This window comes from Quyinboa ferrireducens (genome assembly GCF_042436675.1).
GTDB lineage: Bacteria > Bacteroidota > Bacteroidia > Bacteroidales > UBA5342 > JBHJHP01.
In genome coordinates, this window is the sequence record NZ_JBHMVA010000008.1 from 1 (window position 1) to 57,671 (window position 57,671).

Sequence of the window (57,671 nt, forward strand, 5' to 3'; positions counted from 1 at the left end):
TGTCAGAACTATGGTTCAATTATACGTAACTGGGGCAATAACCTGACAAGTGAAGGTTTGACATTATGGCGGAATGCCGTTTACATGTTGGCTGGACTTGAAGTACCAACCGAACTTGTACAGAGTTCTGTAGGAGTAGATAAAGTACAGAGTGAAGCTTCTGTATCAGTTTATCCTTCAGTAACATCTGGACTGTTTACCGTAGAATTTGCAAACGAACCTGGTATGATAACTGTTTACAACTTATCAGGAAAAGTTGTTAAGCAGGTTGTACCATCTTCAGGCAAAGAAAACATTAGTATTGAAGGCTCAGGATTATATATCATTAAGGCTGAAAGTGCTGGTGCAAGTAAATTGTTTAAAGTTGTAAAAACTAACTAGAAAATAATAAGTAATATTTTATGAGGCTGCCCGGTTTCCGGGCAGCCTTTTTTGTGTGGCGAATTTTTGGAAAAAGTAATCCGGTGAATTTGTTGGGATTTGATTTGTAGATGATTAGTTAAAAACCCTATAGGGTGTTAGGTTTAAATATAAATAGATTAATGCTGTAATAGTCGAGAAATTGATAGTATAAATTGAAATTTTAATTCAAATTGGTTCAGTCATTCGATAATTTTAGCGGTGATTTTTGAAAACAATATGTGAATTATTAATTATAGTATTAACTAAAAATTTATTTATGAAAACTAATTCTTTACGATTAAAATTATGGGGTTTGTTAGTTGTTGCAGGACTGATTGGTTCAGCGCAGCTAATAGCACAAACAGATGTTACGGATACATATCTTACCAATGCAGGTTTTGATATTAACTGTAATTATCTGGCAACTGCCGATTCCACTAACCTGGGAACAACAGATGGCAGTACAAATGTTGACTCCGTTTCCAGTTGGAATAAGCAGGTTACAGGTTGGTCTGCAGCTTCTTCATTTGAATATGGATATCCCGGAACCTTGAACAGTCCCGGGCCGGTTCCGGCGACAGCTTTCGATGGTACTACCACGGGAGGAACGCATGGTTGTCTTGGGGTTTCTGTGGCCTGGTCAGGTGTAGTAACCTATTATCAGGAGGTAACCCTACCGGCAGGTTCTTATAAACTTAGTTATAACGCGTTTAATTCAGGATCTTCAGCTTATGCTGCAAGTCAGGTAGGATGGGTGCCTGATGCAGGTACATCTTCATTATCATCACTTACAGACTTTACGCAGGACGCATGGACATCCGATGAGGTGAATTTTTCAGTCGAAACAGAGACTTCCGGTATTATTCAAGTTGGTTTTGCTGCACAAAATGCAGGTTCGGGAGGAAATGGACGGATATTTTTTGATGATCTCAAGTTAGAGTATACACCTGTTGTGCTGAGTGATGATGCAACGTTATCTGATTTAACTACAGATGAAGGTTCTTTAGCACCTTCCTTTGATGCAAATACCATGTCATATACACTGACTGTTTCGGAAGCAACTACTTCAGTAGCTATAGGGGCAACAGCAAATGATGCAAATGCAAGTGTTGATGGTTCAGGTGATATTGATTTGACATCCGGAGATACATCACTTATGATTGTTGTTACTGCAGAAAATGGTAACACTAAAAATTATTTCGTGAATATTTCTACATCAACTAATTTGATTGAATGGTGGGACGGAAATGGTAAAACAGGTGATTACACAGCTGCTAACGTTTTTGGATGGCAAAATGACGCTGTAGGAACTAACTGGGGTAATGCCAATGCAGGTGGTGTGAGATATATGGATGTGAACAATCATACTTTGGGAGATGGTTCAACTTATACTGGCCGTGTTCTGTTGGCAAGGTGGGATTACGGTGGAGATTTTCCCGGTTCAACTTATGCTTACCCTGTATATTTGACAGGTAGTTGTTCTTCTTATGTTTTAACAGGTTTATACGAATGGTGGAATAATGGTGCATTACCAACATACCGGTTTGCGGTTTCCGATGCTCCTGAAGGAGGTAATATAGTAGCATATGCTGATTATATGGCTTCTGAAACCAAGAATCAGTTATTGCCGTTTGAACTCACTTTTAACATCCCTGCTGAGGGTGTTTATTACATTCAGGTAACAGAGGCTGCCGGTGGTAATAGCTTGATAGGTCTTGCTGATCTTGATTTAGCGACTAACAATGAGGAAACTCTTTCTACATCTGTTTCTGGATTGGAATTTGATAAATTGAATTTGGAAAAAAGCTTTACTGTTTCAGGAAACGCGCTTACAAATGATGTTTCCTTAACAGCTCCTGCCGGTATTAGCCTGGATGTTACTTCAATTGCTGCTGGTGATGCTCAATGTGGCGTTACAGTAACGGCAACATTTGATAATTCTGCGAATATCATGGATACTATTAAAGTTGTAAGCGGTACTATGACCAAAGACATTGTTGTTACAGCCTGGGGGCCTCTTAGTTTTAATGAAGGTGAAGAATATTATATTGTTCATGATGTTTCAGGGCTGGTTCTTGGAGAAGATGAAACCAATCAGGGTGTAAAAATCTATGCTGCTGATAAAGACTCAACGGACCAGATATTTGTAATTACTGAAAGTAACAGACCTGGGGAATACTTCATAAAAAATCAGGAAACAGGTTATCTGGCCTTATCTCCTGCCAATACGTGGAGTATGATGTATATTGCTGATACTATTACTACATCAGATAGTTGCCGTTTCTTTATTAAAGAATATGAACCAGGTATGTTCTATCTTGAATCTGTTATTAAAGGAGGTAAATTAGTGGGTACTGATGGAACCGGGGCTGGAAGTAGTGCATATTGCGACAAGCCAATCAGAGATCTTTCAGTCTGGCGCATCGAAAAAGCCGTCTATGTTTTGCCTGCAGAATTGGCTCACTCATATAATTTTGAAGAAGCTGATACAGCTATTGATGTTATTGGAGGAGCAAACGGAACCTTAAAGGGTAATGCGGCAGTTGCTGATGGTAAATATACCGCTTCTGCGGATGGTGATTATATTAAATTACCGGCTAAGGATATAGCCATCAATACTTATGATGCCGTAACATTGGAGGCTTATGTTACTACTGGTGTGAACCCAAGTTGGACCATGTTCGGATACTTTGGAAGCGTAAATGGTGCCAACAGTTACTGGATGTCAATAGCACGTGATGATGATGTCAGTAAAACGGCAATTAATATTGGTGGAGAAGAGGGCCCAACAGGAGTAGAGCCAGGTGCAGATGAGTCTCACCACTATGTGAGCGTTTTAACTAATGATACGCTTAAATGGTATATTGACGGAGTTATGGTAAATAAAACTGCAACTTCAGCATCTCATGTAATATCAGCAATTAGTCTTGACACAGCATTAATAGGTGCAAGTGGATACGGTGATGCTACCTGGAATGGAACCATATATGAATTCAATATTTATAATGGCATTTTAAGTGAAGATTCAATTGCTGCTCATGCCAATCAATTTGTGGATGACTTTGATGCATCTTTATCAGATATTACATTAAGTGATGGTGACTTAGTGCCCGGATTCAGCACTTCTGTAAAAGAATATGTTGTATCAATTCCAACAGGAGTTACAACTATTACTTTAACAGGAACACCAACTATTGCTGGGGCTGAAGTTGTAGATGGAGATGTTGATGTGTCATCCGGTTCTGCTTCGGATACTATTAAGGTTACGTCAGTTAATGGTGCTATTACTACTAATTATATTGTTTATTTTACTACTAACAATGAGTCCTGTTTTGAGCCGATAGGTGAAAATAATCTTGTTACGGATCCAGAGGTCACAGATATTGGCAACTTTGGTGGCTGGGGAACCCAATCAATTAATGTTAATCCTGAATATGTATATTGTGGATTAACAAGTGGTAAAATTGAAACAAGTGGTTCGATTGATGTTCCATTAACGTTAAAACCCAACACTGTTTACAGGGTGATTGCACAAGTTTATATTGTATCCGGGGAATTTAGAATTGGAGTTGCTGCTAATGATGTGGAACTTACTGCTCCAACTAATACTACAACCGGACAATGGGAGACTATGGATTTTGAAGTGTCAACCGGCGATAATGTAGGTGCTTCACAGTTAATGTATTTCAATAACTATAATTTGACAGGTACTGTTGGTTATATTGATAACTGGGAGATGTATGAGCTGAAAGGTGTTGGTGTCCATAAGTTGAATAACAAAGAGGAAATTTCGGTATATCCGACTGTAAGTTCAGATGTCTTCACAGTAGAGTTTGCAAACGAACCTGGTATGATAACTGTGTATAACTTATCAGGAAAAGTTGTTAAGCAGGTTGTACCATCCTCAAGTAAAGAACGCATAAGCATTGAAGGCACAGGATTATATATCATTAAGGCTGAAAGTGCAGGTGCAAGTAAATTGTTTAAAGTTGTAAAAACTAACTAGTATTATCAAAATACTTTATTTGAAGGGGTTGCCATTTGGTAACCCTTTCTTTTTTAATGTATTCTCTGTCGATTTTTAAAATAATTATTAGTTATTCTTGTTTTTGTTGTATTAATTTTCTCCTGAATTGGATACTTTTGAATGGGCTTAGGTTCAGGACAACTATATACAATCATGTGTTATGAAAATGCAATTTTCGGGTAACAGTTTTAAGTATGTTATTTTATCAGTTTTAATATCATCCTTTTTTGTTCAGGCATGTAACAGCGATAAAATTGAAGAGGAAAGTTATTACACATTCACTGGTGAGCTTGTTGGGCAATACCTTCAGGCACGTCCGGATGTTTATTCAGAATTTGTAAGGCTTCTGGATACCACTAAGGTAATGAGTTTGCTGAATGCCTATGGTGAATATACCTGCTTTGCACCTGACAACGAAGCGATGAGAGCATTTTATAAGGAGAAGGGCAGAAATGATTTGTCTGAATTTCCATTGGATACGCTGACTAAAATTGCATACGATCATATTATAAATGGTTTTGTTGTACCTACAGATTTATTCGTGGAAGGTCGCTTAACCCAGAAAACAATGAGTGACAGGTACATCTCAATTTCCTATGCAAGTTTTAATACGGGTGATCTTACGATAAAAGTAAATAAAACCGCTCCAATCCTTCAGCCTGATATTGAACTTCATAATGGTGTAATTCATGAGATTGGGGAAGTGCTTAAACCAAGCGAAAAAACCCTGGTGGAAGCGTTATCCTCTGATTCGAAATTCAATCTTTTTTATCAAGCTTTGGTAGCTACAGGTTTGGATAAAGAGCTCACACTTGTTGAGGATGAATCATACGATCCGGATGCTTTTTATATTGATCAGTCTGCTGCCAATGTCAGAGTCCCCAAAACCAGAAAATATGGTTTTACGGCTATGGTTGAAAGTGATTCGATATATGCAACCTATGGAATTACAAATCTTGATGAACTTACTGCATATGCAAAACAGATATACGATGTTGTGTATCCTCTGGATGCTGGCATAACCGATATTACTGACCGGAAAAACAGCCTGAACAGATTCGTAGCTTATCACCTTATAAATAAAGAGATAAACTATGTGAATTTTATTATTCACTGGGATGAAACCAACCATTCCATTAAAACGTATAATATGTTCGAATACATCGAAACTATGTGTCCGAATACACTGATGGAAGTTCGCACGAACAGGGGCACAAGTGAAACTAATCTTTTTAATATGGTTGATCCGGATGATCCTCAAAGTGCAATCAGACTAAATCCTGATAACTACGATAATGATGCGATCAATGGGGTATATCACGAAATTGATAAGATTCTGGCGTACGATTTTAAGTTTGCCAGTTATATTTCCAGTAAGAGGTTAAGAATGGATGCGGCCAGTTTTTTTCCGGAATTCATGAATAACAATATTAGAGGAAAGGTGAATGTGGCAGGCATTAACTCAGAATTATGGAAATTTCCTCCCGGATATATTGAGAGGGTACAGGCCTCTGAAGGAACCGAATTTGGATATTTTAATGCAGATGACAGGTACCTTGATTATCAGGGGGACGAAGTTTATTTAAGAGGATTGTACAATTTTACGATAACAACACCCGCTGTGCCAGCCGGAACTTATGAGGTAAGATTTGGCTGGAAAGTTGAAACTAAACGTGGGGCCGCTCAACTTTACTGGGATGGTATTCCATGTGGGATCCCACTGGATTTAAGAATTTTTGCAACAGATCCTAGCATTGGATATGAAGTTCCGGGTTCAAATTCTGCTGATCCACAGGGATTTGAGAATGATAAAATGATGCGGAACAGAGGATATATGAAAGGCCCGGCCAGCTTCCAGGCAGCTAATACAACATGGTTTACCGGTAATGCACGTATAAACGATGGCTATTTGAGGAGAATTCTTGGAATTTATACATTTAAGGAAGCCAGCACACACACATTTACAGTAGTAGCTGCACGTTCAGGTGAATTCATGTTCGATTTTCTTGAATTTGTTCCGGTTGAGGTGATTGAATCAGAAGGAATTGATTAAAAAAAGAGTGCTGATTGCATGCATGCTGAGCAAAGCAAAGCCTCTTTTAAACTCATCGGCCGTATTCAGTTCAAGTGAAATGTAATAACTAATATTATTGATATATGAAACTCAAACTTTTACGCAAATGTCTGGTAGGTGTATTAATCCTAACAGGACTGTTGTCAGCTGTCGATTCAGGGGCTCAGGATAATTATGGCATTTATCTTCCCGGTGGAAATGGAACATCAAGTAATATTGATATTTCAGGTCTTAACCTGACGACATTACCATTTACGGTTGAAATGTGGATAAAACCTGAAGGTACACAGGCACCTTATGCGGGCTTGTTTTATCACAGGGGTACCTCAAATGCCGGACTTTATTATGCGGCTGACTGGGAAGGTGTTAACATGCTGAGGTTGGATTACGGTGGCGATAAGGTTGTAACTCCCGCTATTTCAACAGACGAATGGCACCACGTGGCAGTTGTCGTTACATCCGGTTCAAAAACAATTTATGTGGATGGTGTGTCACTTGCTTCCAACACAACGGCAAATTCACCATATGGTTTTACCGGTGGAGAGCTTTATTTGGGCTATGATAAAGCTATTATTGACAGAACTTTTAAAGGGATAATGGATGAAGTCAGGGTTTGGAATACCGGGCGTACGCTTCAGGAACTTGAGGATAATAAAACTAAAACGCTTAATGGCGATGAAGCAGGACTGGTGGCATATTATAATTTTAACGATCAGGCTGCAGAAGCAACAGATCTGACAGCCAATCATAATAACGGAACTATTACCGGTGGAACTTATGTGCCATCAATAAGTCTTGCAGATGATGACGGGGATGGTTTACCTGCATATAAGGATAACTGTCCTGATGTATACAATCCCGAGCAGTTTGATTTCGATAATGATGGTATAGGTGATGAATGTGATGATGATCTGGATGGTGATGGTATTGTAAACGATCTTGATAATTGTGTGGATCTGCCTAATCCGGATCAAACGGATGTGGATGGCGATGGGATAGGAGATGATTGCGATCCTGTAGTTCCGGAAGGGCTGAATTATGGCCTTACTTTCCCCGGTGATGGTAATGCAACAAGTAATGTGGATATGTCCGGATTAGACCTAACCACGTTGCCATTTACGATTGAAATGTGGTTCAAACCCAATGGTAGCCAGGTGGATAATGCGGGCCTTTTGTTTAATCGTCCAGGAAACTTCGGGTTGCAATATGCATCCAGCTGGCAGGGATCAGGCAGAATACGGTTTATTACGGGAGCGGATATGATTCCGGGAACCTCTGAAGTTGATTACGGAACAGTATCTGAAGCCATCGTTACGCCAAATGAATGGCATCATGTAGCATTTGTTTTAACCGATTCAACGCGCCTGTTGTATCTGGATGGTGCACTGGACAAATCAACACGGGCAGGAACAACTGATTCAAAATATGCTCCGTTTGATTTTTCTTCAGGGAATCTGTATATGGGATGGGATAGTGATGTAGCCAGCCGAACATTTAAAGGAATGATTGATGAGGTTAGGATATGGAAGTCTTTGAGGACTCCGGAGGAAATTGAAGCAAATAAACTCGTTGTGCTTAATGGCGACGAAGCCGATTTATTTGCGTACTATGCTTTTGATGACAGAGGTGGCATATTCAATGCAAATATAACTGATGTTACGGCTAACGATAATACATATGCCAGAGGTGAAGCAACATACTTCTCCTTGTCAGATCTGTTCAGTCAGATGGAATTCAAAAGTTCTGACGCTTCCCAGCCAACCACGTATGTAAATACGGCAACACATGATAATGTGGTGATGTGTGTTGAGGTTGTCACTCAGAATATGTTTAATCCGCTTTCTCTTGGTGCGATGTATCTGTCAACAACAGGTACGACATCTTTGTCGGATATTCAAAATGTGAAGATATATGCTACAGGAAACGATTCAACATTCAGCGCTGATGCGTTGGTTGCAGCAACAGGTTCAACGCCTGGAACATCTGTAGAACTTGTTGCCGATTATCAGCTTGTAAAGGGTAATAACTACTTTTGGATCACTTATGATATCAGTTCATCTGCGTCTAAAGGTGATATTCTGGATGTTGTATGTGATTCCATGCTGATTACCGGTGATGTTGAGAAAACATATATCCCCGAAACTACAGATCCTGAAGGGGCACTGGAAATTAATCCGGATATCTTTATTCATTTTGTAAAAGAGCCAATTGATGTAATTACAACCAATGGTTTCGTGACTGCTAACGGATCAAACTTCGTTTCATTTCAGCAGGATGCTGTAACAACATACAAGGACTATCAATACGTTGCTTACTGGAATAAGGCTAAACATGTTTGTCTTGCACGTAAGCATTTGCCTGATGGTAACTGGGAGGAAATAGATTTTACAGACTATACCTCCAGCCACGATTTAGCTGACAACCATTATACCATTTCATTTGGAATATGTGAAAAGGATGGTTCCATGCATATTGCGTTCGATCATCACAATGATGCCCTCAGATACAGAATGTCTGATCCGGGATTGGCTAATAATCCTGAAACTGCAGATTGGAGTGCAACTTCTTTTGGTGCTATTCAAAATTACCTGGTAGATGGACAGCAGTTAACTGATGCTACGTTTCCCGGTGCAGTAACTTATCCACGCTTTATCTCAGAACCGGATGGGAATCTGTTATTTGAATGTCGAACGGGATGGAGTGGTGACGGTAATTCTCATTTGTGGGAATACAACGGAAGCTGGAGTTATGTTGGCGAGTATCTTCATGGAAGAGAATATGATGGCATGCCGGCAGGGTATACAAGCAAATGCGGATATATAAACGGTTTGCACTACACGCCGGGCGGTACACGTTTACATGTTTCCATGGTTTGGCGTGAAACACCTACAGCTTCAACTAATCACGATGTTTCATACGCATATAGCGATGATAATGGTCGTACCTGGTATAATGCAGCAGGTACTAAGATTGCAACAACCGGCACCGATCCGCTGAACTATAACAAAGCAGGGTTTAAAGTATATAATATTGGTGAAAACCGGGGATTGATTAACCAGGAAGCTCAGGCCGTAGACAGTAAAGGAGGAATACATATCCTGCAATCCTATATGCTGGATTCGCAGCCAGATAACAGTGCCTGGCCAGGATCACGTCAGCCGGCATGGTTAAGGCATATTTATCAGGATGAGTCCGGTACATGGCATAGTGACCCGATTGCACCGGTGATGGTGGACAGAAGTGATATTGCTGTAGATGCTAATGATAACCTTTATGTGGTTGCACCTGGATATAAGGTTTATTTTGCTTCTGCGGCAGATAACTGGCAGACCTGGACTGAATTTGACGTTTCAGAGAGCAATACCGCTACGGCTGAAGGTCTGATTGATCGCGAATTGCTGCTGAACCAGAATATTCTGTCTTTTGTATTTGCACACAAAGATCTTGATGGAAAACTTATAATTCCTTACTATAAGCTGGGGACGAGTACTTCGGTAGATAACGTGTTTACGGATAAGAATCTTGACGTTAAATGCTATCCCAATCCATCGGAATCTACTTTCAATCTGGTCGTAAAAGGTACTTTCAGTTATCAGGTATTTGATATTAATTCACGATTGATTGAAGTAGCAGTTGCAAAAGATAGGTGCATTATTGGATCATCACTTGATAAAGGACTTTACATTGTTAAAGTGATTCAGAATAATAACCAAAGTGCAACCCTGATAATTAAAAATTAGAAGGATGTAATCTGAAAATAAAATAGGGATCTTCAAATTTGAAGATCCCTATTTTATATATGTTGAAATTAAATTTCTGTTTTTATAGAAGACCGTTAACTTTTCTTACGCCCTCAGCAGAAGAAGCCAACTTTTCTTTCTCAGCATCGGATAAAGAAATTTCAACGATTTTTTCAATACCGTTTTTACCCAGTACGCATGGAACACCTAGAGATATGTCGTTTAGACCATATTCACCTTCAAGGAGTGCAGAACAGGGGAACATTTTTTTAGAATCCTGCGCAATGGCTCGTACCAGTTCTGATACAGCAGCACCGGGAGCATACCAGGCACTTGTGCCTAACAGTTTTGTAAGGGTTGCACCACCAACTTTAGTCGCTTCCACAACTTCAGACTGAACATCAGCACTCAGGAATTCAGAAACAGCAACACTGTTGCGCGTTGCTTTTTCAATCAACGGAACCATACCTGTATCACTGTGGCCACCAATTACCATACCTTCCACATCAGAAGCAGGACAACCTAACGCTTCAGCAAGTCTGTATTTAAAACGGGCACTGTCAAGGGCTCCACCCATTCCGATAATTCTGTTTTTAGGTAAACCTGTAGCTTTGTGTGTTAGATAAGCCATTGTGTCCATCGGATTACTTACAACAATAATGATAACTTCAGGAGAGAACTTAATCAGGTTTTCAGCAACTGTTTTTACAATACCTGCATTAATACCAATTAATTCTTCACGTGTCATTCCTGGTTTGCGGGGAATACCACTTGTAATAACTGCTACATTACTTCCTGCTGTTGCTGAGTAATCATTGGTAACACCTGTAACTTTTGTGTCAAAACCATTCAAAGAGGCAGTTTGCATTAAATCCATGGCTTTACCTTCAGCAAAACCTTCTTTAATATCCACCAATACTACTTCTTCTGCAAAATTTTTAATTGCAATGTACTCAGCACAACTCGCACCTACGGCACCTGCACCTACTACTGTTACTTTCATCTTTTTTTGAGTTTTATTGTTCGTTATATTCGTTTGTTTTCAGGAGTGGCAAAGATATTAATTATTTCAATTACAGAAATATTTCTTTAATCTCAATTAACCTTTCACTGTATTTTATACACATTACAAATAAAACAATGAATTGTTATTATAGTTTCATCTTTATTCCTGTTTTATAACAGCTTAGTCATGCTCTTGATATAAAACGTTCCATAAAAATACAGCAAGCTTTTTATTGGTGCAAAATAGTTAACTATTTTAAGGATTAGTGTTAAAAAAGGATATGAAACACTACTTTTGCAAAAAAATATAATTTATACAATAATGGCGTTACAGTGTGGAATTGTAGGATTACCGAATGTTGGGAAATCAACCCTTTTTAATTGTTTGTCGAGCGCGAAGGCTCAGTCGGCAAATTTTCCGTTTTGTACCATTGAACCGAATGTTGGTGTTATTACGGTTCCTGATGAGCGGTTGAACAGACTTGCTGAACTGGTGAAGCCGAAACAAATTGTTCCGGCAACAGTTGAAATTGTTGATATCGCGGGTTTGGTAAAGGGTGCCAGTAAAGGTGAAGGCCTGGGGAACAAATTTTTGGCAAATATTCGTGAAACAGATGCTATAATCCATGTGTTGCGTTGCTTTGATAATGATAATATCGTTCATGTGGACGGTTCAATAAATCCGGTTCGTGATAAAGAAGTAATCGACACGGAGTTGCAGTTAAAGGATCTTGAGACTGTTGAGAATCGCCTGCAAAAGACAGAAAAAATCGCCAAGGTCGGTAAAGATACAGAGGCCAAACGTCTGGTTGATGTATTGAAGCGCTACCAGTCTGCCCTGCTTGAAGGCAAATCGGCGCGTACCGTTGAATTATCAGATCAGGAAAAAGCAGTAACCAAAGATTTGTATCTGTTGACCACCAAACCTGTGCTGTACGTCTGTAATGTTGACGAATCGGCTGTGAAAACAGGAAATGAATATGTGGAAGCCGTTAAGAACGCCGTAAAAGATGAAAATGCAGAAGTTATGCTTATTGCAGCGGCTACAGAGTCGGACATTGCGGAACTGGAGGATTATGAGGAGAGGAAAATGTTCCTGGATGATCTGGGTCTGGATGAACCCGGTGTTTCAAAACTGATTAAAAAAGCGTATTCATTGCTGAACCTTAAAACATATTTTACAGCAGGACCTCAGGAAGTAAGGGCATGGACGTTTCACGATGGTGATAAAGCGCCGCAGGCGGCAGGCGTTATCCATTCTGACTTTGAAAAAGGTTTTATCCGGGCAGAAGTGATCAAATATGACGATTATGTGAGTTTGGGGTCTGAGGCTGCATGCAAAGAAAAGGGAAAAATGGCCATTGAGGGAAAAGATTACGTGGTACATGACGGCGATGTGATGCATTTCAGGTTTAACGTATAGTCCCTTATTTAGAATGACTTATTAATGCATTTGGAATAAATTACCTGATCATTTTGTCAAAAGTTACATCACATTTGACAACTAAAGGTTTCTTTACTGATACTTTTTAGGTCTGTTAAACGTTATAATTTAGAAAGATTTTCACTAAACAGAAATTTGATTTTTTTAAGATATTTTAATAAATTACGGATAAAATAATTAAGCTTGAAACACGCTCTGAAAATCATATTACTTGCGCTTGTTGTCATCTTTTTTGCCTGTGAGCGCGAAGATGTTAATATGGATCCCAATGCCAGGTTGCAATTCTCGGTTGATACATTGTCTTTTGATACAGTTTTCACAACAGTTGGATCAGTTACGCTTAATTTCAGGGTATACAACCCTTATGATAAGGACCTTGAAATTTCTGAGGTAGCTTTAGGTGGAGGAGAATTATCACCATTCCGGATCAACGTGGATGGATATGATGGTGGAGTTGATAAAAAGGTCAATAATATCATTATCAGGGCAAGAGACAGTATGTATGTTTTTGTGGAAACTACACTTGATGCCAATAACGGAGATCTTCCATTGGTTATAACTGATTCATTGTCCTTTATAACTAATGGTAATCAGCAGTTTGTACAACTGTTGGCCTTCGGACAGGACGTTCATCATTTGAGTGTGGAAAATGCAGAATTTACCGTTGGTATTCATAGCGGAGATAATACGATTAAAGCTATTCTTTTAAAAACAACAGAACTTACCAGTGATAAGCCGTACTTAGTGCACGATCATATAGTGGTTGATTCGTTGGAAACGTTGACTTTAAATGAAGGCGTTGTTCTTTACCTGGAAAAAAATGTCAGTATTTTAGTAAAAGGAACACTTAAAATTAAAGGGACATTGGATAATCCGGTTCAGATACGTGGTGCCAGACTGGATGAATTATTCGAAGGACTTCCATATGAAAAAGTTCCCGGGCAATGGGGGTATATCAGATTGCTTGCAGGAAGTATGAATAATGAAATTGATTATGCTCGGATCAGAAATGGAATTATCGGCATTCAGGTAGATTCAGTTGTTACAGACGATAAGCCGACACTGAAAATTACAAATTCCATCATTCAGAATATGACTGCTGCAGGAATATATGGACTTGGTGCTGAAATAGTTGCATCGAATTGTATTATAGCTAATTGTGGTCAGTATAATGTATTTCTTTCTATAGGAGGAAGTTACAGTTTTGATCAATGTACAATTGGAAACTATTATACATGGAACAGAGCAAAAGATTCTAAAGCTGTGAGGCTTAATAATTTTTATATCTCTGCAGATAAACAGGTAATTGCCAGAGACCTGGTTAGAGCGGATTTCCTTAATAGTATTATTTACGGAACAGTTCAAACAGAGGTGTTTTTGAATAACAAGGTAGATGAAAAATCAGAACCCGTAGATGCTGAATTTAATTATCTGTTCAATTACTGTATAATAAAAGGTGATGTGCCGGCAGTGGACACATTGGACAAAACGCATTTTAAACATGTAATGTGGAACAAAGATCCGATGTTTGTTAATCCTGCGGATGATTTTGATTTCAGCCTTGATTCTTTGTCTCCCGCAATAAATGCAGGTAATGTGGATTTTGTTACAGAAGATCTGGAATATGATATTTTTGGAAATTACCGCTTAAAAGATGAAGCACCCGACCTTGGAGCCATTGAGTTTGTTCCAAAAGCCAAAAAGGAAGAGTAACGTTTTAATTTTAATCTTTTTTTCGTTTACATCGCTTTATTCACAGGAGCTTGACGAGAATAGTATTAAAGTTATGTTCTACAACGTGGAGAATATGTTCGACCACATGAACGATTCCCTGACGAATGATGGTGAATTTACGCCTGAAGGACAACGCCACTGGACATCTTATAAAGCAGGGAAGAAAGTAAATGCCGTTGCTAAGGTAATAATTGCGGCAGGAGGAATGCAGCCGGTAGATCTGATTGGGATGGCTGAGGTAGAGAACCGAAATATTCTGAATAAACTGATTTTATATTCTCCTTTAAAAAATTACCGGTATGGACTGATCCATAAAGAATCTCCTGACCGACGTGGAATTGATGTGGCTTTGTTGTATTCACAAGAGACCTACAGTCCGGTTGTGAACAGGTTTATTGAGGTAACAAACGATCCGGACTTCAGGACACGTGATATTCTTTACTCCAAAGGAATACTAAATCAAAAAGATACGGTTCATATTTTTGTCAATCACTGGCCGTCCAGGTACGGTGGAGTTGTCGCATCAAAGCCCCTCCGATGCAGGGCAGCAACAGTCCTTAAGTCAATAACAGATTCTTTGATGCTAAGTGATAGCAACTGCAATATTATCATTATGGGGGACTTTAATGATTACCCCGAAGATGAAAGCATTACCAACTGTCTTGGGGCAAAACAGAACGGAGCACTCATCAATTTAGCGTTGTACTCCGATGATGACGGGTCATATAAATATCAGGGTAGGTGGGGTTTTCTGGATCAGTTTATTGTCAATAAATCTTTGTTTGAACGCAAAACCGATGGCCTGATTTTGAAAGAATATGAAAAGGTTATCCGGTTTCCTTTTATGATGGAAAAGGATGATAAATTTACGGGTGAAAAACCATTCAGAACATTTACCGGATATAAATGTAATGGTGGTTTTTCCGATCATCTTCCCGTTATGATTATTTTGAAATAAGCGGTGAATATCGTTAATTTACTTCATGTTAAAATGGATTATCAATAGTTTACTTGCATTTTCATTCATAGCCTGTCAGGCTCAGGAGCAATCTGTGTATTATGCCGGCAGTTCAGAAAAGATACTGGATTCAGTTATGGCCGGACAAAACTATAATTCTCCCCAACAGGTTGCTTTTACATTTATAAATTATCCGTATAAATCGCATTCATTGGAAATTCCCGGCAGGGAAAGATTGGTAGTTGACCTAACCGGATTCGATTGTGTTACACTGGTTGAGAACAGCATTGCATTATATATGAGTGGAGGATCAAAAAATGCCTATTTGAGCAATCTTAGGAACCTACGTTACAGAGAAGGGATAATAAATGGTTATTTAAGCAGGTTGCATTACTTTACGGATTGGATTATTAATGCGGAAAAATCCGGTATAGTCAAAGATGTTACCGGTGAACTGGGAGGAAAACCATATTCACCACCGGTTTACTTTATGAGTACGCATACTAATCTGTATCCAAGGCTGGAGCGTTCAACTCAGATTGATTCACTTAAACTGATTGAAGAACGTATAGGTAAGGCAAATATGCTTTTTATTCCAAAGTCCTCCTTAACGTCTGAAGGAACCGGGATTAAAGATGGAGATATTGTCGCTATTGTAACCAGTATCAAAGGGCTGGACTTTACGCACGTTGGGTTCGCATTACGAAAAAATGATAATTTGTATTTTTTACATGCATCTTCACAATTTCATAAAGTAATGGTTTCTGATGTATCGCTGTCAGAATATCTGGATGCACATACACACATGTTGGGGATTGTGGTTTTAAGGATGAAACAGTAGAGGTTATCTTTATGTAAAAGTGACACTCTATTGTAAATATTTTATTAATATTATGTTAAAATCGATAATTTTTTGTAATTTGCACAAAAATTCTACCTATGCTTAAATTGTGCAGAGTATTAATGCTATTGTTTCTTATTGACTTTAGTGCTGTAGTGATGGCACAGTCAGTATCACAAAATGACTCGTTGGCTTTAGTTGCTTTGTATAACTCTACCGGTGGTGAGAACTGGGTGAAGTCGGATAATTGGTTGGTCGGTAATGTTGATACATGGTACGGAATAGTTTGCGAAAATCAGAAGGTAAAGGCTATTAATCTTAGTGGAAATAATCTTAAAGGAGTTCTTCCGGATGAGATTTACACCTTAACGGATTTACGATATATTTACATATCGTTTAATCAGGTTAGTGGTGCACTGAAAGATGGCATTGGAAATTTGAATATGCTGGAGGTCTTGTGGGCCTCCAACAATCAGATGAGCGGACATATTCCGGCAGGCATCGGATCTACGGATAGTCTGAAAACATTGTATTTGAATGATAATCAGTTTGACGGATCTGTTCCTGAAACAATGGGAACACTGCATAAACTGGAAAATATCAATTTAAGCAAAAACAGTTTTTCGGGGGCCATACCTCATAGCATAGGGAATCTGTTAAATCTGAAATATCTTATCCTAAATGATAATGGTTTTACCGATTCTGTTCCTGATGAACTGGCTAATCTTTCGAAGCTTAGAACTTTAAAACTTGACAATAATTATTTCACCTACATTCCTGATCTTTCAGGATTGGTGCAACTTACCAACACTCCCGGTAATGTCGTTTTTACGATTCATACAAACTATCTTGACTTTACTGATCTGGAAAAGAATATGAGCATCATTGGCGATCAATCCAATTATTACCCTCAAAGAACCTTTCCGCTAACTACTTTAAAAAACCTGCATCCCGGTGATTCAGTGTATCTGAATATGCCTAATTCCAGTTTTATCGATACAGGTGATAGTAAAACAACATATCGGTATTTGCTGAGTAATAAAGTGGTTCAGGGATGGTCTGATGAAAGCGGTTATGTTGTTAAATCTGCAACATATGTAGATAACGGCTCATATATTTGTGAGGTTCGGCATGATGATTTTCCTGATATGTCAATTAAAATAAGCAATGTAAGATTGTTGCCTCCGGCCGGATACTCCTGGTTGTCGTTTGGAGTAAAAATTGATGGTGCGTTGTTGGATACAATTGACTATGAGATTGTGGCTCTGAAAAAAACGGACGGTATTTATGTGCCCGTTCCTGTTCAGGATACTATAATGGGTATGCGGAAGGAGTTTTTGATTCCAACAGGAACCTATCTTTTTAATTTGGTTCCGGTGGGCAACGACACCATATTAATGACCAAGTATCATAAAAATAGTGTGCGATGGGTGAATAATCAGGAATCTGTTCTCGGAAACCGCAAGGATTATGCATTTAATGTGAGTTTTATTCCAAAGGTATACAATCAGGGCATGGGATCAGTTGCGGGGACAGTGAACGAGATTGATGCAATGTCATCTGATGCAGGTGCTTCCGGAAGAACAGGAAAAATGAACGCCGTGGTGTTACTGTATTCTGTTTCGGAAGACAAATGGATTAACGAGCAACTTACAGATATAAACGGAAACTATTCATTCTCCGGACTGGATGAAGGACAATATTCTGTTTATGTGGATTATCCCGGATTCGCTCAGGACGAGGTATGGAAATATAATGTTACAGCGGAAAATCCTGACTTTGAAGGGATAAACTTTACGATGTATTTGCAGGATAATGTGATTACTGATATTAAAGTACCTCAGTTTACGCAGTCTGATTTGAAAGGTATTACTGTATTTGCAGATAATTTGGGTCAGGTACATATACAGTCTGGTTTACAGTCCGTAAAAAATGCAGCGATTTATATTTTCGATTTGTCTGGAAAAAAGATGTATGCACAAGACAGTGAATTGATGCATGAAACAGTACTCCCGATTCAGTTGGGAAAAGGCATTTACATTTTACAGATTCTATCAGGCGAAAATAAAACAGCGAAAAAATTTATGGTCAGATAAGCCCTGAATGGAGCAACTGATTAAAAGATACTGGAAGTTCGGATGTGTATGTCCGGACTTCTTTTGTTATGGGATGTTCAAACTGCAACGATGATGCATGAAGTAAGAGCCGGCTGATGCCTGTTTTTTCGGCGATAATCTTGTTCAGCATCCGGTCGCCGTGGTTATTATCCCCAATAATATCGAAACGACCCTGTGCAAAATGCTGCCTTATCTGGTGCCATCGACCGGTTTCCGGGGTAACTTCAACCAGACTCAACGAAATGTTTTCAAACTCCTTGTAGCATATTGATGTTGAAATAGTTTGTAAAGTCTTGTAATGCGTAACAGCATTTTTTGAACCGCGTTTCCCCTGGTTTTTGACCTTGTTATCAAATGTTCCTGATCCCGGATTTTCCCTGACAATGGCATGATAAGTCTTGGTTATTTTCTTTTGTTCGAACAAAAGCGTTAATTCATGTGCAATTTCGGGACTTAAAGCCAGCAGTACAATCCCTGAAGTTTTGGCATCAAGACGATGCACGTTATATACTGAACAATTCAGTTGTTTGCCAATTATCTTAGTCAAATAATCAGCATCGTGCGGCATTCCCTGCGTCATATGTATGGGCAAACCTTCCGGTTTGTCAACAACGAGCAAATAATCGTCTTTGTACAGAATATCAATATCCATAATTGGTACAAAAGAACATAAATTATATATGTTCAGAAAGCCGATCCAAAAATCTTTTGTAAATTGCTTTTTTTAAGACACAAGACACAAGATTGTTTTACTTATTAAAATAGTGTGCTCTTAAGTCCTCCTTTTTTATCCCGAAGCTTCGGGAGAGGGTTTCTGCCCGAAGCGTCAGTACGGAGGATTTCTCGAAAAATCTTATATCTTGGTTCTTGATTCTTATATCTATAAATTATAACCCAATGAAACGAAAAGGCTTAAAAATTACAGGTGCTATTATTTTGCTGATCTTGGTGGTTTATGCATTTCTCCCGCGATACGCCCAAAGGGCATTGATTTATCTTACTGTTGATATTGATGATTATAAAATTTTTAATAACAGGGAGGTTGTAGCAGCTGATCCGGAACCCTGGGAGAAGGATGCGTTATATGGGGAAGTGAAAATTCCTGATAACTGGGTAGATAGTCTGGCTCAGTATAACACTGTGGCCTATGCCATCATTAAAGACAGTATGTTGTTTTTGGATGAATACTGGATGGGCTATTCCGATTCAAGCTATTCCAATTCTTTTTCTGCCGGTAAAACCATTGTCGGTTTTTCAATATTGTCTGCTATCGATCACGGATTTATTGAGTCGCTTGATCAACGCGTATCAGATTTTGTGCCTGAATATGATAATCCTGAGAATAAGGATCTGCGTATAAGGGATGTAATGACCATGTCATCAGGACTGAACTGGGTAGAGAGTTATGGCGGTCTTTTTAATACGACCACAGAATCCTATTATGGATCAAACCTGATGAGTCTGATAACAGGCTTAAAAGTAGTGGAAGAGCCGGGAAAGGTATTTAAATATAAAAGTGGAAATACACAGTTGCTCTCGCTGGTACTGGAAAATGCAACTAATATGACCATGTCGGATTATGTGGGTAAGTATTTCTGGACACCTATGAATGCACAGTACGATGCCCTTTGGAGCCTGGATAAAAAGAACGGTGTTGAAAAAGCCTACTGCTGTTTTAATTCCAATGCAAAGGATTTTGCACGATGGGGCGAGTTAATGTTGAGCCATGGCAACTGGAACGGGAAACAGCTTGTTTCGAAGGAACTGATGACCGAAGCCTTGACACCCGCAACATATCTGGTTGGTGAAGATGGCGATCCGGTGGATTATTACGGCTATCAGTTATGGATCCTGAATTATAAGGGCATGCATATCCCTTACATGCGCGGTATTCTGGGACAATATGTGTTTGCTATTCCCGAAAAGAATATGGTGGTGGTGCGCCTGGGAGAGAAACGCAGCAGAACATATATCAACCACCATCCTAAAGATGTGTATACCTACATTGATCTGGCATTGGAGCTGACAAAATAATTACCGTATACAAATCCGGTAGTACATTACATAAATTACCAGAAGCACTGAACATGATTTTTATGGAGATTCGTAGTGAATCTTTAAATGTGAATGTATGAAAAATTACCATGTTATTGTTTGTATTGTAATTCTGTTTATTCAGTTACCTGCAGTAAAAGGACAAAAACAAAACAACCAGTTTAAGCCCGGCGATTGGTTCGAATGTGAAATGGAATTTGAAGACGGCGTACCAGTTTTTAAGAATCATTCCTATAGTATAGGAAATGAAACTAGTAGTACCCAATTGATTTCTCTCCGTTTTACCTGTTCCGAAAGTCAAGAAGGACAACCGTTAAAATGGAATTATAAGGTGTTGCGATATAAAGAAATATGGCCTCCTTTTAAAAAGAAATCAAAAGGAAATATGGATAATGCTTTTGTCTTTGATTCATGGTATCCTGATTTTTTTATGGAAGGATTTGATAGTATTAGAAACACATTAAAAGGAACTATAAGAATTGATGATGGTACTGTTAATCATGCTTATGATTACAATCAAGACATTTTTACTTTAAGAAATTTTCTACCCTTAAGAATGAAGGCCCGTACACCAAATGATCAAAGGTATATGTCAGTTAGTTATACATTTGGAGGAAATTTAGCTGCGAGTGTTGAAAATGTTACAGATTTACTTTTTAACACCGGAAGTCTGACAGAGGATAAGTTAGAAAGATCTCATAAATTCTGGTTTGACCATATTAAAGTATTGGATAACAATAAAAAAGAGTTAACAATACATGAAAATGGTTCAAAAAGAAACAATCAATGCACAGCATTTTTTTTAACAAACGGTTTACCTTATGCCTTTATGGATCGACATCAGCATAAAGTATTTACCATTACCAATGCCAGTTTCCCCTTACCAACAAAGGCTAAAATTGAAATAGTGGATAAAAGAACCAAGGCATCTCAAAAACCAAACAGTTTTAATAATATTATAAGGATAGCTTCGGGGAATCCCGCATTTGTAATGGATGAATCAGGAATTTCCGGATTGATCATACTCGATTCACGTAAGGCTGAAAAAATATATGCATTGAAATGCGGGACTTCTTTTAGTCTTTTCCCGGATGGTAGACATGCCATTAATTTATTTTTTGAGCCGGGTGATTTTATACAGGTAACTTTAATGGATGATAATGTTGTTATCCGGGGAAGTGAAAACAGCAGTTGGTGGAACAATAATTCGGAATTAAATGTAAAAGCGATTGAAACCGCGGCAATCGATGCAGAATTTAAAAGTTATTTAAAACTTTTAGTGCTGTTAAAAACCAGATATTTTGCGTTAGACAGTCTTGATTCAGAACAGTTTAAAACATCTATACTGGATTTTTTTACGTTGAAATCCTATTTTTACACGGGCCTTCACGGTCAAGGCATGCCGGGAATATTCCATTTAGTAAGCCAATATGATAAAAGAAAAGACTACCTGATTAATGCTGCAGGTTCACCGACAAAAAAGGGGTTTGATTACGAGTATTACAAAAGTATTATTCAAAATACAGATTTTCCACTCTACTTCGAATTGTATAGAACTTTAACGCGTGACGATAGCTATAATCAGATCGATAAGGATATAAAGAAGTACGAAAATTTTAAAACCATATGTGGTGATACCATATTAAAGAAGGATATTACCCAAATACTTAATGGCTATAAAGCATTACAGGTCGGTGAGGTGCTACCCTTTCAAAATGTATTAACAGAAAATAATCAGAAGATAAACATCCTTCCTGCCAAAGGTAAATACGGCCTTTTGATTTTATATAAAGAAACAGATAGGGTAGATGAGTTTAAACTGCTTGTGGATAATATGCCTGGTATTGTCCAAACAGTCTCGTATCGTATAAATCATGATCTGATGGAATTTTCGGATAAACTTTTGCCTGTTACAAAATTAAGTGATGCAGATCACCTGGAACTCTACGGACATCCTTCACAAACCCGAAGGTTTAATGATTATATCATTGAGTCTCGACGCCCGATGTTGTTGCTTTACGATGATAAGGGAAGGATTCTGTTAAATGATACATTTAAAAGGGTATATGGAAATGATATCGGATTAAACAAAACGAAAATATTAAATGCTATTGATGACTATGAAGACCAGTCAAAAAATGATACGGCAGGTTTATTGCTATTGATAGCAATATCGGTAATTGCAACAGGACTTCTGGTAATGATGATCTACCGGATACGAATTAACCGGTTGAAGAAACGCAATGCACAGCAACAATTACTGCAGGAACTTAAATTAAAATCGGTTCAGTCGCAGTTAAATCCCCATTTTATTTTTAATGCACTGAACTCTATTCAGCAACTTATAAATTCAGCGCAATCTGAACTGGCTAACCAATATCTGGTTGGTTTCTCAAACTTACTTCGCGGCGTGTTGAAGAATGCAGACAAGAAACTGGTACCACTATCCGATGAGCTTGAAATGGTCCGAAGCTACATGGAACTTGAAAAACTAAGACTGGATTTTAAATTCCGTGTTGATGTGGATTCCGGCGTTTCAATAGAGCTGACGGAAGTTCCTTACATGTTGTTTCAACCCTTAATTGAAAACAGCATTAAACACGGGATTTCAAAAATTCCAAATGGAGGAGAGATCAGCATAAAGATTGAGGAAAATGGATCTGATATTGTGATAAGAATCCGGGACAATGGTCCGGGATTTGGCCATTTAACATTGGATCAGTGCACAGAAAAAGGTAAGGGTCTGGTTTTAATTCAGGAAAAAATTGACAATATTTACGGAAATGATTGTCGGCTTGAACTTTCTTCAGGAGAATCGGGGAAAGGGGCAGAGGTCATAATTACGCTTAAAATCGGTTAGGGAGCATGATACATTGCGTCATTATAGATGATGAGGTCAGGGGCAGGGAAAATCTTGTCACTCTGGTAAAATTACATTGTCCTGAAATAAGTGTTGCCGGAACTGCAGATGGGGTTTCTGAAGGATTTGAGCTTTTGAACCAAACAAAACCGCAGTTACTGTTTTTAGATATTGAAATGAAGGATGGAACCGGCTTTGATCTGTTAGCCAAATTTAAAAATCCGGCGTTTGAAGTCATATTTGTTACTGCATTCGACCACTATGGTTTAAATGCGGTAAAATTCAGTGCTGTTGATTATATTTTAAAACCCATTGAGTCATATCAACTCGTAAAAGCAGTTGAAAAGGCTAAACAACGGATTCAGCTAAAAGAAGAAAATATACGTTTGCAGAATTTGTTGCACAATATCTCACAGCCTGACAGAAATAAGAGAATCGCTCTTCCATTTGTTGATCATATTGATTTTGTGGAGGTAAAGCATATCATACGTCTGGAAGCCGATGGGAGTTATACCAGATTTATTACAACAACGAATAAGGAACTTCTGGTATCGGGGAGTCTGAAAGAATATGATGAGATTCTCTCTGTGCATGGTTTTATACGAACACACCAGGCCCATCTGGTCAATCCTGAATTTGTAAAGACCTTAATAAAATCGGACGGTGGTTACCTGGTTATGATGAATGGGGATAATGTGCCGGTTTCCCGGCTGCGGAAAACAGATGTGATACAAAGTTTAAAAGGATAATTTGACTGTAAAGAAAAGATAATAATGAAAATAAATAAGCATATAACAGGTGAAGGACATATTGCTGAAGTCGAATCAGAAGGTATCGTAATTCATTCTGCGGAAGATGCACTGGATTTGCTTGGCAATATGTATTACCAGGGCATTGAAAAGATTATCCTGCATCAAAAGAATATTACACATGAGTTCTTTAATCTGAGAAACGGGATGGCTGGAGAAATACTGCAAAAGTTCTCAAATTACCGGATGCGGCTGGCCATAGTTGGTGATTTTACTAAATATAAAAGTAAGAGTCTGAACGATTTTATTCGCGAAAGTAACAAAAACAGACACATTTATTTTGTCGGTTCGCTGGATGATGCACTTTCTGTATTAAACTAACCTGATATTTGAAGCACTGTTCTGATGACATTTTTAGTCCGTTGCGATGTAAGGATATAAACTGAACGAACGGTTTATCTAATCCGCATCCATGAATGAAAAATTTAAAAGGTATTAAACGTCTTTTGCTGCTGATTTCGGTAGTTTTCATTTCAATAAACAGTCAGGCACAATACTGGAAAACAAGGGACCAGGCTCAGCTGAAAAATTCTGTCAATATAGGATTGAATGGTTTTTATACATCCTCGCTGTATGTTAATTACGGAAGGCTGATATGGCCAAATCATGAAATAGTAATCGGTATTCCGCTTGTTTCAGCACATGATTATCCTGAAAAAGGTTTTTTTCTGAATTACCGATATCATTTTAAATCTAAAGTCAATGCGCTGTTTGCAGGACTGTTTTATAATTATTCCCAAATTGATGGTATCGTCAACCACTCTACGTATAATGGCGATATCCTGATATCGTCACATGATTATCCTCATATGACTTCCAACAGATCTTTTGGCGTTAATGTGGGTAAAAAATGGGTGACAAAACCCGGAATCTGTTTTACAGCCAGAATTGGATATGGTTTTAATCAGTTTGAAGCAACGTGGAGTGAAGGCTATCCTGATGTTGAATTTATGAATGATACAGATAATACGATGAACGTTCTGGGGCACATTGATTTTGAACTTTCAGTAGGGTATGCCTTTAATTTTGTGCGGAAATAATGCAAAGGTTATTCAGGACAAATAAAAATGGACGTCATTTTCTGATGACATTATCCCATGCTTTCGATGTAATGATGTAATCACTTAATTTTTTGTTATGAAACGCATTCAGTTTATACTTATATCAATCCTCGTGCTTCTTGCTGCATGTAATGGAGGCAGATCGCAGAATACTATAGAAAAAGGAGCGGCAACAGAACAGTTTGGTTCAGATGCTAAAACAGAAAAAACAGGTTGGTTTTCCGGATCGAACAAAAAACAGATTCATGAGTTTAAGGATGCCCGAACCGGTCTGGTGGTTTATACCGAAGAATTTCCATCAAAGTGGCAGGTGATCAGCAAGCCCAGTTATACCATGGATCAGAAATTGCCGGTGTTTTTGCTTCAGATTCAGGGGCCTGATAATCTGAAAGTGTTTAATACACCGGTTAAAATGTATTTTACGTACGATAATCCCCGGATGAACCAGTATCTGATGAATTCGGGAATGGCACAAATGGTAAGTCCCGAAGTATCCAACCAGCAGATTTTACAATATGAAGTTCAGGGAAGAATGCAGAAAAGTGGATTTACGTTTAAAGGTGAACGGAACCTGCCGGAGCTGGCATCTTTTATCCAAAAAAAGCTAAGTGAAATGAACAATCCTAACTTTCATTATAAGCTTTTAAATACGGAGTGGACCAATAATAAGGGCGAAAAAGCATTGGTTATCATAACAAAATTTATCCTGAAGCAACCCGATCCGTATTCGGGAGGTTCTACCGTGTGGTACTACTCAACAGAGTATCTTTTTTCCAATGAAGCCGTTTACGAAGATGCTGTGAACCACCGGATTCGTTCTGCCATCAGTATGAAGGAAAATCCAAAATGGGTGCAATACAGGAATCTGCTGACGCAGCAACGTATGCAGGAATCCATGCGCCAGCATCAGGCCAATATGCAAAGCAGGCAGGCTGCCTTTGAAGCCCATCAACGAAAGATGAAGGGCATCTATGCGGCACAGGATGCCAATCATAAATCATTTATGAACCGGAACTTTGGTAGCGGAAGCGATAATTCACAACGGCAGTATCTTAATATGATCAACGAACAGGAAACGGTTTATGATCCTTCATCTGGTAATAACTACCAGGTGGATGCCGGTTCCACGGAATACTGGATGGACAGCCAGGGGAATTATATTCAGAACGATGACCTGTTTTATAATCCTAACGGCGATATCAATCTGAATGACCGTGAATGGACAAAGGCTCAAATTGTTCCCTGATTCAATTATTAAATGAAACAGATTTAGTTAAACATAAATAGCTTTCAATTTTATACCTGTTAGCCTGAATTATCCGATATAACACGTGATTTACAGTGACTCATCCGGAACATGCGTTTCGGATGAGTTTTTTAGATACATAATGCTCAAAGTATATTGACTGCTTGCTTTATAGAAACGTTTATCACGGGATTCGTTTTTTTCTTACCTTTATGAATTGTTAACCGTGATAAAAATTACTTGATGGATAATAATCAATCAAATTTTGAAATTTTAAATGAAATAAATAACACTCAGTTCGAGTATTTCTTTTCTAATGAAAAGCATAAAAGTATTTTATTCTCAGGTGAATTTGGTATTGGTAAAACTTATTTTTTAAAAAAATTCTTCAAGATTCCTGAAGATAAAAGTTTTGGTATTTCAACAATAAATGGTAAGGAATACAGGACAATAATTCTTAATCCAATCAACTATAGAACCCTTGATGATAGCACAATTTTTAAAGTAATTGAATATGATATTTTGAAACAAATAATTCTGTCTAATCAGATAGAACCCAAAAAGTATAATGAAGTATTTAATCAAGCAGTATATGATATTATCTCTAAGTATCCTCATATTATTGAAGCAATAATAGGTTTGATAAATAATGTTGATAATATTGATTTGAAAACAATAGGTATTATTTTCGCTTTCTTGTCATCGTTTCAAAAAGGTTGGATTGAAAAAATAGTTTTTAAACTTAAATCGAGAAAAGGAAAGACAAGAAAATTATTAAAGAATATTGAAGAGATTGAAGGAACCTATTTGTCTGAAACAGTAACCTATGAGATTATAAGGAGCGTTTGCAATTTCAAAGATTATGTACTTATCATTGATGATATTGATAGAATTGAACCTTCTCATGCATTTAGAATCTTGAATATTTTTGCAAGTCACAGCCAAATTGACAACACAAATAAATATGGATTCAATAAAATTATTTTAGTTGCTAATATAAAATTATTAAGTGCGTTTTATTCAAAAACTCAAGCTCCAGCAGACTACTTTGAAAGTTATCTTAGTAAGTTCTTTTCAATTGAGAAATACATATTTGATAATAAGAAAGATGTTTTAATGTTTTTCAATAGTAGATTAGATGAAATCATCCTTTTAAAAAAGGAGTCTTGGTTTTCATATATTTTCGTTCAAACAAGATATATTTTCCCTATCATATTATTGAATATGTATTCTGATGGATATGGCAAATACTTAAGTTTAAGAAATTTATTCGATTACTGTATTGAACTTGACTTTCCGTTAGAATGGAATACTATCAATACTGTTAAGAGCAATGCTGTACTTTATTTATATAATAACCAAATTGATTTTTATTCTCAGTACGAACTCTTATTTAAAAAAGCATTTTCAGGTTTTTATACATATTCAATTAAAAATGATATAATTCAATCAATTAAAAAAGAATCCGCTTATGAATATTTAAAAGATATTGCCAGAATATTTTTTATTTACGCACTTAAGAGTAACAAGATTCGCGAAATCACAAATTTCTCAACAGAAGATAAGCTAAGATTTGTAGGCTATTTTAATAATTCTAACTTAATGGTATTATATGATGTTGATGTAATTATTGATAATTTTCGAAAGGAAGTTTCAATAAAAAATTTCAATGTTGATGTTGTTTATAAAGATAGAGATACTGTCAATATAGAAATAAAGAGCGAATTAGTTAGAGTTCTCAATTCATTGGGAACTTCAGTAGATAAACTTTTTTCTTAACTTCGTAAAGCCAAGCTATATTTACTGTACCACAGGTGTGGATACACCCTTGGTGGCTTTTTAAATTTTGTTTATTCTACTAATATTATATAGTACAAAATTTATAAATTCCGATATTCTTTCGCACTTTAAAATATGAATAAATAGAGCATTAAATGAGTCAAGTCCGAAGGACTGGCATTTCTGTAGAACATCGTTTGTGTAAAAATCACAGAAACTCTGAAGGAGTGAAAGAATGTTTAACCGGATTACCTTCCGCTGGTCGCTGATTTGCAGTGGGAGAGATGCTCAAGCAATATCCCTGATTCACTATCGTGAATCTCTGACCTTTTTCTTTTCTCAAAACATGAACAAATCGGTTTTTAAATAATCAAGTCCGAAGGACTGGCATTTCTGTAGAAAACAGTTTGTGCAAAAATCACCTAAACTCTGAAGGAGTGAAAGAATGTTTTACCGGATTACCTTCCGTTGGTTGGTGATTCGGTAATGGGAGAGATGCTCAAACAAAATCCTGGATCACTGTCTTGAATCTCTGACCTTTTTTCTTTTCTCAAAACATGAACAAATCGGTTTTTAAATAATCAAGTCCGAAGGACTGGCATTTCTGTAGAAAACAGTTTGTGCAATAATCACAGAAACTCTGAAGGAGTGAAAGAATGTATTAACCGGATTACCTCCTGTTGGTCGGTGATCTGGTAATGGGGGAGATGCTCAAACAAAATCCCTGATTCACTATCGTGAATCTCTTTTATTTTGTGTAAAATGAATCATTAGCAAATAAGGTGAATTAAGTCCGAAGGACTGGTATTTTTGTAGAAAACAGTTTGTGCAATAATCACAGAAACTCTGAAGGAGTGAAAGAATGTTTTACCGGATTACCTTACGTTGGTCGGTGATTCGGTTTGGGAGAGATGCTCAAACAAAATCCTGGATCACTGTCGTGAATCTCTGACCTTTTTTCTTTTCTCAAAACATGAACAAATCGGTTTTTAAATAATCAAGTCCGAAGGACTGGCATTTCTGTAGAAAACAGTTTGTGCAATAATCACAGAAACTCTGAAGGAGTGAAAGAATTTATTTATCGGATTACCTCCCGTTGGTCGGTCATCCGGTAATGGGAGTGATGCTCAAACAAAATCCTGAATGCTGCGCATTCTTCAATTTTTTATTTTCCTCCATCTTCAAATGAATTTGAAATGTCGTCAAATACAAAATCCTTTCGCATTGCGAAAGGATTTTGTTTGTCGGGGTGGCCGGATTCGAACCGACGACCTCGTCGTCCCGAACGACGCGCGCTACCGGGCTGCGCTACACCCCGTACTCTTTTCCGGGCGCAAATTTATAAAAAATTAGTTTGGTACGGATTTAAATTTCTGTTTTTTAAAATAAATATTCCTTAATGTCCGATTAAAGCTTCAGTGATTCCTCGCTACACTCGGAATGAACCTAATATCATGTCATTCTGAGCGTAATAAAATGAAGCGAAGAATCTTAAGTTATATTGATTTTTAACCGGACAAAAATAGAAATTCCCCAAATTTTAATGTAGATCCCTAAATAAAGTTGACCGTTTTAGGTTAATACTTCATTGTTAAATATAGTCATATTTTTTCTTTGATGGCTAGCCATCAAAGAAAAACGTTGTTCAAAAACGGTTGGAGTTTGCCGCCCCAGATAATTGTGAACCCTATGATTGTTATAGTTTTCCACCGCCCTTTTTATCATTACTTGTAACATGGAATAACTGGTAGGCTTCCAATGATCCAGGTACTCTTCTTTAATTGTCCTGTTTATACGTTCAGCATAGGCATTATCCTGGGCACTTTGGGCCATGCTTATTTGTGTCCCATTTTGTTTGAGCATGTCAATATAGGGCTTGTAAGTATATTGACTTCCCCTGTCAGAATGATGGATTTGTGGAGCTTTATTATCCTTTAGTGCCATTTTAAGCGCTTTTAAATTCGCTGTTGCACGCATATGGTCAGTAATGCTGTACCCCACAATTTTCTTCGTATAAACATCTATTATAAAAACTGCATAATAATGTTGGTTGCCAATAGGAATGTAAGTAATATCACTCTGCCAGATAACAGAGGGAGCACTTACAATCATTCCTTTGATCAGGTTGGGATAATAGATTTTGCCTGCATGGGTTGTTCGCCTGTAGTTCTTCTTACGTTTTAAACGATAGCCTAGCTGCATCATCGTCTCAATGAACCTGTCTCTGCCAATAAAGTCCGGTTTTAACGTGTAATACATTTTTTCAACCCCACAACCCGGATGATCCGACCTAAGTTCTTCTGCTTCTGTAATCAGCTGAAACAACTTTGAATCGAATGCTTCCTGCCTGTTATGATATTGACATACTGCTTGTTTGCTTATGCCAATGGTCCGGTAAAGTTCGTTTAATGGATAAGCCATCTTTACTTCTTTTTTGCGGAACTTCTGGATTGTAGGGTGGAGTAGTTTTTTTTGATATCAATATCCAATTCATCCTTGGCAACTTGTATCATTTCCTCTAAATAATCCACCATGATCTGCTTACGACCAAGGGCTGCTTCCAGATCTTTTACCTTTTTCTCAAGTTCCTTTAACTTTTGTTGACTACTTTGATTATGTTCCACGACGCGATATCCTTTTTTGTTAAAGGTAGAATATTTATAAATCCATGCATAAATTACAGAATTATTTATCCCATGGAGCTTCTCTAACTGAGGAACGCTTAATCTGCCTGATTCATAATCTGATACAACCTGACGTTTAAATTCTTCTGAATAACGTCGCTGTTTCCTGATAATACTTAAATTCCCTTTCATCGGTTAATCACTTTTTAAGTGGTCAACCTATATCAGGGACGTACATAAATCTTGGTTCTTGTGTCTTGGTTCTTGCGTCTACATAATTACCATCGTTGCCCCAAAACCATATTCCCTGAACGATGCATCCTGGTGTCGCATTTTTTTGCGGTCCAGTTCTTTGCGTAATTCGGTTTTTAACGTGCCGTTTCCAATCCCATGAATAAACACGATGCGTTTGCCCTTATTGGTTTTATTTTCTTCCAGCACTTCTCTGAATTTTGCCATCTGATAATTCAGAATATCTGCATTGCTCAATCCCGATAAGTCGTCCAGCAATTCATTAATATGCAGATCCACTTCCAGAATGGCATTTTTGTCCTGAGCCGGCTTAGCTTCCTTTTTAGGTGTAAAATCTTTTTCCCGCTTTACATTCTCAATACTTTTTTCCGATAGTTGCTCAATTCCCTCATAAAAATCATTTTTAATAATTGGATTGATCACTGCAGGTTCATCAAAATAGTCGTTTGGTTTAAAACGTTTCGGCTCAAATTTCTCCGGTTTCAGGGTGACCGCAAAATCAACAACCCGCTTCTTTTCGAAAGGCTTATCAATTTTAAAGAACTGTCCGTTTATCCATAGTTTCTGATTTTCCAGCAAAAATCTTTTTTCGTACGAGTCCAGAAGAATTTTTGTGTTTGGTTCAATCACACCTTGTCCAACGGTCTGTGATTTGTTGCCTTTGGTTAATGCACACAAATACTGGCAAAAATAGTTGCTGTCGTTCACAAGATAAAGGTCCGTATCGTCAACTTCAAAACTTTTCGGATCGCCTGGTATCCATGCAAAAAGAAGGTTAAGCTGTTCGTTTTCAGGAGAATTTATTTCGGTATACTGATACGTTTCTTTCACGGGTGCCTGAACCTGCTGCCTGATCGGTTCCGGCTCTGAATCCTCAACCTTTATACATTCGGTAATTAAAACAGGTACTTCAAAACCATCATCCTGCAATACAACAGCAATCTTTTTATCCCTGATAGTGATTACTTTACCGCCTCCCACATCATTAAGATACTTTATCTGGTCACCAACTCTGATATTCATGATTAATATTTTAGACTATTTTTGTAGCAAAATTAAGATAAATGGATGACCCGCAAAAAATAGATATCAACTTATTCAATTATTCACTTCCTGAAGAAAAAATTCCGCAATATCCTTTAAAGGAAAGGGATGCATCAAAATTATTATTGTACAAGGGCGGACAGATTTCAGAAACCGTATTTAATAACATAGGGGAGCATCTTTTGCCGGACTCCTTGCTGGTGTTCAATAATACAAAAGTTATTCATGCACGGCTGCATTTTCGAAAAGCTACCGGTGCGCTCATCGAGGTTTTTTGTTTGGAACCTGTTGATCCTACCCAGCACCTTCTGGCCTTGCAGGCAACGGGAGAAGTAACGTGGAATTGCATAATTGGGAACCTTAAAAAGTGGAAGTCCGGTGCATTGAAAATGGAACTTTCTGTTGAAGGAAAAGCAACAGAGTTGAATGCCGAAATTGTAGAGCGTAAAGAAGGTTCGGTGAATGTGAAATTTGCCTGGAATACTGATGTCGCTTTCTCCCAGATTCTGGAAGTGGCAGGTAATATTCCCATTCCACCATATCTGAACCGTTCTTCGGAAGAAGCAGATAAAAACACCTATCAAACCGTGTATGCCGAAATAGACGGCAGTGTTGCTGCTCCAACAGCGGGTTTGCATTTTACAAAAAATGTATTGAATGATCTTTCGAAGCGGGGTTTTGAGCAGGCAGAGGTGACTTTACATGTGGGAGCCGGAACGTTTCAGCCGGTGAAGAGCGAAAAGATTGGTGATCATAAAATGCATAAAGAAACCATATTTGTTTCTAAAAGTATTATCGAAAAACTGATTAAAACCACGGGGCCTGTTATTGCCGTTGGTACAACATCTGTAAGAACGCTGGAGTCGTTATATTGGCTCGGTGTAAAAGCCTTAAAAGGACTCAGTATTGATGTGCTTGACCAGTGGGAACCATATAGTCTGGGTGATGAAATTGCAGTGAAAGATGCTTTGTCTGCGCTATTGAACCATATGAAACTGAACGATCAGGAGTTTGTTTCGGCTTCAACCGGAATAATTATTGCACCTGGTTACAATTTTAGAATAGTACAGGGTATCGTAACTAATTTTCATCAGCCCCGCAGTACATTGTTATTACTTATTTCCGCTTTTGTAGATTCGGATTGGAAAAATATTTACGATTATGCACTGAACCACGATTTTCGGTTTTTAAGTTATGGTGACAGTTCATTGCTGTTGAAATAATGTAAGAACTCCCTTCCCGGCGAATAGGTATCTTCTGTTTTCATCCTTATATTTGCTTTTTATCGAAAAATGGGGTTGAGAACGCAACATATAGATACGGATAACAAGGAGTTTCAACAGGCGCTTCAGATTATTGAAAAAAGCAGTCAAAGCCTTTTTTTAACTGGGAAAGCCGGTACCGGTAAATCCACGTTTCTGAAATATATCTGCGAGAAGACCCGGAAGAAATATGTGGTACTTGCTCCGACAGGAATTGCAGCGATTAATGTTGGCGGTCAAACCATTCATTCTTTTTTTAAAGCGCCTTTCAGACCTGTTTTGCCCGATGATCCGGATTTATCAACTGTCAAGGGACGTATTTTTGATTTTCTCAGGTACAGGAAAAAACACAAAAAGCTTATTAAAGAACTTGAGCTGGTGATTATAGACGAGATTTCTATGGTTCGGGCTGATCTGGTGGATTTTATCGACAGGGTTTTAAGGGTCTATTCACAAAATATGCGGATTCCTTTTGGTGGAAAGCAGGTGTTGATGGTAGGAGACGTGTTTCAGCTTGAACCAGTGGTCAGGCGTGATGACTGGAATATTCTCGGACGGTTTTATAAGTCGCCGTTTTTCTTTTCTGCCAATGTGTTCAGCCAGATTGACCTGGTATCGGTGGAATTGAAAAAGGTTTACCGTCAGAAGAATGAGAATTTTGTTAAACTTTTGGATTCTGTTCGGATTAACAATTTGTCAGAAGAAGCACTTCAAGCACTTAACTCAAGAGTTAACAGGTCGTTTGAACCGGACGAAAAGTCAAAAGAGCTTTTTATTACACTTGCTACCCGCAAAGATACCGTGGATTACATCAACGAAAAGAACCTGAAAGATCTGCCGTCTGTCAGTTTTGAGTATAAGGGAAAAATAGAGGGTGAGTTTAACGAAAACAACCTGCCCACATCGTTGAACCTGGAGCTGAAGGTTGATTCCCAGGTAATGTTCATTAAAAATGATCCTGAAAAACGTTGGGTAAACGGATCACTTGGAAGAATTATACATTTGGATGACGAAGATATCGGTGTGATGCTTGAAGACGGGAGCGAAGTTCTGGTGGACAAAATGGTGTGGCGTAACATTAAATACGAATACAACGAAAAGGAAAAGCGGATAGAAGAAAAGGAATTGGGACATTTTGTACAGTTCCCGTTGCGTTTGGCCTGGGCGGTTACTGTGCATAAAAGCCAGGGATTGACGTTTGATCGCGTCATTATTGATATGGGCGAGGGTGCTTTTGCTGCAGGGCAGACTTATGTGGCGCTTAGCCGCTGTACATCATTCGAAGGAATTGTTTTGAAACAGCAGTTGAGGCGAAAAGATGTATTCGTAAAAAAGGAAGTAGCTGATTTTTCACAGCAATTTAATAATGAGCAACTCATTAAGGGAAGTCTTCAGAAAGCGGAATCATTTGAGAATTATCTGAAGGCACTGGATGCTTTCAATAAAAATGATTTTCAAAATGCGCTGGAATTTTTCCAGAAGGCGCAATTACAAAATGATATCACAAATCAGCCATTAATAAAACGGTTTATTGCCATTAAACTGGCCGGGCTTGCTGCCTATAAAGAAAAACTGAAGAAGGAAAGCCTTAAGAAAATGGATATGATATCTGATTTTTCCGAGATGGCAAAAGAGTTTTATGTGATGGGCAATGAATGTGCTACAAAAATTAAAGATTTTAAATCGGCTTTGGCCAACTACAATAAGGCTATAAAACTTAATCCCCTTTTTTACGATGCGTATATCCGGCGAGGTAATACCTATATTAATATAAAGGATTATCATAAAGCAGAAGAAGATTTTTCAAAAGCTATCCAGTTAAAACGGAAAGAATTTAAGGGCTATTTTAACCGTGGAAAGCTCTTCTTGAGCCTGAAAAGATATGAAGCTGCCATTGACGATTTAAAAGAAGCCACCTATCTTAAATGTGACCATGCACAGTCTTTTAGGCTACTAGGTGATGCTTATTCAAAAAATGGCGAACCTATATTGGCTGCCGAAGCCTGGGAAAAAGCTCAAAACCTCTGATTTCAATGCAAATACATGATATTTATCATATATTTAAAAACGATATGATGGAATTGACATTTTGATAGTTAAAAAACTAAATGGAAGTTTCTTTTATTTTAAAATTCGTTTATCTTTGACACATGTAACAAGATAAATGTGTCTGAAAAACTCTAAGTGTAATTATAATTTTTAACAAATTTGGTTCTTAGTTAATATTTTTTAACTTTGCTATATTAGGGTTCAGATTTTTATAATTGATGTATTATTTATTTGGTTTATGATTAAAAAATGCACCAAAAACAATTCCATAATTAAAATTCATAACTTCAAGGCGTAAACGGGTTCAAACAAGTTGTGCTGAAAATATGTTAATAGGGAATTGTTTTAAAAATGAAATTATTCAAAACCAAAGTATCAAAAAGTTATTTATAAGCTTAGAGCAAGATTTTTACACAGTCTAATATTTTTATTTTTAGTAATTTAATAATTAAAATCAAGTTTTATGAGAAAGCTATTACTAATGTTTACCTGGTTGTTTTGTGTAGTGGCTATTGTTAGTGCACAAACCAAACAGATTTCAGGTACTGTTTATTCTTCAGAGGATGGAGGTACTTTACCTGGTGTGACCATCCAGGTGAAAGGTACAACCCTTGGTACCATCTCCGATGCTGATGGTAAATATTCAATTCAGGTTCCCGATGATGCAACAGCGTTAACATTTTCTTTTGTGGGTATGCAACCGCAGGATGTTGAGATTGCTGGGAAAACCACGATTGATGTAACACTTAAACCTTCTCAGGTTTCGATTGACGAAGTAGTTGTAACGGCCTTAGGTATTAAGCGTAGCGAAAAATCTTTGGGTTATTCAACTCAGGCAGTTGCAGGAGAACAACTTAATGAAGCTCCTGAGGCTAACCTTGTAAATTCTTTATCAGGAAGGATTGCAGGTGTACAAATAACAAATAGTTCCGGTGCTGTTGGTTCATCTTCCCGTATTATTTTAAGGGGAGCAACTTCAATTTACGGTAATGTCCAACCTTTATTTATTGTTGATGGAGTTCCAATATCCAATGATAATGATGGAACAACCACGAGTAATGGTGGTTTTGACTTACCAAATGGTGTAGCAGATCTTGATCCTAATAGTATTGAGACAATCAATGTTTTAAAGGGCCCAAACGCAGCTGCACTTTATGGGATTAGAGCTTCGAATGGTGTGATTGTGATAACAACCAAAAAAGGTGAAAAAAGTAAAGCTTTGGGTGTAGAGATTAACCAAACTATTACATTTGAGGAGCCGTTGGTATTACCTGATTTTCAAAATTCTTATGGACAGGGATCAAGCAAAGATTTTTTTCAGTATATAAATGGGACATCAGGTGATGGTGGTGTTGATGAAAGCTGGGGACCTCCGCTTGATATTGGTTTGAATTTTATGCAATTCACATCATATATTAATAATCCGGATAATCCACAACCAGAACCATGGGTTTCACATCCTAATAATGTGAGAGATTTTTACGAAACGGGTGTAACTTCAAAAACTAATGTTGCATTATCCGGTGGTTCTGAAACCACAACATTTAGGATAGATGCAGGTTATAGCGATCAAAAGGGTATGATTCCTTTTACCGATTTCAAAAAGGTAAATGTAAATGTAGCAGGAACACACGATTTATCTGAAAAGTTACATGCTAATTTTGGATTCAAATTTATTAATTCAAGTAGTGACAATCTTCCTAACTCGGGTTATGACGGATCTAATGTTGTACAACAAACAATCTGGTCAGGTCGTAACGTAGATTTGCAAGCACTGAAAGATTGGAGAAATTTACCAACTGCATTGCCAGGATCAACATATGGAGCAGGAACTTTGCCTATTAGCTGGAATACGGCGTTCCAAAATAACCCATATTGGCAGTTGGAAGTTAATAAGAATGTTTTTAATAAAAACCGTTATATTGGTAATGTTGGATTATCATATGATATAACTAATTGGTTGAGTGCAAGTGGACATTTTGGTATGGACAATTATGTTACTAAGACCAGTGTACGATGGGCAAAAGGAAGTGCCGGTGATGCCCCAACTTATTGGAGATTCGGATCTGCATTTAACAGATCGGGACAGGATGGTTTTTATGACGAAGATGAAACATCGTTTTCTGAATATAATTCTGATTTTATGCTTAATTTCAATAAGGCAGTTAACTCCGATTTTAAACTAGTTGCCAGTTTGGGTGTAAGTAGAATGCATAGAAAAACTACCTGGGATTATAGAGCTGTACAGTTGGAACTACCTGATTTATATAATTTAGGTAACATGAAAGCAGGGACTTCTATGGTTAGTTTTAATAATCATGGGCAAAGTGAGATCAACAGTGTCTTTGGTACGGCTGAATTAGCATTTAAAGAATATTTGTTCCTGAGTGCTACTGGAAGAAATGATTGGGCTAGTGTTTTACCACTAAATAATAATTCATTCTTCTATCCTTCAGTCAACTTAAGTGCCGTTTTAACAGATGCATTGCAGATTGAATCCAGCACACTTACTTATTTGAAGGTTCGTGGAGGTTGGGCTGAAGTAGGCGGATTTGGACCGTTAGGCGTATCCGATATATTACCGGTGTATTCATTATCTTCATCACCTTGGGGTAGTACTACATTCGGACAATTTCCTACAACTTTAAACAATACGAATATTAAACCTCAGACGCAAAAAAGTTTAGAAGGCGGTTTGGAATTGAAAATGTTTAGGAACAGACTTTGGTTGAATTTTACGTATTATAATTCAACAAGTACCGACTTGGTTATTCCAGTACAGGTTTCTTCTGCTTCCGGAGTTTCTTCTGTATGGGACAACATTGGAGAAATTAGCAATAAAGGTGTGGAAATTGAGTTAGGAGGTACTGTAATTGAAGCTCAAGATTTTTCGGTTGATTTAAATATCAACTTTGCAAAGAATAATAACATGGTTATTAAAGCCGGAAAAGATGACGAAAATAATCAGGAAACTCTTGTGCTTGGTGGTCAGTGGTACATGAACCTTGAAGCCCGGGAAGGTTATCCTTACGGTGTTATCGTAGGTACAGGTCTTGAAAGATCTCCTTCTGGTGAAGTAATATTTGAAAATGGTTTGCCTGTGGCTACAGCCGAAAATATTGTGTTAGGAGACATTCAACCTGATTGGACAGGAGGGATAAATCTTGATATTAAGTACAAAGGCTTGTCATTAAATACATTAGTTGATGCTAAAATGGGGGGTGACGTTTATTCTATGACCACAACCTGGGGCAGAACTGCAGGTGTGCTTAAAGAGACTCTGCTTGGTCGCGAAACAGGTTTGGTTGGAGAGGGTGTTATGCTCGATGGAGATGGTAATTATGTCCCTAACAATGTTGTTGTGAGCGCAGAAAACTATAATCATAATACCTATACTGCCGATATCGTTGAAACTTCTGTTTTTGACGCTTCTTACATAAAACTACGTCAGGTAGCATTATCCTATAATCTTCCAAAATCATTGGTAACCAAAATAGGTTTGCAAGGTGTTAGTGTTTCTTTAATTGGTAGAAACTTGGCATTACTATACAAAAAAGCGCCACATATTGATCCTGAAACAGGATTTGATAGCTCAAATGGTTTGCAGGGAATGGAGTTTGGTCAGTTGCCTTCTGCCAGGAGTATAGGTGCAGGTTTAAATGTAAAATTTTAAATTGTACATAAGATGAAAATGATAAAATATATATTAGTGTTTTTTATTACAGCAGGCATGATGATGAGCTGTGATAAAAACTTTGAGGAGATTAACGCCAATGTTGATGATCCAGTAGTACTTCCTTCAAGTATGTTGATTGGTACGGCTATCAGGAACATCGCTAATGAGATGTATTCAACTTTTAACGGTCTTGAACATGGTGAAACCTGGGTACAACATATATCCATGGTTCAATACAATGACCCTGAAAGATACAGACCACGTATCGCTACAATGGATAACCTTTGGAACAGATTTTACATTGCTGCTTCCCAGGCAAATCAGATGCAATTACTGGCAGAAGCCGAAGGAAATGAAGTTAACCAGGGGATAGCACTGGTTATTAAAGCCTATTGTTTTGCACAAATAACGGATTTGTATGGAGATGTTCCGTTTAGTGAAGCGCTTCTGGGGGCTTCCGAAGGAAATTTTTCTCCGGTTTACGATAGTCAGCAATCTGTTTATAATGGCGTTTTGGGGCTGATTGATCAGGCCATTCCTTTACTGGAATCAGGAAATGGAACAACAGATCCAAGCATGGATATTTTGTACGAAGGCGATGCTTCAAAATGGGTACGTTTTGCTGCTTCGTTAAAGTTCAGATCCTTGATGAGGATTTCTGCAAAAGTTGATGTTAGCGGTGAGCTTCAGGCACTTGTTGATGGTGGTAAATTATTCACATCTGTTGATAATGAAGCTAAGCTGAACTTTCTCTCTACGTCACCTAATGCTAATCCAGTGTTTGAAACCATCGTTGACGGAGGCAGGGGCGAATTTAAGTTAGCCCAGACTTTAGTAGAATATTTGAAAGCGAATTCTGATCCAAGACTGGAGGTATACGCACAGCCGGCAGTAAATAGTGGCGAATATGTTGGTAAACCTTCTGGTTATGAGGAATCACCTTTACCAGGTTACGGTTATGATGATGTTTCTTCAATAGGTGAAAAGTATCTTGATCCAACTCAGCCAGGTTATTTTATTTCATATACAGAGCTTTTATTCCTTATGGCTGAGGCTGCTCATAAAGAATATATCTCAGGAGGAGAAACAGCCGCAGAAGCATATTTTGATCAGGCTGTTCTTAATTCACTCGTTGAAAATGGTTTGGCCGATGTAGCAAACGATTATGTAGGGAAAAATGTTTTTGCTTACGATCCTGCTATAGCAATGGAAAGAATTGGAACACAGAAATGGATTGCTCTGTTCTCTCAGGGATTTGAAGCATGGACTGAATGGAGAAGAACCAAACAACCTGGATTAACTCCTGCTCAGGATGGTTATATCGATCAAATCCCAAGCCGTTTGAGGTATGAGTCGAATGAGTCTTCTGTTAATAAAGTCAACTACGATGCCGCTGCTGCGCAAATTGGAGGAGACGATTTAACAACGAAGGTCTGGTGGATGAATTAACAATAAAATTGAATAATTATGAAAATTAATAAATTATTATACATATTACTTTTCTCATTACTGGTAATACCTGCCTGTGATAAAAGTGAATTTGAAATAAAAGAAGTTGAAGGGGGGTTAGTTGATTTGTTAAACCTTTCTACCAACTATGTTGTAGGTAATTCAGGGCCTTATACCAGTAGTTTAAAAGTCTATCAGGGTACAGTGAAAACTAATAAAGTTGAGGTTTATAAATCTTTTCATACTATGGTTCCTGCACCAACTGAAGAGGATTCAACCGCTATGGAGGCAGCCGTATCAAATGAAGTATTGTTTAAGACATTTGATATCTCTAATACGGATGAAGGTTCAACAATTTCATTTGATTATTATTTGAATGATTTAATTGAGGGATTAACTGTAAATGATAACTCACTTCCTACCAACGATGCAGAGTATCAGATTGGAGATTATTGGGAGTTTAGAGTAGTATCTTATACTGATGATTCTCGTTCAGTTGTTCAAAATAAGACAGCCAAAACTACAGTCGCAACACGTTTTGCGGGCAAATATAGGCCAATTAGCTGCGCATATGGAAGGTATACCGGAACAGTCGAGTGGTTCTATTTTACATCAGACTGGCCATCAGAAACAATTATTGAATCGGTTGATGCTATTACATACAAAGTATTAGAATACTTTGGACCATTTGATGGGAATGAATGGTATTTTCAGGTTGATCCGGCTACGTTAAAAATTACGTATCCTGCAGAATGGAATGGTGTAGCTCAAACGGGTAACGATCAACCATTTATTACCTGTGAAACAAATCCGGCAGATTTTGCTATAATGGCTGCTGATAGACCAGAAGATATTCATTGTGATGATACAGATTACGTTATTTTGGACGATGTCAATGGAAAGGACCGGTTAGAAATGACTTTTGGTTATTATACTGCAGGTTCAGGTCCTAGGGTATTCCATCAATTATTGGAAAAAATAGTTGAATAATATTTTTAACAAACAGATTATGAAAGCAAAAAATAATAAATTATTGTATTTAGTTACTTTGCTGGTTGTATTCGGACTTCTCGTCGTTAGTTGTAATAAAGAGGATAATACCGGATACAGTACCTTGAAAGTAAAATCGCCAACGATAACCATCACTCCTGGGTTTACCAGTCCGGTTGTTTTGGTTGAGAACGATGAGAAATATGAGTTTACGGTTACTCTAAGCGAGCCGCAGATTGTTGATGTTCATTTAGCTGTTGCCCAGGTTGATGGGACAGCATCTGCTGACGATTATGAACTTACAGGAACAGTTGTTATTCCTGCAGGATCAACAAGTGGTAAAGGAAACATTAAGATTCTGAGCGATGCGGTTATTGAAGATGATGAAACATTAACAATTCAGATTGGCGATGAGGAAACAGCAAATGCTTCTTTAACTCCGCTTACAGTTGAGTTTACAATCAAGAACCTTACAGTTGATGATTTGACTATTGGTCTGAGTTGGGCTGCTGCCACTCCTACCACTGATGATACTGGGACTGAGATTGATCCAACTGCATTAGCCGACATGAGATTGTTAATCACAAATAATCCATACACTGAAATAATTGACGGGGCAGATGGTGGCAGTTTTGAAACATTTGTTATGCCAGGAACTATGGATGATGGTGAGTATTTGATTGTTGCTGATTTTTATGATGCAATGGCTTCGCCTGTACGTGATTTAAATCTTGAGGTTTCATTTGCACAACTTGGGGTGATTGATGAATACGCATTTGATTTTCCTGCTGCTATAAATACAGGATATATTTGTGACTTAAATTATTTTATTTTAGCTAAAGTAGTTAAGGCAGGTAATTCCTATACTATTGAAAAATTAGGTGAAAAACCAGCACGGACTCCATGGTTTGGAACGGATACGGAATTTGGATATCCAAGTGAAATAGAAACAATAGAAAGTTGTGACGGAATGTTGATGTATGGAATAAATGCTGGTTGGATGTACGATTTTTGGGGTGAAGAAATTATTGATGAAGGGAATGTAATATATACTATTGACGAGAATGATTCGGTTCATATCGAAAGTCAATATATATTTACAACTCTTTATGATGGTGATGAATATCCTTATACGGTTTCAGGAAAGGGATATTATGATAATAGTGGAGATTATCCGGTAATAACATTGGAATACGTACTTGATCAGGAAGGATTTGATCCTGGACAATGGTGTTTTGATAACGGATATATGTCTACTCCTTATTTCACAGCTGAAATTACATTGAATCCTAATGTGGAAAAATCAGCGTCTATTATTGAGAGAACAGGTAACAACACATCATCTGTCTTAACTGTAAAACCTCGTAGGTGATAAATATTTAAATGATTGTGTAATTAAAATGAGGAGAACTGTTTATAGACAGTTCTCCTTTTAAGTTTGTTTAAACCCAGATTTTTCATTGGAAATTTATAGATTTCAGATGATAAGTCAGAATAAGCAATTAATTTGTTAAAGTTTTTGTTTAGCTTATAAAAAGGGTAATACATGGTCTGATAATAATAAATTTTATTAATTTTGCTTAAAGACGATTAACTAAACAAGGTAATTTAATAATTAAAATCAAGTTTTATGAGAAAGCTATTACTAATGTTTACCTGGTTGTTTTGTGTTATGGCATTCGTTAATGCACAAACTAAACAGATTACAGGTACAGTCTATTCAGAGGATGGCGGTACCTTACCAGGAGTTACCATTCAGGTTAAAGGGACTACCCTTGGTACCATCTCTGATGTAGATGGTAAATATTCAATCCAGGTTCCTTCTGATGCTAAAATTTTGATGTATTCTTTCGTTGGAATGCAAACTGTAGAAGTTGAAATTGCAGGAAAGACCAAGATTGATGTAACATTGAGTGCAGGAGATGTAGGTCTTGAGGAGGTGATGGTGGTTGCTTATGGTATAACAAACCGGGAAGCTAAGACCGGTGCAGTAGGTACGGTGAGCGGTGCAGAAATTGCCGAGGCCCCTGTGGTTTCTGTTGACAAGGCCCTGAACGGAAAAATGGCCGGTGTGTCTGTAACTTCCAATTCAGGACAGCCCGGTGCTCACTCGGATATACGTATCCGCGGAACATCATCTATTAATGCAGGTAACAATCCTTTATGGGTTGTTGACGGTATACCGGTGGTTACCGGCAATACCAATGATTTTTTGAATACAGGAAACGCCCTGGCTTCACTAAACCCTAATGATATTGAGAGTATAACTGTGTTAAAAGATGCTGCTGCAGCTTCTATTTATGGTAGCCGTGCTGCTAATGGTGTTGTACTTATTACCACTAAAAGTGGCAAAGATGGAAAAACAAGTTTTTCAGCGAGGGCAAAATACGGTACTTCGTGGTTGGCAAACGACAATGGTTTTGGAATTATGAATGCAGCACAGCTTCTCCAATACCAGAGAGATGCTGTTATCAATGCAGGTGGAAATCCGGACAACCCAACGGATACCTACTATCGCCCAAAAGAATTACTGAGCCGTCCGCTTACCAATTGGATGGACCACTTAACACGCTATGGAACAATTGAGGAGTATGAAGTTAGTGCATCCGGCAGTAATGCCAAAGGCAAGTATTATACATCAATGAACTACAATAATACCGATGGTGTGTTTTATGGTGTAGGGTTGAACAAAATAACAGGGCGTCTCAATGCCGACTATAAGTTAACTAGTACTCTTGAGAGTGGAGCCCGTGTAAACGTGGCTTATATGGATGGGATGGATGTTCCTATGCAAAGCCTTTACTATTCTAACCCTGTATTTGCAGGTATGATGATTTTACCATGGACACCTGCATACACAGCAGATGGGAAACATAATGTGGACATTGCCGAAAACAGTAGAACCAATCCACGTGCAACTGCGGCATACGATGATCAGTGGGGTAAGGCCTATCAGTTGATGGGAAATTTCTATTTGCAGTGGAAGCCTGTTAAGCAGGTAACTCTCAAAACTACCAACGCAATTGAAACAATTAATGGTGAAGGACGCCGTTACTGGTCGCCTGAAACAAATGAAGGAGATGCTACGCTGCAAACGACTATGAACAAATATCAAAGGCTGACAACATCAAATACCGCTGAATACAAAGATATGCTGTTTAATGATCACAGTTTACGTGTTCTGTTGGGCCAGGAAGCCATGAAGCACACAAGCGCATACCAGTTTGTTTATGCCCCTGGTGTTAATCCGGATATTCCCTATGTGCAGACAGGAACACCTGGAAGCATTGAAGCAGAACAAGGTTACGACGCGCGTACCTTGCTGTCATTTTTTGGAATGCTGGACTACAATTATGCTGACAGGTACTTTTTACAGGCTTCTGTACGTACGGATGGAAGTTCTCTTTTTGGAAGCAATACTAAGTGGGGGACATTTTATTCTGTAGGTGCATCGTGGAATATCCATAATGAATCGTTTATGGATGGCCTTTCATTTGTTGATCTTCTGAAACTGCGCGCCAGCTACGGGCTTAGTGGAAACAACAATATTGGCCCTTACAGGGCTTACGGCGTATATGCAAGCGCAGCCTATAACGGAACAACCGGTATGCGTCCGTCACGTCCTGAAAACCCAAACCTTTCATGGGAAAAGAACGGATCCTGGAACGTTGGTCTTGATTTTACCTTCTTCAAAAATCTGGATGGTAATATCGATGTTTATAAGCGTAAAACCACTGATATGCTTTTGGACAAAAACGTGCCGCAAACTACAGGTTTTTCTTCCAACTTTCTGAATATTGGGTCGCTTGATAACAGTGGGATTGAACTTCAGTTGGATTATAGAATACTGCATACCCGTGATCTGGAATGGAGTATAGGAGGAAATATTTCCTTCAATAAAACTAAAATTCTGGAACTGGGAGATAACCAGGAAATTGCTTATTCAGAAGATGGTCGTTTACGTCACATAGTTGGTAAGTCGCTTTTTACTTTCCGCCTTTATGATTATGCCGGAGTTGATCCTACTAATGGTGAAGCTCTTTGGTATGACGAGGCAGGAAACATTTCCAATGATTACAGTAAAGCTGCTTACAATTACGATTATTCTCCCGAACCTAAGTTTACAGGTGGTTTTAATACAAACCTGTCTTGGAAAGGCTTTGACCTTGGAGCATTTTTCGAATTTAAAGGCGGTAATTACGTATTGCTTATCGAAAAGCGCTATCTGTCTTCAGATGGTGGGCAAATGAATAATAATCAGATAAGGGAAGCACTTAACTATTGGAAAAAACCGGGCGATACGGGAGTGAATCCAAAACCTGTTGCAGGAAATGCTTCCAATAGCAACAGTTTTAGTTCTACCCGCTTTTTACAGAAAGGGGATTTCATGCGCGTGAAAGATGTTACTTTGTCATACACTTTCCCAACTAAATTAGTACAAAAAGCTAAAATTGGTGGGTTGAAGTTATATGTGAGCGCACAGAATATATTTACTTTCCACGATGTGGACTGGTGGGATCCTGAACGCGGTATTGATGGAATTGGATATGGTATTTATCCTATGACAAAAGCAGTGACAGCCGGGATTGATCTGTCGTTTTGATAATAATCAGTTTAACATTTGAAAACAATGAACATGAAAAATATAATCATATTAAGTTTTGTTGCGGCAACTTTGTTCTTTACAAGTTGTACAGACTTTCTTACTGAAGAACCTGTAATGTCGCAGAGTACGGAACTTACACTTGCTACTTATCAAGGGTTGAATGATGCTACCTTTGGTGCCTACGCCCCGCTGGTTTCAGCAAACTGGTATGGCGCATCGTTTGTACTCGATGCAGAAATGCGTAGTGGTAATGGTTTCCGTGATGTGGACCTTAATTCTGGACGTTACACTATATCTTACAACCTGAATTATACTTCTACCAGTACCCCTGCTTTATGGGGAACTGCCTATTATGTGATTTCTGCAGTCAATAATGTATTGGCAAATCTGGATGACAAGGCCGGTGTAGATGGCGTTACAGAGCAGGATGTTAACAATCTTAAGGCAGAATGCCAATTCCTGCGTGCTTTGGCACACTTCGATTTGGTGCGTACGTATGGTAAACAATATACTGTTGATAAAACCGCTCTTGGGGTACCTTATCTTTATGTAACTGACCCTGCAGGGAAACCAGCGCGTGACAATGTAGAAACTGTATATAACAATATAGTGAAAGACCTGACAGAGGCTGAAAACCTCATCGCTCCTGATTATTCCCGCGAAGGGGTGGCCGATGCCAGAGCGGTAGTTAGTAAATCTGCTGTACAGGCATTACTCTCACGTGTATATCTGTACATGGGCGAATGGCAGAAAGCAGCTAACTATGCTACAACAGTAATTAATGATGAAGAATTTACGATGTGGACAGCCGATGAATATGCGGCAGCTTTTAAAGAAGACATCCGTGAAGGAGGCGAAGTTATTTTTGAAGTATATGGTTTGAAAAGCAATGCTTATGATGGATATTGGGATGCCATTACCTGGGAAACTAATCCTGACGGTTATGCCGACTGTGCTGCCAGCAAAGATCTGATGTCGCTCTATGATGAAGGTGACGTGAGGGGTGAAATGTTTATCAATAACCCTGATAAAGCGCCAACCACTTATTGGACGACCAAGTATGCAGGTAAAGATAAGGGAACTCCGGATGTGAGCAATACCATTGTGCTCCGCCTGAGTGAAATGTACCTGAACAGGGCCGAAGCATTATCGCATGGAGCTACAATATCCGGGGCTACGGCGATGGGAGATATAAATACCATTCGTGAACACCGTGGCGCTACTCCTTACGATAATCCTTCGCAAGTGAATGTAATGTTTGAACGCCGTCTTGAACTGGCATGGGAAGGGCATTACTGGTACGATTTGGCCCGTACAGGTGGTAGCATTACCCGTACGCATTTTAGCGGCTCTTCAATTAACCAGAATGTGCCGGCAGACAGTAAGTACTGGGCTCTGCCAATCAACAAGCGCGAGCTGGATGTGAACGAAAATTTAGTTCAGAATCCTGGATATGACAATTGATAGATTAATGCGTAAAATAGAATAAAGATGAAAAAAATAACAATCTATATTAGCTTTTTAGCGGGCATTGTACTTTTCTTCAGCTCGTGCGAACTAAATGAGACACCAGAATTCGACGATGCCAATGCATTTGTGGCATTCAGTTCTGAAAGCATGATAGTAACAGAAGATGCAGGTACAATGGAAATCCCAGTGCGTCTGACTTCTCTGTCTGGATTATCTTCAGCAGTTTCTTTTGATTTTATTGACAGCACAGCTGTAAAAGGCCGGGATTATAATCTGAAAGGTGGTGCCTCGGTGCTGAATTTTGATGGAAATGAAGCTGTACAAAATATCGAAGTTGATATTGTGAGCCACATTGGGGTATTCACCGGCGACATGAAATTTGGTGTTCGCATAACTAGTCCAGGCAACGTGAATTCCGGTAGTATTGACACAATGTGGGTTACTATTGCCGACATTGACCATCCTCTGGCTTTTATTCTTGGTGAGTTTGATGCAACAGCTACCAGCTATTTTAATGGAAAAGAGGTGTGGACAGTAGCTTTAGCCAAAGATGTTTCAGATGTGAATAAAGTTTGGATAACCAATATGGTTAGTGGTGGGTCAACTGCTACATCGCCCATTTACGGTATGGTAAATGCTGAAAAAACTGAGATCAAGATTCCTGTAGGCCAGGTAACCAGGGAGAGTTCTTCTTATGATGTATTGCTGGAAGGATATTATGGACCTGACGGTGCAACAAAAATTGAAGATGGCGGATCAATAACAGGTTTAATTGATCCTGATGGAACAATTCATATTCAAGATGAATTTGGTAGTCAGGCATTTACCAAAGGTACTACAACTTCAGCTGGTTGGTATAATATCTATCAGGCTGATGGAGTGTTTGTTAAGAAATAATTTGAAAACCGTAATTTAATTTCAAAGAAATGAAAAAATATTTTGTATATATAACAGCTTTTTTAGCGCTAATTGCTACTGGGTGTACCGATTTTGGAGACGAAACCCAGTTGACCCTTCCAGGGGCACCGGCAATTGATATTACCAGCGTTACTCCCGGAGATAAGGGCGATAATGTCACTTTTACTGTAAAACCAGCAGGAACAGCAGGGTACTACTCATGGGTTCTTGTGAAGTCAGAATTGGTGGATAGTACTATTCTCGAAGTTCCTGATCAGGTTTTGAAGTTAGAGGTAAGTGGTGTTGCAAATGGTATTACCGAGTATGCTAAAGCAGCAGAGGCTTCAGTTTCGGTAGAGGGGCTTACACCGTTTACTTTATATCAGGTTTATGCAGTCGCATCAAGTGTTGATGGTGTTAACGGTGTGGTGAAACACGTTCAGTTTCGTACATTGGACGATGGTAGTAAACCTACTCCGCAAAATGTAGCAATTGAAGATACCACAGTTACACTTTCTTTCCATGAACCATTGAATTTGGGGACGGGTAAAGTATATGTTTCCTACTTTGCAAAAAATACTGTTTCTGGTAGTAACCCGTTGATAGTAGAACCTGGTTATGAGGAGTTCAATCAACAGGATATGGAAATACCTGCAGGGGGATTGTCAGTATCAGGAAATGATTTAATTATTCAATTGCCTGGAGCTGCTGCTGGTGCTTACGCCAGTGTTACATATGAGGAAGGCGCTGTTCTTGATCTCGCAGGCAATGGTTGTAGTGCTTTTGTAGGTAAAGCTGATACGCTTGTTAATGGTGTTCCTTCTCGGGGGATTACTGTGCGTGTAGCTACCAAGGCGTGGAATTTGCATAACGAGTTTGAAGAAAGTAACCCCGATTCAGTGGCTACTTTTGCTGTGTGGGGAGACCTAATGATTCCTGCTTTGGCTGACAAAGGTGTTACTGTGGCTAAGAGAATTACAAGTGCAGTACCACTGGTTACATATAATCAACCTGGGAAGAAGGTCATGGTTGATGTTACAACGTGGGGTTTGTCGGGCGGTGTTCCCGTATTTCTGCTACCCGAAGAACCAGCCCGCGGGGCAACAGTAGATCTTTCTGTGCCTGCAGATGCGTTTGAAGATGTGTATGGTAATACAAATACTGAATTAGATATTGTAGGATATTATCTGTATAGTTACGGTTACACTGTTGATGATATTACAGGTACCTACGATGTTGAAGCTGTCAGCTATTGGGATGGACCGTTGACTGAATCGAATATTGTTATTGAGAAAGCTGCTGATTCAGATACTATTTTAATTAAAAATCTTGTTGATTCTGGTTCGGTTGTGAAAGCGGTTTTTGACCCTGTTGGCGGAACCCTTACCCTTGCTGATGAACAAGTGTTGCTGGAAGGTGTAGATTTCGGTGAAAGTGGATTACAAACTATTTTGTTTGTGAATGCAGACGATTCTGCTCCTGTTATCTTTAATGTACCTGCTGCAGGAACAATAACTTCGCCTAGTCAATGGTGGGGATATTATCTTCTTGAGGCTAACGGATGGTATGATGTATATACTGAGTCAACCTGGACACGTACGGTAACAAAGTCGGCTTCCTTGTCAGTAGAGAAAAAATTGAAATCAGTAAAATCGAATGTTAAACCGTATAATGGTCGTACATTCAACAAATAATCGTGAGATTTTTGTAGTTAACTTATAATTAAAAAGGGCGTTCCAATCCGAACGCCCTTTTTAAATCAATGAGACTGTAATTGTAACGTGACGTTACATCTTCTAACAAATCCTACAAGGATGCAAATAAGATCAGTGGTAATATTCCCGTACTTCGTTATGGATTTTAGATTTTAAATAATATTTTCTTTACTATCCCGTTGCTCTTTGTAGATGTAGTTCTTTTATCTGAATTTGATTTATATGATTGATTAATTTGAAAATAATTAGCATATTTGATCGATATTTATATTCCTCCAAAAACAAAAACCATGAAGCAAAAAGTTCTTTTTTTCGTCATTGCCCTGTGCAGTGTTATTGTATCCCAAGCACAGGAAGTCACAACGATGTGGCCATATATTTATCCCGATTTTCAGGAAGGTACGGTTTTCTTTAAAGATCATCAGTCGCTCAGAGCACCACTGAATGTGCATCTGGTCAATAGTACGTTGCACTACTTGGAAAATAACGATATTAAGGAAGCTGCTTCTGACGATATAAAATCAGTACTTATAGGTAAAGATTTATACTATGTATCCAACAATCAGTTGATGCACGTCCTTAGTGGAGACAGTACGGGTTTTATCGCAGAACTTGTTATGGCAGACTTTAGTGCTCTGAAGGAAAGCGGTGGCGCTTACGGCTCGTCTTCAAATGTTCAGGCGACCCGTAAGGTAACCTCCATGGATATTGGTGGCGTAAGTATTGTTAATCATATGGAACTGAAAGAAAAAAAAGATGCCGGTTCCCTTCTCCCGTTAACGCGAAAATATTTTATTGTCATTGCTGGAAAGAGTTATCCTGCAACGCGCAAAGGCATCATGTCGCAATTGGAAAAAGATAAACAAAGTGCGTTTAAGCAATTTGTAAAGCAAAATAAAATTAAATGGAAACAACCAGAGTCGCTGGCGTTGCTACTGGATTTTTTAAAAAACCAATAAGTTCGTATGAGATATTATTCTTTAGCGCTGATTACGCTTTTGTTTTTTGCCTGTACAAACGATGTTTTGTTGCAATATGAAGAAGATACATCGGAATTGGCAGACCAACGTGAACAGCAGGCGGAACAAATATATGAGCAGGGGGTTGTCCGTATTCTGATGTCAGAAGGACTTTCGGTTAAAGTGGAAGCGGCGGTACACAGTGGAAAAAGGCAAACATCTGCCTTACCTTCACAGGATGTTGTTGAGAAAATAAAAATACGCTCCATGAAACGTACTTTCCCTGAAGCCGGACGCTTTGAAGCACGTACCCGGAAGGCAGGGCTGCATTTGTGGTATGATGTGGAGTTTGATACACAGGTGTCGCTAAGGGAAGTCCGGCAGAATTTATCAGCTATCAAGGGAGTAGAAAAGGTAGAATATCGCCCGGTAGTTACATGGTTTCGAGATGACAATATGACTGAGGTTACGAAAGAAATAGCAAACAACGTAACAAAATCAACTGCTGCTGCCACATTATCCTTCAACGATCCTCGACTTCCGGAACAGTGGCATTATCAAAACGATGACGGAAATGCCAGCATTAACCTTTTTGGCGCGTGGGATTACACAACAGGTTCACCTGATGTTGTGGTGGCCGTCATTGACGGAGGTATTGATTATGAACACGAAGATTTGGCTGCCAATATGTGGATTAATGAAATCGAAAAAAACGGAACTTCAGGACTCGATGATGACGGGAATGGATTTAAAGATGATATTTATGGTTATAATTTTGTTTCCGACATTGGGAAACTGGTTCCGCATAATCATGGTACACACGTGGCAGGAACCGTTGCTGCCGTAAACAACAATGGGAAAGGTGTTTGTGGTATTGCTGGTGGAAATGGACAAAGCAATACAGGAGTGCGGCTTATGTCGTGTCAGATTTTTGTGAACGATGACGATCCTTATGCCAACAACAGTGGAAATAAAGGAGCTCCGGCTATTAAATATGCCGCTGACAATGGTGCTGTTATTTGCCAGAACAGTTGGGGATATTCTACACTTACTGAAATCCCTGGGTCCGACAAAGCTGCTATTGATTATTTTATTGAATATGCCGGAATAGATGAAAACGGACGGCAAACCGGCCCAATGCGTGGAGGAATTGTAATATTTGCGGCAGGCAATGAAGATAGAGCTGCAGCAGCACCAGCTAATTACGAAAAAGTAGTAGCTGTTTCGGCTATTGGGAAAGATTATCGAAAAGCAAGCTATTCAAATTATGGAGACTGGGTTGACCTCGCAGCGCCGGGTAATAGCATACTCAGCACTTATGTAGGAGGATACGGTTACATGCAAGGTACTTCCATGGCTTGTCCGCATGTTTCAGGAGTTGCTGCTTTGGTACTTTCACGTTTTAAACGTAGTGGTTACAATGCTGATATGTTGCGGGCTCGGCTCGAGAATAGCGCTGTAAATATTGATAGTTATAATTCAAGTTATGCAGGAAAACTGGGAGGATTGGTAGATGCTGAGGCAGCACTTGCCAGTGGTAGTACCACGCCACCCTCTGGTGTTGGAAATGTAAGCAGTACTGTTCGTTCCAATATCGTTACACTTAGCTGGACGGTGCCCTCTGATCCTGATGATGGAAAGGCTTCGGGATTTAATGTGTATTATCGGAAAACGCCACTTACTGGTATTGATGTAAACAATCCTCCGCAAGATGTGATGATCAGCAGTTTCTCTACAGGCGACCTGAATGCCGGAGATACTTATGAAGCGGAAATAAATGGACTGGATTTTAATACTAAATATTATTTCTCAGTCAATGCCTTCGATTTCTCGGGCAACTTTTCTTCCTTGTCGGCACAGGTAACACAAACTACGCTGTCGAACAATCCACCTGATATTGTTGTAGAAGATAGTGTTAACGTTAGAATGAAAAAGAACGAAACGGTGGTCCTGCGTTTCTTTGGCAGTGATCCTGATGGACATGAAATAATCTGGACTTTACAACCGGTAAGTGATGGCGTTGAACTCGTCGATCTGGGCGACGGAAATGCACAGGTTACCATCACAGGTACAAAAACCGAATCAGGAGTGCATAGTATGGTACTTACGCTGAAAGATAAATATGGCGCATTCGTTTCGCAAGCAATAAATTATGAGGTTTTCCCAAATCACGATCCTAATATTGTAAGTCAGATTGGTAATTTGTACTTTGGTGCAATTGGCCGGCAGCAATCGTTTGATATTGGAGACTATTTCTACGATCAGGATAACGAACTTTTACGCTATACCTTTACCAATACTGCACCCAATGTTGTCAACGTTAATGAGAATAATGGAACCTTATACGTCGTATCCTTGTCTTACGGTTTGTCTCAGGTTACAATCACAGCAACTGATGCTATGGGAAAATCGGCTTCTCAGCAGTTTAGCATTCTAGTGCGTGACGACAACCAGGCTATTGATATATATCCGAATCCTGTAAAAGATTTTGTATGGTTGCGGACTGGTGAAGACCGGCGTGCACAGGTTATAATCTATAGTAATTCCGGAGCAAAAATGTTCGAATCGGAGATGGATATTTCACCCTTTGAACCGGCAAAAATTGATATGTCTGTATTTAGTGGTGGTGTTTATAATGTCCATATAAAATATGACGAAAAAGAAATAAAGAAACAGATAGTCAAGTTATGAGAATACGATTTTTTACAAGCATTCTGTTCTTAACAATTATTGTTACACAATCGTCGGGACAGGCTGTTCCTTTTTTGAACTATGTAGCGGATGCCAGGCCAGCGGCTATGGGTAATGCAGGATACGTTCTGCCGTCGGCTTTTGCCGCACAGCGAAACATTTCTGCTATATTTCAGGATGCGTTACATCCGGTTGGAATCGCGGCATCATACATGCTGTGGCAGCCGCAGAATGCAAACAATAAGCTTGTAAATATTGGTGGTTATTCCGCGTTCAATAATTTTGGTATCGCAGCAGGTATACACTTTAATAATATGCCGGATGTCGAACAAACCGATGATAATGGTTATGTAAGTGGCACCTTTTCTCCTTCGGAATATGCGCTTGAACTTGGGGTTGGCTATAAAATCAATTCAAAATTAGCCGCGGGTGGTGTAGTTCGTTACCTTGGTTCCGATCTGGGTGGTATTAAAAAAGCATCGGCTGTAGCTTTCGATGTATCGTTTTTATACAGTAATAACAGTTTGAGTGCAGGTTTGGGACTCTCTAACCTGGGAACAAAAGCAGATTATGGCAATTCAAAATATAGTTTACCAACACGGGTCAATACAGGTCTTGCCTATCATTATGTTGCAGCAAACAGGCACGTGCTGACAGGTGTTGTAGACGCAAATTATCAAATAGTGTCTGGTAGCACAGGATTAGGTGGCGGTATTGGGGGAGAATATGTATATAATAGTCTGCTGGCTTTGAGGACGGGCTATCATTTTGAAAATGAAAAAATAGGAGCCTCCTATGCGACTGTAGGCTGTGGCCTGCATTTCTCAGGAATTTCCATAGATTTTGCATATATGATTCCGCCAGATAACAACGTAATGAGCCAAACCTTGCTTGTTTCTTTAAAATGGGCAAGATAAGCTTATTCTATAATTATTTTTGATGATAGTTTTCTAATTTCATAAAATACAGCAATGAAGAATATATTTACAATTTTTTTATTTACACTGTTTAGCATAGTAGCAAGCAATATTTATTCTCAGGACTTTATAACCTATACCTTGGATAATGGTTTAACAGTTTATTTATGGCCCGACAAAAATCAGCCGGATGTTACCGGGGTGATTACAGTGCGTGCCGGATCGATTGATGAACCCTCAGAATATACAGGGTTAGCTCACTACATGGAACACGTTTTGTTCAAAGGGACACATAAAATAGGCGCATTGGATTGGGAAAAAGAAAAACCGCACTATGAGAAAATAATTCAGCTATATGATGAGTATGCTGAAGCTTCTGATCCGCTTGTTCGTGCCGATTTAGAGAAAAAAATTAACGAAGAGTCATTGTTGGAGGCGAAGTATGCCAATACCAGTGAATTTTCCAATCTGGTAGAAGGAATGGGAGGAGAAGGTTTAAATGCCGGAACTTCCTATGATATGACAACCTTTTACAACAACTTTCCAACGTTTCAGTTGGAAAAATGGCTCGATTTGTATTCCGAACGTTTAATTAATCCCGTTTTTCGTTCTTTTCAAGCCGAGCTGGAAAATGTGTTTGAAGAGTATAATATGTATCAGGATAATAACAATACGCATATAAGCCAGTTTCTATTCTCCCATTTATACAAAGGACATCCCTATGAGCGGGATATCATTGGGTCGGCTGAGGATTTGAAAAATCCTCGATTGAGTAAAGTTATTGAGTTTTATAACACCTGGTATGTACCGGAAAATATGGCATTAATTTTAGTTGGTAATTTTGATGCAGAGAGTGCCAAGCCATTAATAAAAGCCAAATTTGGCAGGTTGGAAGCGAAAAGTATACCTGAACGCCCTACTTATCAGGATGTCGATTTTTCCGGAAATCCGGATTACAAAGCGAAATTGGGTTATTCTCCTTCTGTGATTTGGGGTTATAAAGGTGTTCCGGTAGGGAACAAGGATGAATTCCTCCTTGACTTTTGTTCAAGTTTGCTTTCCAACTCAATGAATACAGGACTTTTAGATAAAATTACACTTGACGGTGATGTTCAGCTCGCATCTGCTACTGTTGATTCGAGACGTGATCAGGGACGTTTTTTAATTCAGGCCGTACCTTACTATGATGCGAACCAACGGGTATACGATTCAGATAAAGCCACTGAAAAATTAGTTATGGAGCAAGTGAATAAGTTGAAAAATGGTGATATTGACGACTGGCTGATTGAATCGGTGAAAAACAGTGAACTCAGAAATTATGAATTGATGATGGAGAACCCTACCAGTAAAGTAGGAATGCTAAGGATGCTGTATGCTTATAATCTGCCGTTGGATTATTTCTCCCAAACGCCCGCAAGAATAAAGTCTATCACGAAAGCAGATATTCAGAGAATTGCAAAACAATACATTGGAGCAGGGCATATGACCGTTTCTATAGAAGTGGGGACTCCTAAAAAAGACAAGTTAAAAAAACCGGATATTAAACCGATTGTTCAACCCAAGGGAAAAACATCTGCTTATGCAGAATACCTCAAAGCAATTCCTGTGAAGCCTGTGCCAGAAGTTTATAATAACTTTTCTGATGTCGAAGTAGTGAATTTGTATGATAAAGTGAAGCTTTATTGCTCTTCAAATCCTATGAATGATTATTTCTCCATAACGTTGAAATATGGCATAGGCACAAAAAAAATGCCTAAGCTAAAATATGCAACAAATCTGATGAACTCAGCCGGAATTATGCCGGATATGGATGCGCAGTCAGTGCGTCGTGAATTCAGTAAACTGAATGCTACATGTACGTATCGTGTTACAGACGATTATTTCTATATTAATTTGTTGGGACTAGAATCTAATTTAGAGGAAATATGCAAATTAATGACCCGTCAGACCCTGATGCCTAAGCTAGATGAAAAGCAATTAAATCGTGTGGTTGGGAATGAAATATCCAGCCGTCTGATGTTTGAGGCGAAAAGTTCGGATATACTTGGTGATGCTTTGTTGGAGTATGCATTGTATGACCAAAAATCAGATTATATTGATCGCTTGACACTGGAAGAGGTGTATTATATGACGATAAGTGAGCTTACAGGAGAGATAATTCGAGCTACTGACTACGAATTAGATATCCACTATGTTGGGAAACGTCCGGTAGAAGAGGTGACTAAGTTGCTGCAAGCTAACCTACCGCTAAAAGAGGGAGTGAAAGTTAGTGAATCGCCTGTTGTGGAAGACCGTGTTAAATACGACGAACAGACTATTTATTTGCTCCCCAACTCAGATGTACAGCAAGCAAAAATTTATTTTTATATAGATGGTTTCGATTATAGCATTGCTGATGAGGTGGAGATAGAAGCATTTAATCAATATTTTAGCGGAGGATTTAATGGGTTGGTAATGAATGAGATCCGTGAAAATAATTCTATGGCTTATACGGCGGTAGGTTACGTTTCAACGCCTCCTGTCGAGAATAAAAATACCTACTTCATTGGATATGTTGGTACCCAGCCCGACAAAGTTGCCGATGCGGTTGACCTTTACATGTCGTTGCTTGAAGATATGCCTTTACATCCTGAGCGTATTGATAATATTAAAACTTATCTTAAGCAAAGTGCCCTGACAACAAAGCCTACTTTCCGGTTAAAAAGCCAACGTTTTGCCGACTGGGAAAAACTCGGTTATAAGGATGATCCTGCAAAGGTGAATATGGAAAAAATCAACGGACTGACTTTTGAGCAAATTCAAAATTTCTATGAACAAAAAATCAAAGGAAAGCCTGTAACCATTGTTATTATGGGTGATCGCAAACTGATAGATACCAAGAAAATTGAACAGAACCATGGTAAAATTAAGCGGTTAAG

General features: G+C 38.5%; 35 protein-coding genes and 1 tRNA gene (1 of these 36 running past the window's edge). 30 read left to right on the top strand and 6 right to left on the bottom strand.

The window, feature by feature from the left end; all coding sequences use genetic code 11:
- The 4 genes from ACE01N_RS12100 to ACE01N_RS12115 all read left to right on the top strand — a co-directional run.
- A partial coding sequence (locus ACE01N_RS12100; protein WP_380589100.1) for a T9SS type A sorting domain-containing protein occupies positions 1-381 on the top strand: 381 nt, incomplete at its 5' end.
- A gap of 298 nt (positions 382-679) precedes the next feature.
- Positions 680-4,408 carry a LamG-like jellyroll fold domain-containing protein gene (locus ACE01N_RS12105; protein ID WP_380589103.1) on the top strand — a complete coding sequence of 1,243 codons (3,729 nt, stop codon included), beginning with the start codon at positions 680-682 and terminating at the stop codon, positions 4,406-4,408.
- 181 nt (positions 4,409-4,589) lie between these two features.
- Positions 4,590-6,482 (top strand): fasciclin domain-containing protein, encoded by a 1,893-nt coding sequence (locus ACE01N_RS12110; RefSeq protein ID WP_380589106.1) that lies wholly within the window; start codon positions 4,590-4,592, stop codon positions 6,480-6,482.
- A 104-nt stretch (positions 6,483-6,586) separates the two neighbouring features.
- Entirely contained in the window at positions 6,587-10,243 is a 3,657-nt protein-coding gene (locus ACE01N_RS12115) for a BNR-4 repeat-containing protein (protein ID WP_380589109.1), read from the top strand.
- An 82-nt stretch (positions 10,244-10,325) separates the two neighbouring features.
- On the opposite strand, the gene ACE01N_RS12120 is transcribed toward ACE01N_RS12115, so the two are convergent.
- Positions 10,326-11,246 (bottom strand): malate dehydrogenase, encoded by a 921-nt coding sequence (locus ACE01N_RS12120; RefSeq protein ID WP_375728027.1) that lies wholly within the window; start codon positions 11,244-11,246, stop codon positions 10,326-10,328.
- A 324-nt stretch (positions 11,247-11,570) separates the two neighbouring features.
- On the opposite strand from ACE01N_RS12120, the gene ychF reads away from it, so the two are divergent.
- From ychF to ACE01N_RS12145, 5 genes are all read left to right on the top strand, one after another.
- The gene (gene ychF, locus ACE01N_RS12125; RefSeq protein WP_380589112.1) at positions 11,571-12,671 is read left to right on the top strand and encodes a redox-regulated ATPase YchF; all 1,101 of its coding nucleotides are present in this window, start codon (positions 11,571-11,573) and stop codon (positions 12,669-12,671) included.
- 204 nt (positions 12,672-12,875) lie between these two features.
- Positions 12,876-14,405: a hypothetical protein gene (locus ACE01N_RS12130; protein ID WP_380589115.1), complete on the top strand. Its 1,530-nt coding sequence runs from the start codon at positions 12,876-12,878 to the stop codon at positions 14,403-14,405.
- A complete protein-coding gene (locus ACE01N_RS12135; RefSeq protein WP_380589118.1) occupies positions 14,347-15,384 on the top strand; it encodes an endonuclease/exonuclease/phosphatase family protein in 1,038 nt (345 codons plus the stop codon). The genes ACE01N_RS12130 and ACE01N_RS12135 overlap by 59 nt, the downstream gene beginning before the upstream one ends.
- A 25-nt stretch (positions 15,385-15,409) precedes the next feature.
- The gene (locus ACE01N_RS12140; RefSeq protein WP_380589121.1) at positions 15,410-16,225 is read left to right on the top strand and encodes an N-acetylmuramoyl-L-alanine amidase-like domain-containing protein; all 816 of its coding nucleotides are present in this window, start codon (positions 15,410-15,412) and stop codon (positions 16,223-16,225) included.
- A 122-nt stretch (positions 16,226-16,347) separates the two neighbouring features.
- Positions 16,348-18,321, top strand: a complete 1,974-nt coding sequence (locus ACE01N_RS12145; RefSeq protein WP_380589124.1) for a T9SS type A sorting domain-containing protein — start codon at positions 16,348-16,350, stop codon at positions 18,319-18,321.
- Here ACE01N_RS12145 and ACE01N_RS12150 read toward each other — a convergent pair.
- The gene (locus tag ACE01N_RS12150) at positions 18,314-18,994 is read right to left on the bottom strand and encodes a pseudouridine synthase (RefSeq protein ID WP_380589127.1); all 681 of its coding nucleotides are present in this window, start codon (positions 18,992-18,994) and stop codon (positions 18,314-18,316) included. The genes ACE01N_RS12145 and ACE01N_RS12150 overlap by 8 nt on opposite strands.
- Before the next feature lie 245 nt (positions 18,995-19,239).
- Here ACE01N_RS12150 and ACE01N_RS12155 point away from each other — a divergent pair, with 245 nt between their 5' ends.
- The 7 genes from ACE01N_RS12155 (at position 19,240) to ACE01N_RS12185 (ending at position 28,152) form a co-directional block, all read left to right on the top strand.
- Positions 19,240-20,376 (top strand): serine hydrolase domain-containing protein, encoded by a 1,137-nt coding sequence (locus ACE01N_RS12155; RefSeq protein WP_380589129.1) that lies wholly within the window; start codon positions 19,240-19,242, stop codon positions 20,374-20,376.
- Between the two features lie 97 nt (positions 20,377-20,473).
- Positions 20,474-23,257: a sensor histidine kinase gene (locus ACE01N_RS12160; RefSeq protein ID WP_380589132.1), complete on the top strand. Its 2,784-nt coding sequence runs from the start codon at positions 20,474-20,476 to the stop codon at positions 23,255-23,257.
- A gap of 5 nt (positions 23,258-23,262) precedes the next feature.
- Positions 23,263-24,006: a LytR/AlgR family response regulator transcription factor gene (locus ACE01N_RS12165; RefSeq protein WP_380589135.1), complete on the top strand. Its 744-nt coding sequence runs from the start codon at positions 23,263-23,265 to the stop codon at positions 24,004-24,006.
- A 24-nt stretch (positions 24,007-24,030) separates the two neighbouring features.
- Positions 24,031-24,387: a DUF4180 domain-containing protein gene (locus ACE01N_RS12170; RefSeq protein WP_380589138.1), complete on the top strand. Its 357-nt coding sequence runs from the start codon at positions 24,031-24,033 to the stop codon at positions 24,385-24,387.
- 95 nt (positions 24,388-24,482) lie between these two features.
- Positions 24,483-25,106, top strand: coding sequence for a hypothetical protein (locus tag ACE01N_RS12175; protein ID WP_380589141.1), 624 nt, complete (start codon positions 24,483-24,485; stop codon positions 25,104-25,106).
- A 97-nt stretch (positions 25,107-25,203) separates the two neighbouring features.
- Positions 25,204-26,373 (top strand): hypothetical protein, encoded by a 1,170-nt coding sequence (locus ACE01N_RS12180; RefSeq protein WP_380589144.1) that lies wholly within the window; start codon positions 25,204-25,206, stop codon positions 26,371-26,373.
- Positions 26,374-26,616: 243 nt separating this feature from the next.
- A complete protein-coding gene (locus ACE01N_RS12185; RefSeq protein ID WP_380589147.1) occupies positions 26,617-28,152 on the top strand; it encodes a P-loop NTPase fold protein in 1,536 nt (511 codons plus the stop codon).
- 1,244 nt (positions 28,153-29,396) lie between these two features.
- Here the strand turns inward: ACE01N_RS12185 and ACE01N_RS12190 are convergent.
- The 4 genes from ACE01N_RS12190 to ACE01N_RS12205 all read right to left on the bottom strand — a co-directional run bounded on the left by ACE01N_RS12190 (position 29,397) and on the right by ACE01N_RS12205 (position 32,051).
- Positions 29,397-29,470: transfer RNA gene (locus ACE01N_RS12190), tRNA-Pro, on the bottom strand.
- 254 nt (positions 29,471-29,724) lie between these two features.
- Complete coding sequence (locus tag ACE01N_RS12195) at positions 29,725-30,573, bottom strand: IS3 family transposase (protein WP_380589150.1); 849 nt, start codon at positions 30,571-30,573, stop codon at positions 29,725-29,727.
- A gap of 2 nt (positions 30,574-30,575) precedes the next feature.
- Positions 30,576-30,968, bottom strand: coding sequence for a transposase (locus ACE01N_RS12200; protein WP_380589153.1), 393 nt, complete (start codon positions 30,966-30,968; stop codon positions 30,576-30,578).
- Between the two features lie 78 nt (positions 30,969-31,046).
- Entirely contained in the window at positions 31,047-32,051 is a 1,005-nt protein-coding gene (locus ACE01N_RS12205; RefSeq protein ID WP_380589156.1) for a DUF2027 domain-containing protein, read from the bottom strand.
- 41 nt (positions 32,052-32,092) lie between these two features.
- Between ACE01N_RS12205 and ACE01N_RS12210 the strand changes: the two genes are divergently transcribed.
- The 14 genes from ACE01N_RS12210 to ACE01N_RS12275 all read left to right on the top strand — a co-directional run.
- Positions 32,093-33,295 carry an S-adenosylmethionine:tRNA ribosyltransferase-isomerase gene (locus ACE01N_RS12210; RefSeq protein ID WP_380589159.1) on the top strand — a complete coding sequence of 401 codons (1,203 nt, stop codon included), beginning with the start codon at positions 32,093-32,095 and terminating at the stop codon, positions 33,293-33,295.
- A 69-nt stretch (positions 33,296-33,364) separates the two neighbouring features.
- On the top strand, positions 33,365-35,362 hold the full coding sequence (locus tag ACE01N_RS12215; RefSeq protein WP_380589162.1) for an AAA family ATPase: 1,998 nt from the start codon (positions 33,365-33,367) through the stop codon (positions 35,360-35,362).
- 484 nt (positions 35,363-35,846) lie between these two features.
- Entirely contained in the window at positions 35,847-39,056 is a 3,210-nt protein-coding gene (locus ACE01N_RS12220) for a SusC/RagA family TonB-linked outer membrane protein (RefSeq protein WP_380589165.1), read from the top strand.
- A 12-nt stretch (positions 39,057-39,068) separates the two neighbouring features.
- Positions 39,069-40,508 (top strand): SusD/RagB family nutrient-binding outer membrane lipoprotein, encoded by a 1,440-nt coding sequence (locus ACE01N_RS12225; RefSeq protein WP_380589168.1) that lies wholly within the window; start codon positions 39,069-39,071, stop codon positions 40,506-40,508.
- An 18-nt stretch (positions 40,509-40,526) separates the two neighbouring features.
- Positions 40,527-41,498 carry a hypothetical protein gene (locus ACE01N_RS12230; RefSeq protein ID WP_380589171.1) on the top strand — a complete coding sequence of 324 codons (972 nt, stop codon included), beginning with the start codon at positions 40,527-40,529 and terminating at the stop codon, positions 41,496-41,498.
- A 19-nt stretch (positions 41,499-41,517) separates the two neighbouring features.
- Positions 41,518-42,870: a Calx-beta domain-containing protein gene (locus ACE01N_RS12235; RefSeq protein WP_380589174.1), complete on the top strand. Its 1,353-nt coding sequence runs from the start codon at positions 41,518-41,520 to the stop codon at positions 42,868-42,870.
- A gap of 258 nt (positions 42,871-43,128) precedes the next feature.
- Entirely contained in the window at positions 43,129-46,101 is a 2,973-nt protein-coding gene (locus tag ACE01N_RS12240) for a SusC/RagA family TonB-linked outer membrane protein (RefSeq protein ID WP_380589177.1), read from the top strand.
- 33 nt (positions 46,102-46,134) lie between these two features.
- Positions 46,135-47,568: a RagB/SusD family nutrient uptake outer membrane protein gene (locus ACE01N_RS12245; RefSeq protein ID WP_380589180.1), complete on the top strand. Its 1,434-nt coding sequence runs from the start codon at positions 46,135-46,137 to the stop codon at positions 47,566-47,568.
- A gap of 27 nt (positions 47,569-47,595) precedes the next feature.
- Complete coding sequence (locus ACE01N_RS12250) at positions 47,596-48,471, top strand: Calx-beta domain-containing protein (protein ID WP_380589183.1); 876 nt, start codon at positions 47,596-47,598, stop codon at positions 48,469-48,471.
- A 29-nt stretch (positions 48,472-48,500) separates the two neighbouring features.
- Positions 48,501-50,165: a hypothetical protein gene (locus ACE01N_RS12255; protein ID WP_380589186.1), complete on the top strand. Its 1,665-nt coding sequence runs from the start codon at positions 48,501-48,503 to the stop codon at positions 50,163-50,165.
- Positions 50,166-50,476: 311 nt separating this feature from the next.
- A complete protein-coding gene (locus tag ACE01N_RS12260; protein WP_380589189.1) occupies positions 50,477-51,145 on the top strand; it encodes a hypothetical protein in 669 nt (222 codons plus the stop codon).
- 6 nt (positions 51,146-51,151) lie between these two features.
- On the top strand, positions 51,152-53,836 hold the full coding sequence (locus tag ACE01N_RS12265; protein ID WP_380589192.1) for a S8 family serine peptidase: 2,685 nt from the start codon (positions 51,152-51,154) through the stop codon (positions 53,834-53,836).
- Positions 53,833-54,753: a PorV/PorQ family protein gene (locus ACE01N_RS12270; RefSeq protein ID WP_380589195.1), complete on the top strand. Its 921-nt coding sequence runs from the start codon at positions 53,833-53,835 to the stop codon at positions 54,751-54,753. The genes ACE01N_RS12265 and ACE01N_RS12270 overlap by 4 nt, the downstream gene beginning before the upstream one ends.
- 54 nt (positions 54,754-54,807) lie before the next feature.
- A protein-coding gene (locus ACE01N_RS12275) for a M16 family metallopeptidase (RefSeq protein WP_380589198.1) crosses the window boundary here: on the top strand, positions 54,808-57,671 show its 5' portion. 28 nt of this gene lie beyond the right edge of the window; the window shows 2,864 of its 2,892 coding nt (coding positions 1-2,864); its start codon is at positions 54,808-54,810; its stop codon lies beyond the right edge, outside the window.

Coding starts and splice junctions, on each gene's coding strand:
- ACE01N_RS12105 (WP_380589103.1), top strand. CDS start 680: ATGAAAACTAATTCTTTACGATTAAAATTATGGGGTTTGTTAGTTGTT.
- ACE01N_RS12110 (WP_380589106.1), top strand. CDS start 4,590: ATGAAAATGCAATTTTCGGGTAACAGTTTTAAGTATGTTATTTTATCA.
- ACE01N_RS12115 (WP_380589109.1), top strand. CDS start 6,587: ATGAAACTCAAACTTTTACGCAAATGTCTGGTAGGTGTATTAATCCTA.
- ACE01N_RS12120 (WP_375728027.1), bottom strand. CDS start 11,246: ATGAAAGTAACAGTAGTAGGTGCAGGTGCCGTAGGTGCGAGTTGTGCT.
- ychF (WP_380589112.1), top strand. CDS start 11,571: ATGGCGTTACAGTGTGGAATTGTAGGATTACCGAATGTTGGGAAATCA.
- ACE01N_RS12135 (WP_380589118.1), top strand. CDS start 14,347: ATGAAGCACCCGACCTTGGAGCCATTGAGTTTGTTCCAAAAGCCAAAA.
- ACE01N_RS12140 (WP_380589121.1), top strand. CDS start 15,410: ATGTTAAAATGGATTATCAATAGTTTACTTGCATTTTCATTCATAGCC.
- ACE01N_RS12145 (WP_380589124.1), top strand. CDS start 16,348: ATGCTATTGTTTCTTATTGACTTTAGTGCTGTAGTGATGGCACAGTCA.
- ACE01N_RS12150 (WP_380589127.1), bottom strand. CDS start 18,994: ATGGATATTGATATTCTGTACAAAGACGATTATTTGCTCGTTGTTGAC.
- ACE01N_RS12155 (WP_380589129.1), top strand. CDS start 19,240: ATGAAACGAAAAGGCTTAAAAATTACAGGTGCTATTATTTTGCTGATC.
- ACE01N_RS12160 (WP_380589132.1), top strand. CDS start 20,474: ATGAAAAATTACCATGTTATTGTTTGTATTGTAATTCTGTTTATTCAG.
- ACE01N_RS12165 (WP_380589135.1), top strand. CDS start 23,263: ATGATACATTGCGTCATTATAGATGATGAGGTCAGGGGCAGGGAAAAT.
- ACE01N_RS12170 (WP_380589138.1), top strand. CDS start 24,031: ATGAAAATAAATAAGCATATAACAGGTGAAGGACATATTGCTGAAGTC.
- ACE01N_RS12175 (WP_380589141.1), top strand. CDS start 24,483: ATGAAAAATTTAAAAGGTATTAAACGTCTTTTGCTGCTGATTTCGGTA.
- ACE01N_RS12180 (WP_380589144.1), top strand. CDS start 25,204: ATGAAACGCATTCAGTTTATACTTATATCAATCCTCGTGCTTCTTGCT.
- ACE01N_RS12185 (WP_380589147.1), top strand. CDS start 26,617: ATGGATAATAATCAATCAAATTTTGAAATTTTAAATGAAATAAATAAC.
- ACE01N_RS12195 (WP_380589150.1), bottom strand. CDS start 30,573: ATGGCTTATCCATTAAACGAACTTTACCGGACCATTGGCATAAGCAAA.
- ACE01N_RS12200 (WP_380589153.1), bottom strand. CDS start 30,968: ATGAAAGGGAATTTAAGTATTATCAGGAAACAGCGACGTTATTCAGAA.
- ACE01N_RS12205 (WP_380589156.1), bottom strand. CDS start 32,051: ATGAATATCAGAGTTGGTGACCAGATAAAGTATCTTAATGATGTGGGA.
- ACE01N_RS12210 (WP_380589159.1), top strand. CDS start 32,093: ATGGATGACCCGCAAAAAATAGATATCAACTTATTCAATTATTCACTT.
- ACE01N_RS12215 (WP_380589162.1), top strand. CDS start 33,365: ATGGGGTTGAGAACGCAACATATAGATACGGATAACAAGGAGTTTCAA.
- ACE01N_RS12220 (WP_380589165.1), top strand. CDS start 35,847: ATGAGAAAGCTATTACTAATGTTTACCTGGTTGTTTTGTGTAGTGGCT.
- ACE01N_RS12225 (WP_380589168.1), top strand. CDS start 39,069: ATGAAAATGATAAAATATATATTAGTGTTTTTTATTACAGCAGGCATG.
- ACE01N_RS12230 (WP_380589171.1), top strand. CDS start 40,527: ATGAAAATTAATAAATTATTATACATATTACTTTTCTCATTACTGGTA.
- ACE01N_RS12235 (WP_380589174.1), top strand. CDS start 41,518: ATGAAAGCAAAAAATAATAAATTATTGTATTTAGTTACTTTGCTGGTT.
- ACE01N_RS12240 (WP_380589177.1), top strand. CDS start 43,129: ATGAGAAAGCTATTACTAATGTTTACCTGGTTGTTTTGTGTTATGGCA.
- ACE01N_RS12245 (WP_380589180.1), top strand. CDS start 46,135: ATGAAAAATATAATCATATTAAGTTTTGTTGCGGCAACTTTGTTCTTT.
- ACE01N_RS12250 (WP_380589183.1), top strand. CDS start 47,596: ATGAAAAAAATAACAATCTATATTAGCTTTTTAGCGGGCATTGTACTT.
- ACE01N_RS12255 (WP_380589186.1), top strand. CDS start 48,501: ATGAAAAAATATTTTGTATATATAACAGCTTTTTTAGCGCTAATTGCT.
- ACE01N_RS12260 (WP_380589189.1), top strand. CDS start 50,477: ATGAAGCAAAAAGTTCTTTTTTTCGTCATTGCCCTGTGCAGTGTTATT.
- ACE01N_RS12265 (WP_380589192.1), top strand. CDS start 51,152: ATGAGATATTATTCTTTAGCGCTGATTACGCTTTTGTTTTTTGCCTGT.
- ACE01N_RS12270 (WP_380589195.1), top strand. CDS start 53,833: ATGAGAATACGATTTTTTACAAGCATTCTGTTCTTAACAATTATTGTT.